49 protein-coding genes, 2 tRNA genes, 2 riboswitches and 1 other annotated feature (1 of these 54 only partly in view) are annotated in these 57,671 nt (G+C 38.3%); of the genes, 41 read left to right on the top strand and 10 right to left on the bottom strand.

Annotation, left to right across the window (positions count from 1 at the left end):
• Positions 1 to 33 precede the first annotated feature (33 nt).
• Positions 34 to 1,725, top strand: coding sequence for an arginine--tRNA ligase (argS, locus tag ADH99_RS09085; RefSeq protein WP_049555723.1), 1,692 nt, complete (start codon positions 34 to 36; stop codon positions 1,723 to 1,725).
• A 42-nt stretch (positions 1,726 to 1,767) separates the two neighbouring features.
• Positions 1,768 to 1,969: a binding site (T-box leader), on the top strand.
• A 55-nt stretch (positions 1,970 to 2,024) separates the two neighbouring features.
• Positions 2,025 to 3,290: a tyrosine--tRNA ligase gene (gene tyrS / locus ADH99_RS09080; protein WP_049555722.1), complete on the top strand. Its 1,266-nt coding sequence runs from the start codon at positions 2,025 to 2,027 to the stop codon at positions 3,288 to 3,290.
• Positions 3,291 to 4,333: 1,043 nt separating this feature from the next.
• On the opposite strand, the gene lacC is transcribed toward tyrS, so the two are convergent.
• Positions 4,334 to 5,266, bottom strand: coding sequence for a tagatose-6-phosphate kinase (gene lacC, locus ADH99_RS09075; RefSeq protein ID WP_049555721.1), 933 nt, complete (start codon positions 5,264 to 5,266; stop codon positions 4,334 to 4,336).
• A gap of 386 nt (positions 5,267 to 5,652) precedes the next feature.
• Here lacC and ADH99_RS09070 point away from each other — a divergent pair, with 386 nt between their 5' ends.
• The 18 genes from ADH99_RS09070 to ADH99_RS08985 all read left to right on the top strand — a co-directional run bounded on the left by ADH99_RS09070 (position 5,653) and on the right by ADH99_RS08985 (position 23,772).
• Positions 5,653 to 6,948 carry a CHAP domain-containing protein gene (locus ADH99_RS09070; protein WP_049555720.1) on the top strand — a complete coding sequence of 432 codons (1,296 nt, stop codon included), beginning with the start codon at positions 5,653 to 5,655 and terminating at the stop codon, positions 6,946 to 6,948.
• Between the two features lie 137 nt (positions 6,949 to 7,085).
• Positions 7,086 to 7,562: a hypothetical protein gene (locus ADH99_RS09065; protein ID WP_049555719.1), complete on the top strand. Its 477-nt coding sequence runs from the start codon at positions 7,086 to 7,088 to the stop codon at positions 7,560 to 7,562.
• Between the two features lie 124 nt (positions 7,563 to 7,686).
• Positions 7,687 to 7,801: riboswitch (FMN riboswitch) on the top strand.
• Between the two features lie 116 nt (positions 7,802 to 7,917).
• Positions 7,918 to 8,535 carry an ECF transporter S component gene (locus ADH99_RS09060; protein WP_049555718.1) on the top strand — a complete coding sequence of 206 codons (618 nt, stop codon included), beginning with the start codon at positions 7,918 to 7,920 and terminating at the stop codon, positions 8,533 to 8,535.
• Between the two features lie 154 nt (positions 8,536 to 8,689).
• Positions 8,690 to 10,162 (top strand): SLC13 family permease, encoded by a 1,473-nt coding sequence (locus ADH99_RS09055; RefSeq protein ID WP_053091367.1) that lies wholly within the window; start codon positions 8,690 to 8,692, stop codon positions 10,160 to 10,162.
• 10 nt (positions 10,163 to 10,172) lie between these two features.
• Positions 10,173 to 10,439, top strand: coding sequence for a chorismate mutase (locus ADH99_RS09050; protein WP_049555717.1), 267 nt, complete (start codon positions 10,173 to 10,175; stop codon positions 10,437 to 10,439).
• A 172-nt stretch (positions 10,440 to 10,611) separates the two neighbouring features.
• On the top strand, positions 10,612 to 11,934 hold the full coding sequence (locus ADH99_RS09045) for an alpha-L-fucosidase (protein ID WP_049555716.1): 1,323 nt from the start codon (positions 10,612 to 10,614) through the stop codon (positions 11,932 to 11,934).
• Positions 11,935 to 11,965: 31 nt separating this feature from the next.
• Positions 11,966 to 14,656, top strand: a complete 2,691-nt coding sequence (locus tag ADH99_RS09040) for a DEAD/DEAH box helicase family protein (RefSeq protein ID WP_049555715.1) — start codon at positions 11,966 to 11,968, stop codon at positions 14,654 to 14,656.
• Between the two features lie 117 nt (positions 14,657 to 14,773).
• Positions 14,774 to 14,857: transfer RNA gene (locus ADH99_RS09035), tRNA-Tyr, on the top strand.
• A gap of 1 nt (position 14,858) precedes the next feature.
• Positions 14,859 to 14,930, top strand: a tRNA-Gln gene (locus ADH99_RS09030).
• Positions 14,931 to 15,480: 550 nt separating this feature from the next.
• Positions 15,481 to 17,373, top strand: a complete 1,893-nt coding sequence (locus tag ADH99_RS09025) for a BglG family transcription antiterminator (RefSeq protein WP_049555714.1) — start codon at positions 15,481 to 15,483, stop codon at positions 17,371 to 17,373.
• An 18-nt stretch (positions 17,374 to 17,391) separates the two neighbouring features.
• Positions 17,392 to 17,709 (top strand): PTS lactose/cellobiose transporter subunit IIA, encoded by a 318-nt coding sequence (locus ADH99_RS09020; RefSeq protein ID WP_005606545.1) that lies wholly within the window; start codon positions 17,392 to 17,394, stop codon positions 17,707 to 17,709.
• 24 nt (positions 17,710 to 17,733) lie between these two features.
• Positions 17,734 to 18,054 (top strand): PTS sugar transporter subunit IIB, encoded by a 321-nt coding sequence (locus ADH99_RS09015; protein WP_049555713.1) that lies wholly within the window; start codon positions 17,734 to 17,736, stop codon positions 18,052 to 18,054.
• 12 nt (positions 18,055 to 18,066) lie between these two features.
• Positions 18,067 to 19,422 (top strand): PTS sugar transporter subunit IIC, encoded by a 1,356-nt coding sequence (locus tag ADH99_RS09010; protein ID WP_005606541.1) that lies wholly within the window; start codon positions 18,067 to 18,069, stop codon positions 19,420 to 19,422.
• 93 nt (positions 19,423 to 19,515) lie between these two features.
• Positions 19,516 to 20,019, top strand: coding sequence for a GrdB-related putative oxidoreductase (locus tag ADH99_RS09005; protein WP_049555712.1), 504 nt, complete (start codon positions 19,516 to 19,518; stop codon positions 20,017 to 20,019).
• Positions 20,020 to 20,034: 15 nt separating this feature from the next.
• Positions 20,035 to 20,997, top strand: a complete 963-nt coding sequence (locus ADH99_RS09000; protein ID WP_049555711.1) for a N(4)-(beta-N-acetylglucosaminyl)-L-asparaginase — start codon at positions 20,035 to 20,037, stop codon at positions 20,995 to 20,997.
• Positions 20,994 to 22,130 carry a Sapep family Mn(2+)-dependent dipeptidase gene (locus tag ADH99_RS08995; RefSeq protein ID WP_049555710.1) on the top strand — a complete coding sequence of 379 codons (1,137 nt, stop codon included), beginning with the start codon at positions 20,994 to 20,996 and terminating at the stop codon, positions 22,128 to 22,130. Before ADH99_RS09000 ends, ADH99_RS08995 begins: the two co-directional genes overlap by 4 nt.
• Positions 22,127 to 22,864: a copper homeostasis protein CutC gene (locus ADH99_RS08990; RefSeq protein WP_049555709.1), complete on the top strand. Its 738-nt coding sequence runs from the start codon at positions 22,127 to 22,129 to the stop codon at positions 22,862 to 22,864. Before ADH99_RS08995 ends, ADH99_RS08990 begins: the two co-directional genes overlap by 4 nt.
• An 11-nt stretch (positions 22,865 to 22,875) precedes the next feature.
• On the top strand, positions 22,876 to 23,772 hold the full coding sequence (locus tag ADH99_RS08985; protein WP_049555708.1) for a PEP phosphonomutase: 897 nt from the start codon (positions 22,876 to 22,878) through the stop codon (positions 23,770 to 23,772).
• A 305-nt stretch (positions 23,773 to 24,077) separates the two neighbouring features.
• Here ADH99_RS08985 and cbpA read toward each other — a convergent pair whose 3' ends face one another.
• Complete coding sequence (gene cbpA, locus ADH99_RS08980; RefSeq protein WP_039849006.1) at positions 24,078 to 24,716, bottom strand: cyclic di-AMP binding protein CbpA; 639 nt, start codon at positions 24,714 to 24,716, stop codon at positions 24,078 to 24,080.
• A 251-nt stretch (positions 24,717 to 24,967) separates the two neighbouring features.
• On the opposite strand from cbpA, the gene ADH99_RS08975 reads away from it, so the two are divergent.
• Together ADH99_RS08975 and ADH99_RS08970 are read left to right on the top strand one after the other, a co-directional pair.
• Positions 24,968 to 26,341, top strand: a complete 1,374-nt coding sequence (locus tag ADH99_RS08975) for a hemolysin family protein (protein ID WP_049555707.1) — start codon at positions 24,968 to 24,970, stop codon at positions 26,339 to 26,341.
• 192 nt (positions 26,342 to 26,533) lie between these two features.
• Complete coding sequence (locus ADH99_RS08970; protein WP_049555706.1) at positions 26,534 to 27,613, top strand: DUF2971 domain-containing protein; 1,080 nt, start codon at positions 26,534 to 26,536, stop codon at positions 27,611 to 27,613.
• Between the two features lie 30 nt (positions 27,614 to 27,643).
• Here ADH99_RS08970 and ADH99_RS08965 read toward each other — a convergent pair whose 3' ends face one another.
• Both ADH99_RS08965 and ADH99_RS08960 read right to left on the bottom strand, forming a co-directional pair.
• Entirely contained in the window at positions 27,644 to 28,168 is a 525-nt protein-coding gene (locus ADH99_RS08965; protein ID WP_049555705.1) for an ECF transporter S component, read from the bottom strand.
• Positions 28,169 to 28,171: 3 nt separating this feature from the next.
• On the bottom strand, positions 28,172 to 28,573 hold the full coding sequence (locus ADH99_RS08960) for a DUF4430 domain-containing protein (RefSeq protein ID WP_005606522.1): 402 nt from the start codon (positions 28,571 to 28,573) through the stop codon (positions 28,172 to 28,174).
• A 151-nt stretch (positions 28,574 to 28,724) separates the two neighbouring features.
• Here ADH99_RS08960 and ADH99_RS08955 point away from each other — a divergent pair, with 151 nt between their 5' ends.
• Positions 28,725 to 29,525 carry a formate/nitrite transporter family protein gene (locus tag ADH99_RS08955; protein WP_049555704.1) on the top strand — a complete coding sequence of 267 codons (801 nt, stop codon included), beginning with the start codon at positions 28,725 to 28,727 and terminating at the stop codon, positions 29,523 to 29,525.
• A gap of 129 nt (positions 29,526 to 29,654) precedes the next feature.
• Here ADH99_RS08955 and ADH99_RS08950 read toward each other — a convergent pair whose 3' ends face one another.
• Positions 29,655 to 30,656: a hypothetical protein gene (locus tag ADH99_RS08950; RefSeq protein ID WP_049555703.1), complete on the bottom strand. Its 1,002-nt coding sequence runs from the start codon at positions 30,654 to 30,656 to the stop codon at positions 29,655 to 29,657.
• Positions 30,657 to 30,839: 183 nt separating this feature from the next.
• Complete coding sequence (locus tag ADH99_RS08945) at positions 30,840 to 31,835, bottom strand: hypothetical protein (RefSeq protein ID WP_049555702.1); 996 nt, start codon at positions 31,833 to 31,835, stop codon at positions 30,840 to 30,842.
• A gap of 228 nt (positions 31,836 to 32,063) precedes the next feature.
• Here ADH99_RS08945 and ADH99_RS08940 point away from each other — a divergent pair, with 228 nt between their 5' ends.
• Positions 32,064 to 33,683, top strand: coding sequence for a peptide ABC transporter substrate-binding protein (locus tag ADH99_RS08940; protein WP_049555701.1), 1,620 nt, complete (start codon positions 32,064 to 32,066; stop codon positions 33,681 to 33,683).
• A 123-nt stretch (positions 33,684 to 33,806) separates the two neighbouring features.
• Here ADH99_RS08940 and ADH99_RS08935 read toward each other — a convergent pair whose 3' ends face one another.
• Complete coding sequence (locus ADH99_RS08935) at positions 33,807 to 34,370, bottom strand: GNAT family N-acetyltransferase (RefSeq protein ID WP_049555700.1); 564 nt, start codon at positions 34,368 to 34,370, stop codon at positions 33,807 to 33,809.
• On the bottom strand, positions 34,367 to 35,215 hold the full coding sequence (locus ADH99_RS08930; RefSeq protein ID WP_049555699.1) for an AraC family transcriptional regulator: 849 nt from the start codon (positions 35,213 to 35,215) through the stop codon (positions 34,367 to 34,369). The genes ADH99_RS08935 and ADH99_RS08930 overlap by 4 nt, the downstream gene beginning before the upstream one ends.
• Positions 35,216 to 35,467: 252 nt before the next feature.
• A riboswitch (THF riboswitch) is annotated at positions 35,468 to 35,565 on the top strand.
• A gap of 67 nt (positions 35,566 to 35,632) precedes the next feature.
• Between ADH99_RS08930 and ADH99_RS08925 the strand changes: the two genes are divergently transcribed.
• The 17 genes from ADH99_RS08925 to ADH99_RS08845 all read left to right on the top strand — a co-directional run bounded on the left by ADH99_RS08925 (position 35,633) and on the right by ADH99_RS08845 (position 55,711).
• Positions 35,633 to 36,172 (top strand): folate family ECF transporter S component, encoded by a 540-nt coding sequence (locus tag ADH99_RS08925; protein ID WP_065427331.1) that lies wholly within the window; start codon positions 35,633 to 35,635, stop codon positions 36,170 to 36,172.
• A gap of 348 nt (positions 36,173 to 36,520) precedes the next feature.
• Positions 36,521 to 36,700: a 2-hydroxymuconate tautomerase gene (locus tag ADH99_RS08920; protein WP_005606505.1), complete on the top strand. Its 180-nt coding sequence runs from the start codon at positions 36,521 to 36,523 to the stop codon at positions 36,698 to 36,700.
• Positions 36,701 to 37,005: 305 nt separating this feature from the next.
• Positions 37,006 to 37,302: a WXG100 family type VII secretion target gene (locus tag ADH99_RS08915; protein ID WP_039849004.1), complete on the top strand. Its 297-nt coding sequence runs from the start codon at positions 37,006 to 37,008 to the stop codon at positions 37,300 to 37,302.
• A gap of 76 nt (positions 37,303 to 37,378) precedes the next feature.
• Positions 37,379 to 40,612, top strand: coding sequence for a type VII secretion protein EsaA (gene esaA / locus ADH99_RS08910; RefSeq protein ID WP_049555697.1), 3,234 nt, complete (start codon positions 37,379 to 37,381; stop codon positions 40,610 to 40,612).
• A 3-nt stretch (positions 40,613 to 40,615) separates the two neighbouring features.
• The gene (locus ADH99_RS08905; protein WP_049555696.1) at positions 40,616 to 41,077 is read left to right on the top strand and encodes a hypothetical protein; all 462 of its coding nucleotides are present in this window, start codon (positions 40,616 to 40,618) and stop codon (positions 41,075 to 41,077) included.
• Complete coding sequence (locus tag ADH99_RS08900; protein WP_049555695.1) at positions 41,070 to 41,324, top strand: hypothetical protein; 255 nt, start codon at positions 41,070 to 41,072, stop codon at positions 41,322 to 41,324. Before ADH99_RS08905 ends, ADH99_RS08900 begins: the two co-directional genes overlap by 8 nt.
• Before the next feature lie 17 nt (positions 41,325 to 41,341).
• Positions 41,342 to 42,463, top strand: a complete 1,122-nt coding sequence (gene essB, locus ADH99_RS08895; RefSeq protein ID WP_049555694.1) for a type VII secretion protein EssB — start codon at positions 41,342 to 41,344, stop codon at positions 42,461 to 42,463.
• 14 nt (positions 42,464 to 42,477) lie between these two features.
• Positions 42,478 to 46,869, top strand: a complete 4,392-nt coding sequence (gene essC / locus ADH99_RS08890) for a type VII secretion protein EssC (RefSeq protein WP_049555693.1) — start codon at positions 42,478 to 42,480, stop codon at positions 46,867 to 46,869.
• Positions 46,870 to 46,882: 13 nt separating this feature from the next.
• Positions 46,883 to 47,260, top strand: coding sequence for a hypothetical protein (locus ADH99_RS08885; RefSeq protein ID WP_049555692.1), 378 nt, complete (start codon positions 46,883 to 46,885; stop codon positions 47,258 to 47,260).
• The gene (locus ADH99_RS10555; RefSeq protein ID WP_049555691.1) at positions 47,260 to 49,650 is read left to right on the top strand and encodes an SA1320 family protein; all 2,391 of its coding nucleotides are present in this window, start codon (positions 47,260 to 47,262) and stop codon (positions 49,648 to 49,650) included. The genes ADH99_RS08885 and ADH99_RS10555 overlap by 1 nt, the downstream gene beginning before the upstream one ends.
• A 382-nt stretch (positions 49,651 to 50,032) precedes the next feature.
• Positions 50,033 to 50,455, top strand: a complete 423-nt coding sequence (locus ADH99_RS08875) for a hypothetical protein (protein WP_049555690.1) — start codon at positions 50,033 to 50,035, stop codon at positions 50,453 to 50,455.
• The gene (locus ADH99_RS08870; protein ID WP_049555689.1) at positions 50,448 to 51,977 is read left to right on the top strand and encodes a lipase family protein; all 1,530 of its coding nucleotides are present in this window, start codon (positions 50,448 to 50,450) and stop codon (positions 51,975 to 51,977) included. The genes ADH99_RS08875 and ADH99_RS08870 overlap by 8 nt, the downstream gene beginning before the upstream one ends.
• Positions 51,978 to 52,037: 60 nt before the next feature.
• Positions 52,038 to 52,340, top strand: coding sequence for a hypothetical protein (locus ADH99_RS08865; protein WP_049555688.1), 303 nt, complete (start codon positions 52,038 to 52,040; stop codon positions 52,338 to 52,340).
• Positions 52,341 to 52,357: 17 nt separating this feature from the next.
• Positions 52,358 to 52,681, top strand: a complete 324-nt coding sequence (locus tag ADH99_RS08860; protein WP_049555687.1) for a hypothetical protein — start codon at positions 52,358 to 52,360, stop codon at positions 52,679 to 52,681.
• A 151-nt stretch (positions 52,682 to 52,832) separates the two neighbouring features.
• Entirely contained in the window at positions 52,833 to 55,076 is a 2,244-nt protein-coding gene (locus tag ADH99_RS08855; RefSeq protein WP_053091365.1) for a heavy metal translocating P-type ATPase, read from the top strand.
• A 20-nt stretch (positions 55,077 to 55,096) separates the two neighbouring features.
• Positions 55,097 to 55,294 (top strand): heavy-metal-associated domain-containing protein, encoded by a 198-nt coding sequence (locus ADH99_RS08850; RefSeq protein WP_049555735.1) that lies wholly within the window; start codon positions 55,097 to 55,099, stop codon positions 55,292 to 55,294.
• 99 nt (positions 55,295 to 55,393) lie between these two features.
• Positions 55,394 to 55,711 (top strand): heavy metal-binding domain-containing protein, encoded by a 318-nt coding sequence (locus ADH99_RS08845; protein ID WP_005606452.1) that lies wholly within the window; start codon positions 55,394 to 55,396, stop codon positions 55,709 to 55,711.
• A gap of 651 nt (positions 55,712 to 56,362) precedes the next feature.
• On the opposite strand, the gene lacD is transcribed toward ADH99_RS08845, so the two are convergent.
• Both lacD and nagA read right to left on the bottom strand, forming a co-directional pair.
• A complete protein-coding gene (gene lacD / locus ADH99_RS08840) occupies positions 56,363 to 57,367 on the bottom strand; it encodes a tagatose-bisphosphate aldolase (protein WP_049555686.1) in 1,005 nt (334 codons plus the stop codon).
• A gap of 62 nt (positions 57,368 to 57,429) precedes the next feature.
• Positions 57,430 to 57,671, bottom strand: partial view of an N-acetylglucosamine-6-phosphate deacetylase gene (gene nagA / locus ADH99_RS08835; protein WP_049555685.1) — the final stretch only. It continues 916 nt past the right edge of the window; the window shows 242 of its 1,158 coding nt (coding positions 917–1,158); its start codon lies off the right edge, out of view — the gene reads right to left on this strand; its stop codon occupies positions 57,430 to 57,432.

The following is a 57,671-nucleotide window of genomic DNA, read 5'->3' as shown; positions in this document are numbered from 1 at the left end:
CGAGTATAAAAACCAAAGAAAAGGAGAACAAAGATGAATTATAAGAAAATAGTTGCAGAACAAATCGCAAAAACAGTCGGCGAGCATTTAAGCGTTGACGAAATCGTACCAATGATTGAAGTGCCTAAATACGCGAACCAAGGGGACCTAGCTTTCCCTGCATTTACACTTGCGAAAGTTTTACGTAAAGCACCGCAAGCTATCGCGTCAGAAATCGTGGAAGCTGTGAGTGATAAACATATCGCACGAGCAGAAGCAATGGGACCTTACGCGAACTTCTTCTTAGAACGTAGTGCATTTGCTGATGAAGTATTAAAAGAAGTGTTAGAACTTGGCGAACATTACGGTGACTGGGATTACGGTCAAGGCCGTAAAGTGGTCATCGATATGTCTTCGCCAAATATCGCGAAACCAATGTCAATGGGACATTTACGTTCAACAGTGATTGGGAACGCGATTGCGAACCTTGAGAAAAAAGTGGGCTATGAACCAATCCGTATCAACCACTTAGGAGACTGGGGAACACAATTCGGAAAACTCATCGAAGCGTACAAATTATGGGGAAGCGAAGAACTTGTAAAAGCTGATCCAATCGCAGAACTCATTAAATTATACGTTCGTTTCCACGAAGAAGCAGAACTAGATCCAACGCTCGATGATAAAGGTCGTGCATGGTTCAAGAAACTAGAAGATGGAGACCCAGAAGCGGTTCGTCTATGGGAATGGTTCAGAAGTGAATCATTAAAAGAATTCAACCGCGTGTATGACTTACTCGGCGTGACTTTTGATTCATACAATGGTGAAGCGTTCTATAACGACAAGATGGACGTTGTGGTCGACATGCTTGAAGACGCGAACTTACTAAAAGTGGATAATGGCGCTACCATCGTAGACCTTGAAAAATATGATTTACCACCAGCATTGATTAAAAAATCAGACGGCGCAACACTATACATGACACGTGACTTAGCAGCCGCAAACTACCGTAAAAATACCTACGATTTCGCAAAATGTATTTACGTGGTAGGGATGGAACAATCCAACCACTTCAAACAATTAAAAGCAGTCTTAAAAGAACTCAATTTACCTTGGGCTGAAACGATTGTCCATATTCCATTTGGACTAATCACATTGAACGGTAAGAAATTATCGACACGTAAAGGAAAAATCATCCTTCTTGAAGGCGTGTTAAAAGAAGCAACAGAACTTGCTTTGAAACAAATCGAAGCAAAAAATCCATCACTTGAAAACAAAGAAGCAGTGGCTCACGCTGTTGGGGTGGGTGCGGTAATTTTCCACGACTTGAAGAACGACCGTACAAACAACTTCGACTTCGCGCTTGAAGAAGTCGTGCAATTCGAAGGTGAAACAGGGCCATACGTACAATATACACATGCTCGTGCAATGAGTATTTTACGTAAAGCCAACCATACTGTCGATACAAAAGAGGCGTTCTCATTAACAGACGATGATGCGTGGGAAGTATTGAAACTCATCGAAAACTATCCAAACATAGTCCGCTTTGCTGAAGAAAAATGCGAACCATCAGTGATTGCAAAATTCGTTATCAATTTAGCACAAGCGTTCAATAAATATTACGCACATACAAAAGTACTTGTTGAAGATGAAGCCTTCAACAGCCGTATAGCTTTAGTACAAACAACAGCAAGCCTTCTAAAACAAGGCCTAGCGCTTCTTGGCGTGGCTGCTCCAGATGAAATGTAGTCATTGACATCAAGTAGGATAAGCCGTATACTAAATGCACATATATAAGCAATGAACAAGCGCAGTAGTGGTTGTCCACGGGAGAAAGAAGAGAATTGTCGGTCGGTGCAAGACAATCCCCCACATCCGCGAAGTACACTTGGGAGCAATCCGTCAGGACGTCTCATCCGCGATAAGGATGCTCGAGTGGATGATGCCTGGCATCGTCAACAAGGGTGGTAACACGGTGAAAATCGTCCCTAATAGTCTTTTTGACTATTAGGGATTTTTTATTTACAAGAAAGAAGGGAAGAAACAAGATGAACATTATCGATGATTTAGAATGGCGCGGCGCCATCAACCAAATGACAGATGAAGAAGGCTTACGTGCCTTAACAAGCGAAAAGGCTGTATCGCTTTACTGTGGGGTAGACCCAACTGGAGACAGCATGCACATTGGACACTTAATTCCGTTTATGATTCTTCGTCGTTTCCAATTAGCAGGACATAAACCAGTCATCTTGATTGGTGGAGCAACAGGTTCAATCGGAGATCCAAGTGGTCGTACAAGCGAACGTGTGCTTCAATCAATGGAACAAGTTCAACACAATGTCGAAAAACTGACAGCGCAAATGAAGAAATTATTCTTCACAACGGATGAAGACCAAGCAACATTACGCCTTGTAAACAACTACGATTGGACAAAAGATTTATCATTATTAGACTTCTTACGTGACTACGGGAAGCATTTCAACTTGAACACAATGCTTGCAAAAGACGTTGTCGCAAGCCGTCTAGAAGTGGGAATTTCATTTACTGAATTTTCATACCAAATCCTACAATCAATGGACTTCTTGCATTTATTCAAGACAGAAGATGTGCAAGTTCAAATTGGAGGTGCGGACCAATGGGGGAACATCACTTCAGGACTTGAATTAATCCGTAAAGTGGAAGGGGCAGAGTCTCGTGCTTACGGTCTAACAATTCCGTTGATGTTAAAATCAGACGGTACAAAATTCGGAAAATCAGCTGGTGGCGCTGTATGGCTCGACCCTGAAAAGACAACTCCATACGAATTCTACCAGTTCTGGTTAAACCAAGATGACCGCGACGTGATTAAATACATCAAGTACTTCACATTCCTAGAACGCGAAGAAATCGAAGCGCTCGAAGAAAAAGTGGCGACAGAACCACATAAACGTGAGGCACAAATCCGCCTTGCTGAAGAAGTCACTCGCTTCGTTCATGGCGAAAAAGCCTTAGAAGATGCGAAGAAAATTACAAACGCGCTCTTCACAGGAAACGTACAACAATTAACAGCCGACGAAATCGAACAAGGCTTCAAAAACATGCCAACATTTGAAAGTTCAAAAGAACCTCAAAATCTAGCGACATGGCTTGTTGACCTTGGCATTGAACCTTCAAGAAGACAATCACGCGAAGATATTCAAAACGGCGCGATTTCTATCAACGGGGAAAAAGTAACCGACCTCGAATTCGAATGGACGAAAGAACAATCTTTTGAAGAACGCTTTGTTATCGTCCGCCGCGGTAAGAAAAAATACTTCTTAGTGGTGTTGAAATAAAAGACTTATGGATGATTCTTTTGAATCCTTGCGGATTTAATTATCATCACTGTAACGTTGCACCGGCTCGAGCCTTAGGTCTCTTGCCTTAAAAGCCTCAAAGAGGGAGTAAGACCAAAGACAAAACAGGACTCACAGTGTGAGTCCTGTTTGCTTTGTAGTCTTACCCCCGCAAGGATGATTAGGATTAAGCGAATCACGAGTGATGAAGCTTAATTCAATCATCCACTGCATCTAACTTTATAAAGTACTTTAAGTACGGATTAACAATCCTACGCCCTCTTAGCACAGTGGTTGAATGGAATGAGTCTAGCTGTAAAAAGCTATCTCATTCCTATTCAACTTTGTGGGGGAAAGAAAACGAAATGCCATAGATACAAATGTATCCATGACATTTCTGTCTTTCTCCCTCGTTTTTATGCTCTACCACGTTACTGTGATGATAAAATCCGCAGTATTCTTCGGAATCATCCTTTGGGTGCATCGTATCTAAAACTACTAAAAAATTTTTGCTTTGTGAGCTGACGATAACGAGCAGTTCACAAAGTTTGAAATAAAAAAATGTTTTAAATAGATTTTCAAACCTGGTATAAACGCCTACACAATCATATTTCAAAAGCAAATGTAAAAAACACAATATGACATATACGTTATATTGCAAAATAACTTTTTGGTCAAAAGCCCGAATTTGTTGGCTCCAAAACTCATGATTTAGTGAGTGCATTTCGAATGCAAAAGCTCGGCACTTTTCCATTTAAAACTGCAGCTGCTTAACCCATAGAAGCTCAGGCTATTTTACGTAAGATTCTTTCAATGTGGTAACCTTGCTTGAGAAGATGGAATTGGATTTAGATTTCGGAAAGTATATGGCTTCAATAGTGACAGTAACGTGTATAGTATTAAAACGAATAAGAGGGCGTAGGATTTGTAATCCGTACGCCCTCTTTGAGGCTTTAAAGGTGAGAGACTTTGGCTCGAACCGGTACAACGTTAGCGTCACTATGATGATAGCCATAAGGCTTTTCCGAGATTCCCTTTTTTATTTATACTTTCTCCACGGTTACCGCATTGAAAATAGTATCGAAGTTATCCATGTTTATAAAGCCTGTTTGAGCTTCCATGGCATTGAGCGTACCTGCAGTCACTGCCGTTTTCAAAATGGATTCAACACTTTCGCCTTTTGCAATCGCATGCGCTAACCCAGCGATCGTTGAGTCTCCAGAGCCAACAGGATTCACGGCGTTGACTTTGGGGATATTCACCTGGTAAAACGCTCCATCATGTTTTGCAAGTGCGCCTTTTGATCCAAGCGAAACAACCACCCAATCCACCCCTTCAAATAACGGAGAGTTCAATTGCTCCTTCAATTCTTCAACCGTTGTCGCTTCAGGAACCCCTAATAGCCCAGCGAGTTCTTCTTGGTTTGGCTTAATTAAGGCTGGCTTGGTAGAAGCTTCAAGCGCAATCTTTAATGTTTTCCCAGAAGTATCTAAAAGTACAGGAACGCTGGCTTTAGCAGCTTTTTCAATAATCGTTGCGTATAAAGTCTCATCCATTCCACTAGGTAAGCTACCAGAGATTGTGATGAGATCGACTTCTTCTAATAAGGTTTCAAAATGGGCGAGGAAACCTGCTTGTTCTTCTGGTGTAATGGTAGGACCGGCCTCTAAGATTTCGGTTTGAAGGCCTTCATGTAGGATGGCAATACAATTACGAGTTTCCGATTGGATAGGGTAGAAGTTGTTTTCTAAGGCAACCTCATCCAATTTTTCTTTAATAAAAGCACCGATGTGACCGCCTAGTAAACCTGTTGCTAGCACTGGAGAACCGAGTTGCTTTAAAACACGACTCACGTTGAGGCCTTTTCCACCAGGTGTTTTACTAACCTTTTGAGTACGATTCACCGTATCCATCTTTAATGTTTCGACCGTATACCCAATATCTACCGCCGGATTCATTGTTAATGTTAATATCATAAAAATAGCTCCCTTCTATTTTCAATTGGATACGTTAAATATACCATATTTCCCCTTTTATGAGGGCTAAAGTTTGGTTTGTTACAAAACTTTTTGAAGATAAATGTACCGCGCTTAAAGGAATTACATATTTTCATTGAATCATTCTATAAAAAAAAGACAAATTATTCTGTAATATTTTATAAATTTCTCCTTTTTTTGTATCAAAAAGGTCAGCTAATCGTTTTATATTACAGCTTTGTTACAAGGTATTGTCAATTCAAAGAAAATCAACATCAGTCTAAAGTCCTATGGTATTATAGTACCAAGTTAAGTTTTATTTAAGCCAAATCGGCTACTTCGAAATATATAATTGATTTTTTATTGGAACTATTGGAGGGACTCACTTGAAGAAACGCTTATTAACAGTATTAGTAACAGGAACAGTATTAACATTAGGAGCTTTAGCACCAAAAGTTAGTGCGCAAGACTTTGATTCACAAATCAACTCAGTTAATTCAACAATTGCAAATATCAATGATAAAAAAGCTGCAGTTAATGCAACAATTGATTCATTAGTATCTGAATTATCAGGAGTACAAACTAAGATTGATGCTACTCAAGCTCAAAAAGCTGAAGCTCAAGCAGCAATCGACTCATTAAAATCAGAAATTTCTAAATTAGAAAAAGTAATTGCTGAACGTAACGAACGTTTAGAAGAACAAGCTCGTGCAGTACAAACAAACGGAGCTCGTTCATATGTTGACTTCTTATTAAATGCAGAAAACTTATCAGATATCGTTAACCGTATCGGTGTTGTTATGGATTTAATCGGTGCTAACCGTGATTTAATGCAACAACAAGCAGAAGATAAGAAACAAGTAGAAGCTAAAGAAGAGCAACAACAAGCTAAATTAGCTGAACAACAAAAAGCTGAGGAAGAATTACAAGGATTACAAACAAAATTAAATGAAACTTTTGACAAAAATAAAGTTTTATTAGCAAACTTATCTCAAGAAGAATTAGCTGAAATCTCAAAACGTGATGGATTAGTAGCAGAAAAAGAAGCTTTCCAAAAACGTTTAGCTGAAGAAAAAGCAAAAGCAGAAGCTGAAGCAGCACGTATTGCAGAAGCATCTCGTCAAGCTTTAGCAGCAGAAGCAGCAAAAGCAGCTGAAACAGTTGCAGCAGCAACTTCAACTCCAGCTCCAGCAGCTTCAAATACTCAAGCTCAAACAGCAGCAGCTCCAGCAGCACAAGCAACAGCGGCTCCTGCAGCAACAAAACAATCTTCTAGCTATACTTACACAACTGGCGGAGGATTCCCAGCAGTTGACCCAAGTTACCGTGCAGCTTTAAACGGTGGATACTTCGGACAATGTACTTACTACGTATTCAACCGTATGGCACAAGTTGGAACACCAATCGGACACAGCATGATGGGTAACGCGGCTGAATGGCCAGCATATGCTCGTAGCTATGGATACTCAGTATCTAACTCACCATCAGCTGGTTCAGCAATCGTATTCCAACAAGGTTTAGCTGGTGCTGACCCAACTTACGGACACGTTGCATTCGTAGAAGCAGTTAACGCAGATGGTTCATTATACATCTCTGAAATGAACGTACAAGGATTAAACGTAATCTCTTACCGTACAATTTCTGCAAGTGTTGCAGCTCGTGCGACTTACATCCGTTTCTAATAAGAAATGAAATAACCGTCTCCTGAAAAGGAGGCGGTTTTTGTTTGCACTATTTGGCCCAACACACTTCAAGTATAATTTGACATCCTACACTGGATTTTCTATGATAACAATAAGTCAGAATAAAGGAGTATAAAATGAAGAAAATAGTTAAATTATCGATTGTCCTATTAGGAGCATTTTTTGTTTTATTAGGGTGTCGTTCTGAAAGTAAAGCGGAATTCGCCTTAGAAGTTTCTATCTCTAAGCAAAAAGTAACGTACATGTACGACAAGGAAAAAGATTCGGTTTCCTCACTAACGTTTAACATCAGCTATGATCTTTCTAAGAATAAGGGTTACGAAGAAAAAGCACGTAGAACACGTGAGAAAATCGTAAAAGAAATGGATGGGATTGAGGGGATTAAAGTTACTCAATCGGATAGTGATAAGGAAATCTCATTTACGGTTGAGGTTGACCTTAAGAAGTTCAAATATGATGATGAAGAGAGTCGTTCGAAAGCACCATCACTCTATAGCAGTGTTCATTCTGCTTTGGTGAAGAAAAATGATCATTACAGTTTCGAAGAATCTAAGAAAAAGATTTTAGAAGAAGGATTTAAAGAAGTAAAATAGATTTCTAAAAAATTGGATGCCAGTGTTTGGCATCCAATTTTTTTAGTTGGGAATCGTTTTTAAAACTTTTATAAGCAGGGAGATTGCGCAATGATACAGGAAGTGCTACAATCAACCTATAAAATAACATTTTCGGGGCAAGGTGAAATTCCTGACCGGTGGTATAGTCCACGAGCCGCTTGGCATGATCTGGTGTGATTCCAGAACCGATAGTATAGTCTAGATGTGAGAAAATGGCACTATTTCAACGAGTCTATTTGACGAGCAGTATTGGAAGGTCCATTTCAATACTGCTTTTTTTATTGGAATTGGGTGAAAAGTGCAATTTCCTTCGCCCTAAGAAGGAGGATGTACGATGAGTACAGATGTAAAAAAGTCGACAGGAACAGCGACTAAAAAAATTGTTCTAGTAGGTGTTTTTGGTGCCATCAGTACCGTTTTAATGTTTCTATCTTTTAACGTACCGTTTATTCCAACGTTTGTGAAGTTGGATTTTTCAGACTTACCGGTATTGTTGGGGGGATATATTTTAGGTCCAGTTTATGGAAGTTTTATCGCCATTATCAAGATATTATTGAATTTTGTCTATAATGGGTCGATGACCTATGGAATTGGGGAAACGGTGAACTTAATAGGAAGTTTAAGCTTTATGTTACCGGCAGTATTGTTGTATCAACGAAATCGTAATTTTAAAACGGCGATTATGAGTTTAATCGTTGGGACGATTGCCGCTACAGTTGTCTTATTAACAGCAAATTATTTTGTGATGTTTCCTTTATATGCGACTGCTATGAATTTTCCAATGGAAAAAATTGTCGCAGCAGCTCATGCACTTAACCCTTATGTAACAGACTTAGCTTCATTAATGACGTTTGCATTATTGCCATTTAATATCATTAAATTTGGGCTCAATAGTATTCTTGCATTATTCTTATATAAACGTCTTGCAAAAGCATTAAAATTTGAACATTAAAGAAGAGCCAGGTGTAATCCCTGGCTTTTTTATTTTGGAAAAATCTTTCTATATAATATAGAAGGAAAGTGATGATGGATTCCAAAGTTTATTCCTAGTTTCAATAGCAATCTGATCTAAAATGAGGTAGGATAGATAGGAATGAGGTGAAACAATGAAAGGAAAAAATTGGACGAAACCGCAGCGGTTCATTATTGCACTTAGTGGTATTTTAATAGCTCTTAGCGGTTATTTAACCTTTACACAAGGGACTCTTTTTGGATTAGCAGCACCAACGATTTCTATTTTATCCATTTTTTTGAGCAGTTTATTGCTCTGGTTATTTGTGGCAACGGATTGGCCAAGCGTTCTCTGCTACATACTATTAGGAATCGGGATACTTCCAGGAGTGTCTTATGGGCAGATTTTTAATCTGTCGTTTGGAAATACGACTTTTGTCTTCCTATTATTTACATTTTTAATGACCTATGCTTTGGAGCAAACTCCGGCTCTTCGAAGATTTGTCGCAAAGGCCTTGGGAAGTTCTTTTGCTGGGAAAACACCTTGGCATTTTATCGGAGCTTTCTATACAAGTGTCTTATTTATTAGTCTTTTTATTTCGCCGACGATTCTCTTTATGATTGTTTTTCCCATTTATGAAGAGATGATGGTTCTGTTAGGATTTAAAAAAGGAGATAGAGAATCTTCCATTTTATTAATTGTTCTATTCTCGACAATTGCCATCGGAACTGCGATGACACCAATCAATCACGTCTTTTCCGTAACAGCGATGGCGCTCTATAAGACGGCAACCGGAATTGCGATTTCCAATGCACAGTATATGATGATTGGTATTCCAGCAGGATTTGTTCTTTTTATCGTGATGGGAGTGTTTCTACGATTCTTTTGGCGAGTGGATTTATCCCAAGTAGAAATGAAACAAATGACTTCGCTAGAAAATTTACCGCCAAAAGGTAGACGTGAGAAAGCAACGGTCCTTATTTTTATGAGTGTTGTCCTTCTATGGGTTCTTCCAGAGCTCATTGGAGGACTATTACCAGACGTGGCTACCTTCTTAAAAGGCGCTGGAATGGCATTTCCGCCGATGATTGGAGTAATTCTTTTGGCGATTCTATCATTTGAAGGGAAACCACTCCTCTCTATTCAAGAAGGGCTACAAAAAGGGGTCTATTGGCCAAGTATGTTCTTGGTGGGAGCAACATTGAGTATGGGCACCTTAATTACGAAACCTGAATTTGGGGTGATTAGCTTACTCGAAAGCTCGTTAGTGCCTCTATTTGCGACCCTTTCGCAATTATTGGTTGTGATTATCTTTGTATTGTGGGCAGGATTTCAAACAAATGTCTCTTCAAACTTAGTCACTGTTTCAGTTGTAACAACGGTGTTAACGACTGTTTATGCTACAGGATCGATTGAAGTTCAAGCGGGAACGATTGCCTGCCTGATTGGGTTCATGGCGAGCCTAGCATTTATGACACCACCATCAATGCCTTATGTGGCCATTTCGGTAGGTTCTGGATGGACGAACGCAAAAGATGCGTTTCTTTATGGGGGAGTTTTATTCTTGCTTAGTGCGATAAGTGCCGTTGCTATCGGCTATCCATTAGGAGTCTTTTTTGGAATTTAGGAGGTTTTAGATGTTAGACAAACAACGTGCAGAAATTGATGCCATCGACCGCGAAATCGTCTCTCTTTTTGAAAGACGGATGCAAGTCGTTATGGATGTTGCTCGAATTAAAAAGGAAAATGAGATGGCCATTTTCGATGCAAGTCGTGAAAAAGAAGTGATTGCAAAAGTGCAATCGTATTTGACGGACGAAGGATTAAAAGAAGAACTTCGTGAAGTTTATGAGACTTTAATGAAAGTCTCCAAAGACTATCAAAAAATACAAATGGATGAATAGAATTTGTTTATTTTAGGTTGTAGAGAAGGGCTCATAGAATGAGTCCTTTTTATTTTTAAATAACGAGAAGAAATTTGATGTGTTTCACCAAAATTGGGGATGTTTTTAAAAGAGGAAGAGTGCTAGAATGAAGGCATAGTATTGGGGCAATAGAATAAAGGAGCGGATGAAGATGGAAAATTCACTAGAGGTTATTTTAGAGAGAACAAGTTGGTTTAGACAGGCTCGATTTGGAATGTTTATTCATTTTGGACTGTATGCCATTCCAGGAAGAGGAGAATGGATCCGTAGCAATGAAAAAATGACGATTGAGGACTATCAACCCTATTTTGAAGCCTTTAATCCTACAGAATTCAATGCAAGGGAGTGGGCAAAAGCTGCAAAAGAGGCAGGGATGAAATATGTTGTGTTAACCGCAAAACATCATGATGGTTTTTGCTTATTCGATTCAGCGTACACGGACTATAAGATTACCAATACCGCTTTTGGACGAGATTTAGTAAAGGAATATGTAGAAGCCCTGAGAGCAGAAGGGCTACGTGTAGGATTATACTTTAGTTTACTAGACTGGTATCATCCAGATTATCCTAAATATGAAGATCGCCACCATCCCATGAGAGGAAATAAGCAGTATCAAAATGAGCAAATCGACTTTGATCGGTATTTAGAATTGATGCATCACCAAGTCGAGGAACTAGTTACCAAATATGGAAAAATTGATATTCTTTGGTTTGATTTTTCGTATGGGGAAATGTTTGGAGAAAAATGGAAGGCAAGTGAATTAATAGAGCTGGTTCGCAAACATCAACCGGATGTAGTGATTGATAATCGATTAGAGACTTCCGGGGAAGGATTTGGCAGCATTGCTACAGAGGAGATTCATTCTTATTCTGGAGACTTTGTTAGTCCTGAACAAATTTTACCCCATGAAGGGATTCGGAATGATAAGGGAGAGTTATTACCTTGGGAATTGTGTCTTACGATGAATAATCACTGGGCGTATCATCCGTCTGACAAACTCTTTAAAAGCTCTAAAGTTCTTATTCGCAAATTGGTGGAATGTGTCAGCAAGGGTGGAAATATGATTTTAAATGTAGGACCAGACGCTAAAGGAAGATTCCCAAGAGAAAGCATAGAAATTTTGCAGGAAATTGGACAATGGATGAAGAGTAATGGAGAATCTATCTACGAAGGAGAATTAGTGAATCTGCCAAAACCGGAATGGGGTTATTACACAAAGAATGGGAAAATGTTGTACGCCCATGTGTTTGAACAACCTATTGGTCCGATTGCGTTAACAGGAATCGATAAAGAGCAGATTGAACGGTTGAGTTTCGTCCATGATGGTAGCGAAGTAAGGATTTCTAACAGTTGGACTACTTTAGCTTTTCAAGACATTTGCTTTGCACAATATGGAGAAATTGGGGCTTACACCTATCCATTACCTGATGAGGTGGACAGTGTTATCAAAATCGAATTAAAAGAAGAAATCTAATGGTATAATGAATGAGCAAAGGAGGGGTTAGGTGTTAGAACACTTATCTTTTAAAGGCGAGTGGCGCCAGTATCAAAAGCGCATTTTAGAAAAAAGCGAGACGATTATGGCGGATGGTCATATTCACTTAGTGGCGGCTCCAGGTTCTGGGAAAACGACACTAGGAATTGAATTTATCCGTCGCAATAGTAAGCCTGCGCTCATTCTAGTGCCGACAGTGACGATTCGCCAGCAATGGGTTGACCGTATTCGTGAGGCATTTCTGGATGATGAGCTTCTAGCCGATGAAATGATTTCGCAAAATCTCAAACAGCCAAAGACGATCACCGTTGCGACGTATCAAGCGTTGCACAGTGCCATCAACCGTCTGGAAGGCGACGCGGAAGTTGAGGATACGGACGATGTCGTCGAAAACGAGCATTTTGATTTTAAAGGAGTAGATATCGTTGGGCTCTTTAACGAAGCGAGTCTTGGAACATTGTGCCTCGACGAGTGCCATCACTTACGAAATGAATGGTGGAAGAGTCTGGAAATCTTCCGCAAATCCTTTGCGGATATAAATGTGATTTCGCTGACGGCAACACCTCCATATGAAGGAGAGCCTGCACTTTGGAATCGTTATGTGGCTATGTGTGGGGAAATCGATGAAGAAATTACTATTCCAGAACTCGTCAAAGAAGGCAGTTTGTGTCCGCACCAGGACTATGTGTATTTCTCTTTCCCAACGAAGGAAGAAGAGAAACAACTCGATCAGTTTTCTACGCAAAAGAGAACCTTCTTGAAAAATCTATCCTCTGACTCGATGTTTTGCGAGGCGGTGAGAACTAGCCGTGCGCTCGATGGCACCATTTCAGAAGATGAACTCTTAAACGAACCGAAGTATCTCTCGGCTACACTGATTTTTCTACGTCATAAAGGAATCGAGTTCCCGAAACAGTTTCAACAATTACTAGGGGCAAGCCGCCTTCCGATGTTTGACTTGGCGTGGTTTGAAATCCTCTTACAAGGAATGTTGTTTGATGTACCACATTGGTATGATTTATCCGAAGAAGACCTGAAAGAGTTAAAGAGTGAATTGAAATCTCTGGGGTTAATCGACCGCAAACAAGTACAGTTATGTCGCAATAAAAAAATAGACCAGCTATTGAACCAATCTCTTGGGAAATTAAATGCCGTCAGAGATATTTTTAAAGCAGAATACGAAACTCTAGGAGGAAATTTAAGACAACTGATTCTAACCGACTTCATTCGAAAGGACTTTGAGGCGCACTTAGGAAACCCAGAAGTTCAATATAGCCAACTGGGCGTATTGCCCTACTTCGAAGTCCTTCGTAGAGAGCTTGAGGAACAACAATTAGACGTTCCTATGGCCGTTTTAACAGGAAGTCTCGTGATTATTCCAACAGGTGTAAAATCGCGTCTAGAGGCTGTTTTTGGAGCCGATAAGATTACCTTCCAACCAGTCGGACAACTAGACGAGAAGGACTATGTGAAGGTCCGTTTAGTAGGTTCGCAACATGATTTAGTCAGCGCCGTGACGCAGCTCTTCCAAGAAGGGCATATTCATGTCGTAATTGGGACAAAATCGCTCCTAGGGGAAGGATGGGATGCGCCGTGCGTGAACTCATTGATTCTCGCTAGCTTTGTCGGAAGTTTCATGCTCAGCAATCAGATGCGAGGGCGTGCGATTCGTATTTGGCCGGAAAATCCGGATAAAACAAGCAGCGTTTGGCATCTTGTGTCCATTAATCTGGCGGAGAAAAAACTCTTCAAGAAGGAAGAAGACGAAGAGGTTGCTGTCGGAATCGATAGTCCGGATATGGAATTGTTGCAGCGCCGCATGAAGCAATTTTTAGGCCTACACTATAATGAGAACACGATTGAATCGGGCGTGGATCGATTAGACCTTGGAAATATCGAGTTTACGAAGAAGAATTTAACAAAACTCAACCAAGAAACCATCAGCCGCTCGCGTAACCGCGAAGAGTTGAGAGAGCGCTGGAATGAATCTCTTCCGCTTCTAGAAGATATGGAAGTCGCTAGTGAAGTGCAAGTGGACAAGGCGTTCTTGCCGACCGTTCTTCTAACAGATGCACGAAAAATTCTCACCTACGCGCAAGCAATTGTACTGACGGAATTGATTGTCTATTTATTTCTCGATTTTGTAAAAGGACCGTCCCAACTCTTTTATCCAGTGGGGATTTTATCGCTCATCGTGTTAAATATCGTCTGGTTGAGATATTTCCTTTACAAGAGTCCGTATAAACGCCTCGAACTCTTTGCGGAATCCATCCGAAAAGCCTTGCTTGCATCAGGACACTTGCAGACACAAAACTGCAAGGCTAGAGTCGTTCGTGAGGATAAAGATTCTTTTCAAACAGCCACTTATCTAAAAGGGGGAACCTTGCGTGAGAAGGAACTCTTCGCACAGGCGTTATCGGAATTCTTTGCTCCAATTGAGAACCAGCGCTATATTCTAAGAGCTACGACTAGGGTCAATGATCAAACAAAATATTTTGCCGTTCCAAGTATGTTTGATAAACGTAAAGAAGACGTCGTCGCTTTTGTAGCCAACATTGAAAAATACATTGGCAAGTACGAAATCATATACACTCGTAATGTAGAAGGCCGTCATATTCTCTTGGATGCACGTCTGAACGCATTAGGAAATAAACAAGAGCGAACTTTCTCTAAGAAGAAAGTCACGTCTAAATTAAAATAAACTTATAAAGAATCTAGCCAGGAAATCGACTAGATTCTTTATGTTTTTGCGGTAAAATCCTTGCATTCTCCTTCAAACTGTTGTAAGATATCTGAGTACGAAATTTTAATATTTGCTGGAGGGGTAGCGAAGTGGCTAAACGCGGCGGACTGTAAATCCGCTCCTTCGGGTTCGGCAGTTCGAATCTGCCCCCCTCCACCATTGGGGTATAGCCAAGCGGTAAGGCAACGGACTTTGACTCCGTCATTCGTTGGTTCGAATCCAGCTACCCCAGTCCTGCAGGCACCGATTCTGGTGCCTTTTTTGTTGCCCAAAAACCGCCTCTCAAAAGCACCCACCTTGTCCTTCCCGTCCCTCCGCCTGAAACAATTTGTAATTTACTTATTCACTCAATATGTGATATGTGCTAAAGGAAAATCTATAGAAAGCAGTAATTAAATGGAGTCTCAAAAGAACTCCTAATGGATTTCATCATAATAACAATAAGGTAATCGCAAGCAATGCGAATTACTGAGGGTTAGCGATTGATCACTTACCCTCAGTTTAAGGCTTGCTACCCTTGAGATGAAGGCTCGATGGGGTGCCGTTATTGTTATAATGATGAAAATAATCCATAGGAGTTCTAAGAGACTCCATTTATTTTTCAATACACTTTTTATTATGATTTTCCTTTAGTACACCAATCATCCAAAATCTGTCAAAAAATAAGAAAATTTACGAATAATTTCACGAATGGGCTAAAATTTCCTAACAATAGGAAAAGATTTTAGGTATAATAGATGTGAAGAATTTGGTATAGTCAAGTTGAGATGGAGGGGATTTTTATGAAACAGCGTCACCAACAGTTATTGCAACTACTATCTCGTCAAGAATGGATGAAAGGGAGAGAGCTAGCGACCTGTTTGGGTGTGAGTACTCGAACGGTTCGACTAGATATTGAACATATTAACCAAGAAGCTCCTCATATCATTCAAGCAAATCGTCAAAAAGGGTACCATCTCGTAGCCTTTCAACAAAACAGATATATTACACCATTGAATATGACAAAGACTCCTCAGGACAATGAAGAACGCAGTGTCCATTTGTTAAAACAACTATTGTTTAAAGAGGATGGAGTGTTCATTGATCATTTTTGTGAACAGTGTTTTGTAAGCGCTAAAACTTTTGAGTTAGTTCGAATTCGTGTTCAACAAAAATTGCAAGAATATGAAGGTCTGTCATTACAGTTGAACAATGGATTTTTACAATTAGAAGGATCTGAAACGAGCAAAAGAAAACTGTATAGAAATCTATTAAAAAAAGAAGTGGGAGAGGACTTTTTAAATAGTAGCGAGTTAATGCAAGTATATCCAGAATTGGATATGGAACATATTCAGTCAATCATTTGGGATGAACTAAAGCATAATTGCTATTCTATTCGTAAGTCACTGATGCCATTTTTACTTCTTCATATAGGGATTGTATTACAACGGATTAAAGTGGGACATACCGTTCAAGAATTCTCGCAGGATGAATTGGATTTGGAAGTAGAGTATCAGATTGTACGCTCTATTTTCTCCAAAATTCTAGAAGAAACAATCATTCCAGAAGCTGAGGTGGTATCTTTTGCCAAACTTTTAAAAGCCTATCATAACTCTGATGCCGTTGAATCAAAAATTTCTTTTCGTGGAGAAATAGTCGATTTAGAAGAAGTAGTTAGACAAATCGGGGAACAGCTTTACAGTATCATGGGGGTTTCTTTTATAGAACAAGAGGATTTCACCATGCGTTTCCAATTGCATTTACAAGGATTTTTGGAACGAGTACAGCTGAATTTGAGCTTACCTAACGTCTATGTTCAAACCTTTAAACGACAATACCCTCTAGTATTTGATACGGCCGTATCGATTAGTCAATATTTGATGTCAGCCTTTCAATGTGAGATGACAGAGGAGGAAATAGGATTTATCGCTCTACATATTGGAGCAGCATATATGCAGCGAGTTAAACCGCAGAAATTACGTGCGATTCTTATTGCGAATACACAGTATCCACTCATTGCAGGGAGTGTTAGTCGCATGAAAGATCAGTTTTCTCATCGTTTAGATTTTGTCGTGGAGCAGAGTACATTTACGACTGATTTATCCGAATTCTACGATGCAAACTTGCTCATTACATTTGACCAAATAGAGCATCCCCTCGAAATTCCAATGGTTCGCTTAGGACTTTTCTTTAATACACAAGATGAAATTCAGCTCATAAAGGTGATGAATACTTTAGAGACAGAACAAATGAGTCATAAGATTCGCTCGCAAATCGGGAATTTCATGAGTGAAAAGTTCTTTTATGCGAACATCCAGCCCAATAATCGAGATGAATTACTCCGTGAGATGGGACACCATTTAATTCAAGAGAATATCGTTACGAAGGAGTTTCTAAACTCAGTTCTGGAGAGAGAAAATTTATCTTCGACGGATTTTGATTATGCATTAGCGATTCCTCATCCATTACGTCCAGAAAGTAAACGATCAATGATTTCGATAGCCGTTTTAAAAGAACCCATTCAGTGGAATCATTTCCCTGTTAAATTGGTTATTTTACTGGCACTCAAAGAAGAGGATATGGAGTTTATGCAGCTGTTTCTAGGATGGTTAGGAAAGCAGTTAGATTCTCCAGAAAAGATGATGTCATTATTAGAAGCAAAAAATGTGGAATCATTTATAGAAGCGATTCGATAGAAAGAAGGAGGAATAAGTATGGAAGGTATCGAATTAGTCTGTTTCAAGATGATTAGTGCCTTGGGGGCTGCAAAATCCAGTTTTATGGAAGCTATCCAAGAGGCTAAATTAGGAAACTTTGATAAAGCTAGAAATTGTATTGAAGAAGGTTCCAATTTTCAAGTGGAAGGCCATGAAGCGCATTTTGGTCTTTTACAACAGGAAACTTCTGGAGATCCAGTGACATTATCATTGCTATTGGTCCATGCAGAAGATCAATTAATGAGTGCAGAATTTCTAAAGATTACCGCAGAAGAAATTATTGCGCTATATGAACGTTTAGAAGCTATCAAATAATAGAAAAGAAAGGAGGAAATAGAGATGAAAAGGATTTATTTATTTTGTAGTGCGGGAATGTCCACAAGTCTAGTGGCAAGTAAAATGCAAGAAGTTGCGGATAAGCATAATTTGCCTTTAGAAATAAAAGCGTTTCCAGACCCAAAACTAGATGCTATTTATGAACAATATCATCCAGATGTTATTTTATTAGGGCCGCAAGTGAAATTTAAATTTAATGCGGTACGCGATAAATATGAACCAAAAGGCGTTCCAGTAGATGTTATCAATTTGGAAGATTACGGGAATGTCGATGGAGAACGTATTTTAAAAAGAGCTATACAATTATTGAAATCAAAAAAATAGGAGGTCAGTGACATGTTTTCTAAGTTAGAAAAAGTAATGGGTAGAGTTGCTGAAAAACTTAGTACGAACAAAGTGCTCGTAGCTATTCGTGACGGTTTCTTAGTAGCAACACCATTAATTATTGTGGCATCTATTTTCTTAGTGATTGCAAATTTCCCTGTTCCTGGATACAGCGAATTTATAGCCCAATTCTTTGGACAAGGCTGGGAAAAATCAATGGATGCGGTGATTGATTCAACATTTAGTATTCTTGCTGTACTAGGTGCTGTTGGTATTGGGTATGCTTATGCGAAGCAATTAGAAAGTGATCCGATTGCAGGGGGAGCATTATCCCTAGTCTGCTTCTTAATTATGACACCTAAAGTTCATCCCGATTTTGTGAATGCAACTACCAACAAAGTGTTTAATGGATTCTCTCTAGGACATTTAGGATCTGCAGGGATGTTCTTAGCAATGATTACAGCGATTGTTTCAGTTCGCATTTTCGTCTTTGTTCAAAAACGCGGTTGGGTCATTAAATTACCAGATGGGGTACCACCAGCAGTTTATCAATCATTTGCAGCATTGATCCCAAGTATGTTTGCAATGTTCTTCTTCTTTGCAGTGTACTTATTATTCTCATTAACAGAGTATCAATATGCACATACATTCATTTACAAGATTTTACAAGCACCATTATTAGGTTTTGGTAGAAATATCTTCTTTGAACCAATCTATCAGTTCCTATCTACATTGTTCTGGTTCTTTGGTATCAATGGACCTGCCGTAACGAATACGGTATTTAATCCAATTCACTTAGCTTTAACAACAGAAAACTTAGAAGCGTTCAAAGCAGGACTTCCATTACCAAATATTTTTACAGGTCCATTTGGGGACTTCTTTGGTAACTTTGGTGGTGGAGGTAGTACTTTATCACTAGTATTCCTTATGGTCTTCCTTGCTAAATCAGAACGAATGAAGAAACTAGGTCGATTAGCCATCATTCCTGGTATCTTTGGAATTAATGAAATGGTTACATTTGGTTTGCCTGTTGTATTAAACCCAATTATTGCAATTCCATTTATATTAACACCTTTAGTAAATATTGGATTATCAACACTTGCGACCTTATGGGGAATCATTCCTTATACGACGGGGGCATCTCTTCCTTGGACAACACCATTCTTCTTCTCAGGTTGGTTATCAACTGGTAGCATTGTAGCGGGATTCTTCCAAATTGGATTAATTATTATCGGTTGCTTAATCTACTATCCATTCTTTAAAGCATTAGATAAACAATACTTACACGAAGAAGAAAATGCAGGTATGTTAAAAGGCGATGAGCTAGATGATGTTGACTTAAACGACTTATCTTTTGATGATTTGTAATCTTTAGAAAAAAGGAAGTCATTAATTTCATAATGAAGAGGGTGGTATGCGGGGAACGGCATGGCCACTCTTTTTCATAGAGAGGGTGAGAGTATGCGAGTGTTATTACTTTTTGATCAAATTCAAGCAGGATATGGTGGAAAGGAACGCGCAGATACGGAACTAGGATTAGAAAAGGGAGGAATCGGCTCCTTTTTAATGTTCAAAGATGAATTTACAAAAGCAGGATTAAGTGCGCTAGCGACGATTTATTGTGGACCTGATTATTTTCAAGCGCATAAAGAAGAGGTCATCCATAAGATTCATAATCTTATTTTGAAAACGAAAGCTGAGGTACTATTTGCAGGCCCGTGTTTTAATTATGATACGTATGCTCAAATGGCTGCGGAAATTGCTTTAGCCATACAAGAACAAACGGATTGCAAACCTTATGTGATTTGTTCAAAAGAAAATGAAGAAACGATTGCGAATTTTAAAGATAAAATCATTATGTTAGAAATGCCTAAAAAAGGAGCAGTAGGGTTGCGCGAAGCTTTAAGTGGAGCCATTGCGATTATTAGTGGCGAAAAAGAAGCGCGGATGCAACAATTTCAATAAAAGAGGTGAAGAGTCATGTGGGGAATGATTGCAACATGGAGAATGGCACTAGAAGGAATTCAAAAAGTAACTCCTATTCTATCTCAGGAAGGAGTTGCCGGGGACGCTATTGAAGGAGCGATTAAAGAAGTAGAAGATTTTCCATATTTTAAATCTGTAGGATATGGTGGTCTTCCAAATGAAAAAATGGAAGTGGAACTGGATGCCGCTTATTTAGATGGAAGTCGTTTTGATTTTGGAGCAGTATGTGCTATTAAAAACTTTGCTAATCCAATTTCGATTGCAAGAAAACTCAGCCATTATAAAGTGAATAATGTACTCGTAGGACAGGGAGCACAAGAGTTTGCTAGAAGCCGTCATTTTGAAGAAAAAGAGATGTTGACGGACCGGGCCAAAATTCATTATCATAATCGCTTAAAGGATTTAGAGAAGGAGCAACTTTCTCCATATGCAGGCCATGATACGGTAGGAATGGTAGCATTAGATACGCACGGAGATATGGTTGCTGGAACGTCCACTAGCGGACTTTTTATGAAGAAACCTGGTCGAGTGGGCGATTCTGCGTTCATTGGTTCAGGACTTTATGTAGATAGTACTATTGGCGGTGCAACGGCGACTGGACTAGGGGAGGATTTGATGAAGGGAGTTATTTCATACGAAATCGTCCGATTAATGAAAGAAGGGCTCTCTCCTCAAAAAGCGTGTGAAAAAGCGGTGAAAGAGTTGGATGCTCGGCTAAAGAGAACGAGAGGAGAAGCAGGGGATATTTCAGTAGTTGCGATGAATCGAAACGGAGATTTTGGTGCAGCGACGAATATCGATAACTTTTCATTCGTGGTAGCTACCAAATCCTTAGCGCCAACGGTATTTCGAGTACATCCTCAACCAGATGGCACAATGTCTCATGAGCTAGCGTCTAAAGAATGGTTGGAATCGTATTTAGAAGAAAGAATGAAGCCTTTGGAGGTTAAAGAATGAATCGAGAAGAGTGGATTAATCGACTAAAAGAAGTACAACCAATGCTTTTTGATGGCTTAAGACGAATGGTGGCGATTCCTAGTATTCGAGGAAAAGAGGAACCCGATGCCCCATTTGGAAGAGGTCCTAAACAAGCACTAGAAGAAGTTTTAAAAATTGCAACAGAATTAGGGTTTCACACTAAAAATATCGATGATAAAATTGGATATGCCGAATATGGAGAAAATCGTGCAGATGGCGCTTATTATGGGGTTTTTGGTCATGTGGATGTCATGCCTCTTGGGGAAGGATGGAATTCTCCGCCACTTAGTTTAACTCTTCGAGAGGGGAAATTATTTGGAAGAGGGACTTTAGATAACAAAGGGCCCATTTTATCGAATTTATATGCTCTATATGTGTTGAAGGAAAACGGAGTGACCTTTGACCGTCCCGTGCGAATCGTGTTTGGGACGAACGAAGAGACCGGATTTGGATGTGTGAAGCACTATCTCACTAAAGAAATTCCGCCGACGTTTGGGTGGACGCCAGATTGTAAATGGCCCGTTGTATACGGGGAACGTGGAAGATTAAAAGTAAGAGTATCGCTGCCAGAATCGAGGGTGGCAGATTTGTATGATTTTGCAAATCGTAAATTATTGCATACAAATCATCGTGGCGAAGAGCTTGGAATTGCTTATCATGATGAAGACTTTGGGATGATGCAACTAAGGGGAGAAACCTTTGGGATAGAAGAAAATCAGCATTATGTGGAATGGACGATGTGCTATCCTGCCAGTTGCACAAAATCGGATTTATTAAACCAAATCACTGCGCATCTGCCAGAAAAGGCGACATTAGAGGTTATTTCCCATTGGTCTCCAGTGCTATATGATAAAAGTTCTAAGTATGTCCAAGCGCTTCAGCAGGTATATACTGACGTTACTAAAAGCGATAGCATTCCTGTCACGACCACAGGGGGTACGTATGCAAAAATAATTCCAAATATTATTGCGTATGGGCCAAGCTTCCCAGGTCAAAGAGATATCGCGCATCTACCGAATGAATGGATAGGGGTCAAAGACTTAGAAACAGATACGATTATTTACGGACTGGCACTCTTAGCGTTATCGAATATGAAAGAAGGTATGAAATGACCATTGTAGAAGTATGTGCGGGAAGTATTGAAGATTGCCTCATTGCCCAACAAGAAGGAGCTCACCGCATTGAATTAAATAGTGCGTTGTTTCTAGGGGGATTAACCCCCAGTTTAGGAACATTGAAAACAGTGATTGATAAAGGAGTGACACTCCCTATCATCTGTATGGTTCGCCCGCGCGGAGCAGGTTTTTGTTACACTCAGGAAGAATTTGAAAGTATGATGTTGGATGCAAAACTATTATTAGAATCCGGTGCAAGTGGACTCGCATTTGGATTTTTGAAAGAAGATAAAACGATTGATTGGAATCGTACAAAACAAATGATTGACTTATGTCAGCAATTTCATGCAGAAAGTGTATTTCATAAAGCTTTTGATATTGTTCCTGATGTATATGAAGCGATTGAGGGATTAATTCAATTAGGATGCACGCGCATTTTAACAGGAGGACAACAAGCTAACATCGAAGAAGGGATCCCTTTACTAAAGAAATTGCAAGAAAAATATGGTGAAGAAATTCAGCTCCTTTGTGGGGGTGGTGTAACTAAAGAGAATATTCAATATTTAATCCAAGAAACAGGAATTCATCAAATACACGGTAGTTTTAAAATGTGGAAGGTTGATCCAACGACAAAAAATCATGGAATGAGTTATGCCTATCATGAAAGTGGAGACTACGAACAAACGAATGAACTTTTATTAAAAACAGTAATGGCACTTATTAATCGTTAGGAGGAGTTAAAATGGGTAAAAGAATGCTGAATTGTGTTGCGAGTGACTTTAAAAAAATGAGAGGTAACGCACTGAAAAAAGCAATTGAAGCAGCAGAAGGTAGAACGGTCTGTTGTGAAACGGTTTGTGTGAGACCAACCTTTTTGAATGAATTATCCAATGCAGAAATTGCAAAAGCATTTGGAGCGGATATGGTCTTATTAAATGGATTTGATTGTTTCGACCCACTGATTTTCGGAGCAGAAGAAAGTGAGAATCCAGTGCAACGGGTTAAAGATCTTAGTGGCTTGCCGATTGGAGCCAATTTGGAACCAGTGGACGAGCATGCAGAAATGTTAGAGTCCAGAATTGAAATTGCCCCCGGAAGAAAATGTACAGCTGAAACAGTATCTAGAGCTGAAAAACTCGGTTTAGATTTTATTTGTTTAACTGGAAATCCTGGTACAGGGGTGACGAATGAAGCTATTGAAAAATCTATTTCGATGGCAAAATCTCATTTTACAGGAATCGTGATTGCTGGAAAAATGCACGGAGCGGGCTCAAAGGAACCTGTTATGAATGAAGAAATTGCGAAGAGGTTTATTCAAGCCGGAGCAGATATTCTATTAGTGCCTGCAGTCGGTACTGTACCAGGGTTTACGGATGAAGAACTAGTAGCCATCGTTAAAGTGGCTCATGCGAATGATGCACTTGTATTATCTGCGATTGGAACAAGCCAAGAAGGGTCTAGTAAGGAAGTAATCGAACAAATCGCCATCCGCAATAAGGTAGCTGGCGTGGATATTCAACATATTGGCGATGCCGGATACGGTGGGTTAGCAACCATAGAAAATATTTACGCGATGTCAGTTGCGATTCGAGGGGTTCGTCATACGGTAGCTCGTATGGCACGCTCAGTAATTCGATAATAAAAAAGAAGAGCACACTAGCTTTGAGGGCTGGTGTGCTGGTTTTTTGTAGATGTAATTAGTGAAGTTGAGTTCGGGCTCACAGAACTGACGTCCACTTCCCGTAGTAGCCGCATGACTTGTTCCAAGTCGCTTGCGTTACTCCGGTCCAGTGATTCAGTCCTGAGCGTTCACCCTCACATCCTGTGAAGTTGAACTCGCCATCGCAGAAATGGCGTGCGTTTCCCGAAACGTCCGCAGAACGTTGCACGTTCCTTCCGGCGTTCCGGTCCAACGTTCCATTTCTGAACGCGATGTCTCGTATCCTAGTTATTTTGCAAATCCTCCACCTCAGCGACGGAGTAGTCTTTTTTCTCGAGGCCATCGACGATTTGTTGAAGGGTGTCTTTTGAAACACCTGCTGGTAATGTGATCAATAGACGGCGTAAGCTTTTATCTTTTTCAGTATCGATAGTCATTACGTTTGCGATAGATGCGTATTTGTTAATCACTTTAGAGATGTTAGCAAGGGCTCCTTTTTCACCACCTGAAATAATGGTCAATACATAAGAGCCGTTTTTCACGTTCCAAGATTCTTGAAGCATGCCAAGGAGACTGCTGTGTGTCAAGATTCCGTAGAAACGTTGTTGTTTATCTAAAACAGCAATATAAGGTAATTCTTTGATCGTAAAGAATACTTTGAAGAAAGAACTATCTACACTAATAAACTTCGTAGAATTCTTAATGAGATGTGTAACAGGAAGGCTCATATCACCGCCGTTTGCTTTATGGCGATAAATGTGCATTTTATAAATATTTCCTCTAAAGAAAGTTTCTGTTTCATCTAATACAGGCACACAACGATATCCTGATTCTTCTAAAATCGTAATGGCTTCTTCTAACGTGCATGATTCTTTAACAACCGTTAGATTCTTTTTTGGAACTACAAGAGATTTTAATAACATATTCATTCCTCCTATATATGTCTTTCTTAATAATAGTACCATTTTTTGAGAGAAATGTAACTAGAAAAGTGAAGAAATGATGAGAAAATGAGAATGGATAGAGGAGAAAAACGATAAAATGAAGATTCTAACATTAAAGAACCATTACAAAAAAATACTAAATCTTGATTTTTCATCAAAAACTGATATGATATCTCTATACCATTTTCAATAATGGGTAAAATCTATAGTTAAAAGGGGTTAACAAAATTATGACAGCTGATTCAGATGGGAGTTCGTTGGGAGTCCAGATCTTAATCATTGTATTATTAACTGCATTAAATGCATTTTTTGCTGCAGCGGAGATTGCGTTTGTGTCCATTAATCAAGGAAAAATGGCACAAAGAGCGCAAGAAGGAGATAAAAAAGCAATCAAGGTAATGCGTCTATTAGAGAATTCGGATGAGTTTCTCGCAACGATTCAAGTAGCGATTACATTTGCTGGGTTCTTCTCGAGTGCGTCTGCCGCAACAAGTTTCTCTTCACGAATTCAACCATTATTAGGAAACATTCCTGGAGCCGAAACATTAGCATTAGTGATTGTGACGGTTGTTCTATCCTATCTCACTTTAGTATTTGGGGAATTATATCCAAAACAAGTGGCATTACAAGTGGCAGAACCGATTGCGTTACATACTGCAGGGATTATTTTGTTTGTCAAAAAGATTTCAAAACCATTCGTTTGGATTTTGACGTTCTCAACAGGATTATTAAAACGAATGACACCAATTGAATTTACTAAGGTGGAAGAAAAATTAACACGAAGCGAGATGAAGTCTCTACTTGCCAATAGCCGTAACGACGGTGCGATTGATATTTCCGAGTTTGCGATGATGCAAGGGGTACTTTCTCTAGATACGAAACTTGCACGTGAAGTGATGGTTCCTCGTACGGATACGTTGATGCTGGATGTCGACGATGAGTTAGCGGAGAACTTAGAGATTATCTTGAATTGCTCCTATTCACGTCTTCCTCTTTACGAAGAAGATAAAGATACGGTTATCGGGGTCGTTCACGTGAAAGATGTCTTCCGTGCTGCAAGAGAGCAAGGATTTGACAATATTGATTTACGCGCCCTAGCGCATGAACCAGTATTTGTACCATCGACAATTTTCGTAGATGATTTATTAGTAGAATTTAGAAAAACTCGTCAACACTTAGCGGTATTAAAAGATGAATACGGCGGGGTTGAAGGGATTGTTACATTAGAAGACTTGATTGAAGAAATCGTCGGAGATATCGAAGACGAGTACGATGAAGAAGAAAAAGAAATCGTAGAAATTGACGAAAACAATTCGGTGATTGATGCCGGAATATCGCTCGATAGATTCAATCAAATTTATCAAACGTCATTAGAGTCTGATGAAGTGGACACAATGGCGGGTGCGATTATTGAAAAACTTGGCTACTTCCCAGATGATAAAGAGGTAGTGAAGGTGAGATTCGAAGGGTACATGTTACAACCGACAGAAATCGAGAATGATCGTATTCGTAAAATTCATGTTACCAAACTTTCTGAAGAAGAACTCGAGCAGATTCTTGCGGAAGATGCCCAGAATGATGATAGCGTTGAAGATGATGAATAATACAAAAGGAGGGGGTAACCCCTCCTTTTTTGTGTGCAAAAAGGAATAGACTTACGTCTATCTTACAGATTCCTCGGATGTCTTCATAATAGTGATAATGGGGCACCGGATTGAGCCTATGTCTCAATCTCTACCAAGCTTCAAACGTATATTTAAACAAAAGAGAATAAATGATATACTTTTGATACGGGGGTGATTCGGTTGAAAATTATCTTAAAAGAAGATATTGAATTGTATCGTTATTTAATTGCTAAATTAACTTTTCTTCAGACGCATAATCACTATAAGGTAGAAGAGTCTTATCCAGATAGTAATTGTTTTTTGTTGTTGAATACCTTAACTAATAAACAGGAGCTGGTCTCTCTTTTGAAACAGCCACAGTTCTCTAAAAAGAATCCACCCGATATTCCATTAAACGCTCAAAAAAGAGTCTTTATTCAAAATCCAAACGCAAAAGTTCCGGAAGGATTTACTGTAGAAAAGGCGGATAAAGTGTTTAATGACGCATTGAATAACAATATTCGATTGGGGTTTTTAGCTCCAGAGCAATTGATTGAACAATGTGGAGTTGAGTTTAAAGAGGACGTAACGTTCTACTTCAAAAAAGCAGAAATGAAGATTTTAGAAGAGAAAACCTATTTTGTAAAATACTACGGGAAAGAAACTGTGGAGAAAAATGCCTATCAGGTGGCAGAAGGCAATGTGTCTTTTAGCCATCCTAAGTGGTTTAATGATCCTTTTGATTGTAACTGTTATTATGCGGATGGGAATACGATGATGGATGTTTTTAGAGTTTTCTGTTTCACGCATGCATACGATAATATATTAATGTGGTCCTATTATGCTAATAGTCATGAAGGTTATGCTTTACAATATTCCTACTCGAGCTTACTCGATAAAATTCAAGGGGTTGCTCTTGATGGATTATGCGTGTATGGGGAAGTCGAATATATCGATCAAAGGCCCAAAACAAGAAGTCACAGTAATCGATTCTCTTTTTCAAACTTGAATTTCTACATCCAAGCAACCTTCGCCAAATTTAAGGAATGGAGTCACGAGAGAGAGTATCGATTTGTATTTATTCTCGATAACCAGGAAGAGGAGGCTACTAAAAGAGAAGCCGAAGAAAAATTGTCTGATTGGGTCGTTCTTCCTAAAGTGGATATTCTTCAAGGATATGCGGGGTGTCAGGCAAAGAAAATCATGAAAGATAGTCCTTACCCAATCCGTCAATTAAAAAAAGATATTGTTAATTATCAACTTAAAGGATAGAAAAAAGGAACAGAGGGCACTCTGTTCCTTTTATTTTTTTAGTTTTTCAAATGGATTTAATCGTTCAAAGATAGGAATTAGTAATATCCAAAAAGCAATATTTCCAAGGGCATGATAAGTATCAAATAGAATTCCGTTGGCATAATAAATCCAAAAATTCAGACCAGGCATTGAAAGTACCCAAATCCCCGAGATAATAAATCCGTATAAATATCCCATCAAACTTGCAAAAATCGGGAAGATAAGGAAACTTGCTTTCGGATAGCGAGCCCTTTTCTTCCACAAAGGGGAGAGTAGGGTCGCACATAGACAAACAATTGAAAAACTGATTATCTGATAAAGAGTCCACGGCCCCATTGAAATGAGCAGATTCGAGATTAAAATGGAAAGGATACTGATGGAAGCACCGTATCCCCATCCTAATTCTAAGGTCATCCAAATGACGACTACAGTAATCGGTTGAACATTCGGGAGGGCAAGCATCCCGAGTCTACTAATCACGCAAAAAGCCGACATCATTGCGATAAATGCGATTTTTTGAGTCGATATTTTCATAGATTATTGAAGTTTGTTTAATTTCCAGTCGATGACATCTCCAGCTTTGAGGAGAACTTCTTTTGCACCAACAGGACTCATTTGTCCATTTACATCAAATAACCAGTATTTTTGTTCAGATGGAACTTGTTCAACTCCGTTAATAGAAGAGATGAATCCGTCTTTTTCAACGATTTTTAGTTGTGCCTTCATGACATCTAAGAGATTATCTCCCTCTTTAAAAGTGAGCGTAAACGGACTACCTTCAATCGCTTGTCCATCTTTTGTAATGTTGAGAGTCACACTTGTAGTTTGGACTGCTGTAGTCGTTTCAACACTTGTCGTCGTTGAGTTCGTATTTGCAGGGGCTTGTCCACATGCGGTTAATAATAAAGCCGCTGTTAAAATTCCAATAATCTTTTTCATAAGAATCTCCTTTATACTGTTTTAATCAGCCCTCATTCTAACAATCTTCATAAAACTTGTAAAGGATTTTTTGCCAAAAACAATAGAAAAGGCTTTGCATTTGTGAAAAAAATGGTATACTGAAGTGTAATTAATTTTTAGGAGGAATGTTATGGAACACACGAGTGAGTTCAATACAAAACTGAATAAAGCATGTCAAAAAAAAGAAGCGCTTTTTGATGAAAGCAAAATGCGCTATGCACTGCGTTCAATGTTTGCAGGAGCATTTTTAACAATGAGTACAGCCGCAGGAGCCCATGCGGCACAAATTATAGCTGGATTAAATCCTGCGTTAAGTAGATTTACTTTTGCATTTATCTTCACTTGGGGATTAGTGTATGTTGTATTTTTAAACGGAGAGTTAGCGACTTCGAACATGATGTTCTTAACAGCTGGAGCGTACCAAAAACATATTAAATGGTCTAAAGCAATTGCTATTTTATTCTATTGTACTTTATTTAATTTAATTGGAGCCATGTTTATAGGAGCGTTATTCGCGAATAGTTCAGCATTTAACGGAATCAATGCAAATGAGTTCATTGCAAAAGTTGCTGAATTGAAATTGTCTCGTTCAAACGAACTGATTTTATTGGAAGGTATTTTAGCAAATGTCTTCGTTAACGTAGCGATTCTTTCATTTATCTTAATCAAGAGTGAAGAAGCTAAATTATGGATTGTCATCTCAGCAATCTTCATGTTTGTTTACTTAGTAAATGAACACGTAGTAGCGAATTTTGCATCGTTCTCTATCGTGAAATTCTCACCAGTTGGAAACTCAATTGATGCTTTAAATTGGCTCAATATTATCCGTCATTGGGCAGTATCATTTGTTGGAAACTGGATCGGTGGAGGAATCTTAATTGGCTTAGCTTATGCATTCTTAAACCGTACAAAAACACCTTATGTAGATTAATTGTAAAGGAAAAGAATCTCCAAATAGGAGGTTCTTTTCTTTTACTTTGAGGAGAGTTTTCTTAATGAGAAAAACCCCCTTTACTGGGTAGTCCAGTAAAGGGGGGGGTTGAACCAGTAGACCTTTTATTTAGAAAGGTCTCTTTTTATTTTCATATCCTAATAGAACCTCTGGGAATTCTTGGCTTACTGCATAGAAGAATGGTTGTAGTAAGTCATCGGTGTCTTCGCCCACATTCTTAATGAGAAGAGTAGTTTTCTTTCTGCGATAAGATTTATCTGAGGTTAAAATGATTAGTTGTGAAGTACGACTTACCGTTATTCCGTATGATTTTTGTGTGTAGATATAATGGTAAATGCGCTCAGCTTTTGTTAAATCATATACTTGGAAATTTTTGAATGTAGAAATAAGGTGATTTTTGTATAATATGATGCCTAATTGGTTATCTACATAAGTGGCATTTTCTAATACCGTATCCATTGAATAATTCAATTCTGGATAAGCTGCATAAAGTTCACCATAGGCTTTATCTTCTCCTCTACGAGTTGCGTAAGCTGAGTAGAAGAATACAAGACCGAATAACACAGCAATACCTGCTCCAGCCGAAGCATAGAGACGTTCGGTATTCGCTTCATCAGCTGAAACATAGTATCCAGTCTCAGCTAACTGAGAAATAGCTTTATTTTCTTTAATGGTTTCTTTGAACTCTCTCGTGTAGTTCTTAACGGCACCTTCTCCATCCGATTTACGGACTTTAGCGAGAACATAGACTGGATTGTCGACTAAGTCATCTTGTTTAGCTTTAAGTTCGTCAATCAGTTTATCGCCTTCTTTTATCTCAAGGCTTGTATAACCGTAATCTTCGCTATCTTTACGAGTAAACTCGATTAAATATAATTGAGTTCCTCCATCTACATTCGCAATTGGATCCGATAAAAATCCAGTAACTTTAACAGAAGTCGTTGCATTATCTTTCATAGGACTCACACCGAAGATATTTCCTTGTTTATACAAATTATCTGCAGTTTGGAAGAAATAGAAGAAGCCCACAAGTCCAATAGCGATAAGAAATGAGACAACTCCCAAAACGATTAGTGAAATAATCCCACGAGTATTACGTTTTTCAGTCATAATAATTCTCCTTTTATAGGTATGTATAACAGAAATAATATATCATAAGATAGTTTGAAGTGCAAAGGTTTGTTTAAAGTTTCACTCACTGGAATGAAAGAGCATTGAATAAAAAATCCCCCCTTTACTAGGATATCCAGTAAAGGAGGGACATATCAATTTTGCGAGAATTTTTAGTCCAAATTAAAACGGTCTATTTTTTTCGTAACCAACTTCTAAGTTAGGGAACTCTTGGTGAGCTGCAAAGAAGAAAGGTTGTAAGAAGTTATCGGTTTCTTCACCGATATTTACAATTTGAATTTTTGTCTTTTTGTTTCTATAACTTGTATTATCGGTTAAGAATACGATATATGAATCGCGGTTTGTTGTGATTCCATAACGTTTATGGTTGATTTGATAATGATAAATACGATTTGCTTGAGTTAAATCATAAACTTCTAACCCGCTAAGCGTTGTAAAGAAGTGATTTTTATAAATATAAACTCGTGTTTCGTCATCAGCATAAGTTGCGTTTTGTAACATTAAGTCTAAGTTACCATTTAGTTCTGGGTAAGCTGCATACAATTCATCGTAAGCTGCATTTACTTTCTTACGTTTTAGGAAAGCTAATCCAACGAAAAGAAGTCCAGCTGCTGAAAGCCCAATTGCTACATACATGCCACCTTGAGCTGAAGAAGATGATTCAGATGTAGATAGATAGTAAACCGTTTGTGAATTACCAGATAATAAATTATTATCATTCAAAACTTCTGTAAATTTAGAATCGTAGTCTTCAATGGCTTTTTTATTACGGAAAGAATCGATGACAGTGACTTTAACTAATTCTGGATTGTTTGGCAAAGTATCATTTTTTGAAATTAAATCAGAAGCTAATTTTGAATCAGCAGGAACTTCAAGTCCGATAATTCCATACGTATTATCTTCTTTTAAATATTCAATAATATACAGTTTTGATTTTCCATTATCGACCGTAGCCACAGGATTACTAGAAATTTGAGTGACCTTAACTACTTGTGTATCTCCGTCTTCCCTTCGAGCGACATCAAACACTTTCCCTGCTTTTTCTAAGTCTTCTGGAGTAGATTTATTTAAACTGAATAAGACAACACCAGCTAGGGCGATTAAAATGATTCCGAAAATAAGACGCAGCTTAAATCCGTGATTGCGATTTTCTTTCATAAATAAAGTCCCCTTCTTAAATAATATGTTTATAATACACCTATCATAAACTAGATTTTTAGGAAATGCAAGAACGAATATAGGTTCATAAAGGGAGGGATTTTGTTCTACGAATGAAAGTTGGAGTTATTTTTTGATATGAGCAGAAAATTTTTTGCTTTCTATTTTCCATGCTATCATGTAGCTATCGTGAAATGCGATGTATTTTACCAATAAAGGAGAATTGTTATGAAAAAATCAACCAAATTATTAATGACAACACTGTTAATTTCGTTAGGTTTGGCTGCATGTGGTGGCAATTCAACTTCGACGACAGCAAATAATCAACAAAGTTTAACGATTACAACATTTGGAGAATTAGCAACATTGGATAGTGCTGACTATGATGATGTGCCAAGTTCTGATATGTTAGGACAAATTTTTGAAGGGTTATATCGTGTCGCAAAAGACAATAAAGTTGAATTAGGAATGGCTGCAGAAGAACCAACCGTGAGCGCGGATGGTCTTGTTTATACATTTAAACTACGTGACGCTAAATGGTCAGACGGTACTCCAGTAACAGCCGGAGATTTTGTATATACGTATCGTAAATTAGTGAATCCAAAAGAAGGACATGTTGCTCAATCAGCGGATGTGTTCAAAAATGCTAAAAAGATTCGTACGGGCGAATTAGGCGTTGAAGAACTAGGTGTTAAAGCAATCGATGATAAAACGCTAGAAATCACCCTTGAAAACCCTGCACCATATTTACCAAAATTATTAACAGGTTCTCGTTTCTTACCACAATCTGAAAAAGTGGCAACTGAAAAAGGAGAAGGGTATGGATCTACTGCTGACTCCATTGTAACGAATGGACCTTTTAAATTAGAAGGCTGGACAGGTTCTGAACTTTCTTGGAAACTTGTTAAAAACGAAGGGTACTGGGATGCTTCAAACGTTGCATTACAAAATGTCACAGTGAATGTGTCAAAAGAAGTTGCAACTTCTGTTCAATTATTTGACGGAAAACAAGTCCAATACACAACAATCAGCGAACAATTCGTCGATCAATATAAAACGCAACCAACGTATCACGCTATTCCAAAAGCAACAATGGGGTACATGAATTTCAACGTAGAACGCAAAATCACAGGAAACAAACACTTCCGTCGTGCGATTGCGATGGCTTACGATAAAGCGGCTCTTGTAAACAACGTGTTAAAAGACGGCTCAATCGTTTCAAATGGTCTTGTTCCAAAGGGATTTGCTGAAAACCCAGAAACGGGGAAAGATTATGTGGAAGACCGTGGCGACTTACTCACCTACAATGTCGAAGAAGCGCAAAAAGAATTAGCACTTGCTAAACAAGAATTAGGGATGGACACAATCGAAGTGACATTACTAACGTCAGATGCAGGTAGTGCGAAAGTGGTTGGCGAATATTTACAAGCGCAAATCCAAAAGAACTTACCAGGCGTGACATTGAACATTAAATCAGTGCCATTGAAAAACCGTCTTGAATTACAACGTGCAGATGATTTCGACTTCTTCTTCGGAACATGGGCACCTGACTATCAAGATCCAGTAAACTTCTTAGAACAATACGTAACAGGTGGAGGAATCAACTTCGGGAACTACTCAAGCGAAGCCTACGATAAAGCCGTTGCTGAAGTGAAAACAACATACGCAACGAAGCCAGCAGAACGTTACAAACAAATGATTGCGGCTGAAAAAATCGTGATGGATGATGTGGCTATCGCTCCAATCTACCAAGCAAGCCAAAGCTACTTACTTGCTGAAAACGTAGACGGATTCGAAGTACTTCCATTCGGACGTACAATCAACCTACGACAAGCTTCTGTAAAATAATCATAAAAAATAAGAGACTCGAAATTTCGAGTCTCTTTTCGTTTTGAAAAAGCAAAATGTAACATATAAGTTACAATTTACCAAATTCCTCTTTGAACGATTTCGTCCGAAGAGGGATTTTTTTTATAATGTTTTTGTCATATGATAATACGGATGACCGCTTAAGACACGTTCGCTTTCTGGGGAGTAACCCAGTTTTTCGTATAATTTGTAGGCTTTTGTATTCTCCTTTTCGCAGTTGAGGGCGATTTTTGTGGCCCCTTGCTGGCGCGCTAAGTTTTCTACTTCCACTAATAATTTACGACCAATCCCATGGCGACGATATTCGGGATAGACCGCTAAAATATCAATGTACCATTCTCCTGGCATCGTCTCCTTATCTTCGTAGAGCGGGATTTGATGCTCAATGTTGTAAGCCTCGTATAAGCTGTGGAATGGATCATCAATCGTGTCTTCTAAGTGCCCGTGATAGCCAAAAATTGCCCCCGCCACTTTTCCCTCATGGATATAGACTAGGGTTTGGCTCAAACCGTAGCGAAACTGATCGTCGAGCATGGCTTCTTCTAGCATCGCATAGAGCATTTCTGGACTTGTATGTTCCAGAATTGGTAATTCCATATCTTGCATAATTAATTCGATGAGCGGGATGATTTGACGGCGTTCATCGCGCTTTGGTTTTCGTATCATTGGGACTCCTTTTGATATTTCTCGCGGTAATCCGTTGGGGAAATTCCCGTTATTTTTCTAAATTGTTTTGAAAAGTAAGTTGGTGTTGTAAATCCAACGATGTCAGCCACTTGAGAAATAGAATAATTCGTTGTCCGCAGTAGAATTTTACTTTCTTTGATACGAATGGTCATTAAGTATTCCATTGGAGACATCCCAACTTCTTTTTTAAAACTGTGGGAAATATAGAAGCGACTTAAGTGGGTCATTGACGCTAAAGCTTCTAGCTGAATGCTTTCTCGGTAGTATGTTTTTAAATAATGTTTGATAAAAGCAATATCTTTTGTTGTTTTACTATGAGCACCGACTTCCAAATCAAAATGCTGGTGTCTTAAAATCTTAATCAATAAGATTTCTAACAGATTATGACAAACTAAATCATAACTGAGTGCTTGATTCGTGGCTTCTTGCACCATCGCGTTTAAGTAGCGTAAAATGTCCTTTTGCTCATCTCGTAAATTAAAGAACGAAAAAGGATGTCCACCTTGATCCACAGGTGTTAAATTCGAGAAGGACAGACCTTGGATTCCCACCACAATGTATTCTAGAGGAGAATCTGGTGAAGAAACTTCAGTGTGTTCTACCTGAGGATTAATAATGACAAAATCATTGGCTTTAACCGGAAAACGTTGGTGTTGAATAATAAATTCTCCTTTACCATCAATAACATAGAAAAGTTCAGTAAAGGGATGAGTGTGTAGCGTACTATGCCAGTCGCTGTCGTATTTGGATTTGGTAATAGACTCTAATCGGAAGGATAAATTTTTAATATCAGATTCTATCATTAAAAAACGTTCGTTACTCATGTTGCATCCTTTCTTTGGCAATCTTACTATTTAATTATACAGATTGTAGAAAACGGTATCAACAATATTTTCGGATTTTATCTTTTCAGAAAATATTTTTTCAGTCAAAAGCGTTCAAAAGACGATGAACATCGATTTTACATGCCCTAAAAATAGAGAGGACTTGACGCTAGGACACGAAGAAGGTATCCTTACCAAGAGTAAGAAAGGAGATTCATGGAAAGTAGGAACTAAATTTTCTAGAACCTAAAAATCAGAGTAGACTTTATTGTGTTAAGTGCCCGGAGGATGGAATGTTGCCACTGGGACGAAAATGGAAACATTGCGGTAATTTAGTCGCATTCGCTGCATTTAAACAACACTAGAAATAGAAGAAGTTAAATGGAGCAACTCTTTACAATTAAAGGAGATGCTAATATGGAAAATACAAAGAAATATAATAGAAAACAAATACTTGATATTACAGTGATGGCGCTAATCTTGGCCATTCGTCTTGTGATGGAAATGCTGCCAGCAATAAAATTCGGCGTTTACGTACAACTTGGCTTCGGATTCATCGGAGCTGCCATTGCAGGGATCATGCTTGGACCGTGGCGTGCGGCGCTTGTGGGAATCCTAGTCGATATCCTCGGGAACTTCTTCCGCGGAGAGAGTGGACAATTCTTCATCGGATACACACTTACAGCCCTAGTCGGAGGACTCATCTACGGATACTTCTTATATAAGAGACCACTCAGATGGGAACAAATCTTGATTGCAGTATTACTCGTCACAATCGTCTGTAACCTCGGATTGAATTCACTATGGGTGTATATGATAACAGGCAAAGCCTTCGCCGTCTTCATGCCACTGCGAATCATTAAGAACCTAATTTCATTCCCATTAAACACAGCCATATTAACCGTGCTGTTTTCTAACCAAACCATGAAAACCTTAATAGAAAAATACAGGGTGTGAGGCTTCGCGCCCAGAAATGGAACGTTGGACTCGAACGACGCAAAGGACTCGGTACGAGTCGTGCGTACGTTTGGGGAAACGCACGCCATTTCTGCGAAGCCGAACCCGACTACACAGGATATGAGGGCGAACGCTCAGGACTGAAACACTGGACTGATATGCCGAAAGGGACTCGGAACGAGTCGTGCGGACATATCAGGAAGTGGACGTCAGTCCTGTGAGCCCGAGTTCAACTACACAGGGTGTGCGGCCTTTTCAGCACCCACCTAGCATTCACTTCCATTTAGGAGTAAAATAAAACCAAAGAGCAACTATAGTAATTAGTTCAAAGCGAAGGGAGGCGCAACAATGCCATTTATTCATGTTGAAATGATCGAAGGAAGAAGCCGTGAACAAAAAGAAGCCCTTGTCAAAGAAGTGACAGAAGTGGTTTCTAAACACACTGGCGCTCCAACTGAACATATTCATATCATTATTCAAGAAATTAAAGCAGAAAACCTTGGCCAAAACGGCAAATTAAGAGGTTAATCAATTTCATAAAAAAATACAGAACAGCTCAAAAGTTAGAACGCTTTTGAGCTGTTTTTATTAGGAAAACTATCGAATGAATGAACAGCAAATGATATAATCTAGCTAACAATAATAAAGAGCTCATAAAATGAGGTAAATGATGAAATTTAAAAATATTTTATGCTTGTATAATGAGAGGACATATTAATAGAAAAAACGGTGTTGTACGTCGTGAAATTTTTATTTTTTTATTGCTAAATATTTATGAATATGCTACTATCGACGTATAAATGTAACAAAAATTTAATTTTAAGGAGTTCAAGATTATGGGACAAATTAGAGTATCACCAGAAACGTTACAAACACGTGCCCGTGAATATAATAAAGCTTCAAACGAAGTGAATAGCATTTTATCAAACTTAACTGGTTTACAACAAACATTAGCATCAGAATGGGAAGGTCAAGCTTTCCAAGGGTTTGATCGTCAATTCAATGAACTAAAACCAAAAGTAAGAGAATTCGCTGAATTATTAGAACAAATCAATTTACAATTAGTAAGCGCTGCTCGTGCGATGGAAGAACACGACCAAGCATTATCTCAAAAATTTGGCTTAAATTAATGGATAGACCATCTATCCTTGAAGGTGGGAGAACATCCCACCTTTTTCTATTTAAAAAATAATAAGGGAGAAGATTATGAAACATAAAAAAGTGTTCCTATTTTCAGGGGTTCTTTTAGTATTAGTATTGTTATTAGCTCTAGCTGGGGTTGTAAAGCCACAAAACACTTCTAGAACATCATCCACTCAAGAACATTCATCTGCAAAAAATGATGTTTCGATAGCTATCGTGAATGAAGACAGTGGGACCACATACAATGGAGACCAAGTGTCAATGGCCAATGTTCTCATTGACTCATTTGCCAAAACAACTCCTTATAAAGTGGAAACTGTTTCTCGCTCAACTGCAGAAAAAGGATTAGAAAACGGTAATTACCAGGTGATGGTGATTATGCCAAGTCATTTTTCTCAAGACGCACTTTCTTTAGAAGAGACTGCACCAAAACGCGCATTGTTTCAATATAAAGTTAATGCGGATAAGCAAGTGTTAGTGAAGCAGGCGGAACAAGCAGTATCTGATTTGAAGCAAGCATTTAATCAGGATATGATTCGAATCTATTTTAGTAGTGTCATTGCTAATTTAAAGACTGCTCAGAATCAGGTGATGGGAGTTGTTAAAAATCAAGGAGATACAGTAAGCCAGTTCGAAGATACTCTTTTGAATCCTTTGACACAGTATTCTCAACAATTCACAGGATTATCCAATTCTTCGAAAAATGCAACAGAAGTAATGGAGAACTTTAATACTGTCATCCAAAATACGAATACTTCTTTTACACAAATTATTTCTGTTAATAAGACTTACGATGAAGAAATCGCTAGAATTAAGCAACTTCAAGACGCTTGGACACAGTCTGTTTTAAAACGTGAAAATGAATTAGCGGTATATGATAAAGGAATTTCTAGTTTGACAGTGAATGATCCTTTAAAGATTATGCAAGATATTAATTCCAAAGATTTACCAAGTTTGAATAATAGTCAAGATCTAACAAAGATTCTAGAAAATTCTAATCAACTAAATCAACGCTTAAACGATTTTCTTACAGATATCAAAAAGAGAAATGAAGAAATTAGCACTTATTTATCAACTACTTACAAAGAAAAGATTAAACAAGCTGTAGCAGAATCGTTGTCAGATAATAGTAATCAAACGAAAAAGACATTAGGTTTAATGGTATCAGAGCTTCGTAACAATATTGACAAACAAGTCATTTCTAGTGCAAAGCAAATCTCACTTTATGATGATGCTACGATTGACCGGATGGCTTTGCCAGAAGCAGATAAGCAATTTTTGAAAAATACTGTTCATTTTGTTCAAAAAGTCAATCCTAGTGCGACCGTTCAAACGAGTCGTAAGGATGAGTTTGTAAATACGAAACAGAATGAAATCAAGAATAAGCCAATCTCTGGTGCAATGACGATTAGTGACATCGCTGGAAAAGTGAAAAAAATAGTATTTACTGTGGATAGTCACTATACCTTACAAAGCCTAACAATTGATGGGCAAAATGTTTCATTTACTCAGAATGGGGCATCCGTTGAGGTAACTTCAGGATTCAATTCTTCTGCAAAACAATTAAGAGTTGCGTATGAGTTAAAACATAAAAATGAGTCGATTTCGGACGCAGGATGGTTCGCTCCAATTGCTTCGAATGTTAAAGTGATAACAGAAGAATCGATTGCTCACTTGAGTGATGCTCAAAAACAAGCATTGTTGAGCAATGTTTCTAAACTCAATGAAAGTATTAAACAATCCAATAAAGTTATTCAGGCTTTTAATACGTATCAAGAATCTGGAGCAGCAACTCTGCAAAAATTCAACTCATTAAATGCTTTAGATGAAAATAGTGTGACTGTGAACGCTAGCGAACAAGCCATTCAAAGAATCTATTCAGAGAGTGATACGAGAACAGTATTTACGGATTCTAAGCAGTTTTTAGGGGAGATTTCTTCAGCTGTATTTAATGATGTGAAATCATACCTTGAGTTTGCTGGACAGGTGAAGGCAGTCTATGGGGTTGATTTATATTCCAATAGACAGGCAGATCCAAAACAACCAGCTTCGGATTCTTTATATGCTCAGTTAGCGTTAGATAGACTGGATGAAGTGTTAGTTGATTTAGTAACGAATACTCTTACGAATGATGTAAAAGATAAATTAGTAATTTCGTCAGAATTTACAACGGAAACAAGTGCTTTATCAACAGATGTTCAGGCTTTAAAAAATAATATAGACGCCTATCAAAAATTAATGAGGGATGTCAACGCAGAATTAACAAAGGCTGTGGCCCAAACTCAAAAAGTTAAGGAAACGCTTGAAAGCAAACCAATCTTTGTAGATTCTGAAAAACGAGATAACACGGATTTAACGAATGTGGGATTAGCGATTAACAAAGATTTAGCTACACTAATGCAGGCTAGTCGTTCGTTAATGGATAACACGAAGAATCATCAGCAAATTGCGACCTCTATTCGTCAAGAATATAATCGATTAAATGAAGATGTGAAATCGCTAGAGAATAAAGGGACTGAGTATAAAAATTCCGTAGCAACAATGGATGAAGTGATGGCAAAAGAGTATGAATCAAACAGTTCATTCTTAAAAGAATTTACTCAAGTAATGTCAAATACTCAGTCAGGAAATACGGCTAATACGGTAGTATATGACTATTTGTCACATCCAGTAGATGGTTCAATGGCGGATGTTCGTTCTTCTAGCAATTCTCGTCAGCAAACCGATAACAGAACAGGTGTATTAATGGTGCTGATTATTGCTGTAATGACCTTAGCGTTTGTATATATGTTACAACACGGTAATTGGCAAATTCTCGAAACCAACAAGTACCTATCAAATCAGCCTACAGTTAACTTCCTACCGTTAGCGTTGTTAGCGGGTATCGGAGCACTTATCGGACTATTTGTAAGTGTTGTGGTAGGGCTGAAGTTGAACCTTCCAGCAGACCAATTATTTGTACTCTGCGGGGTGTCTCTTGTTATTGGTGTAAGTATCATATTTATGCATCATGCACTGATGACATGGTTAAAAGCTTATGGCTTATTAGTAAGTTTAGCTTTTGTTGTAATCTATGTAATTTCACTAGGGCAATTGTTTGATACGTACTATGGTAGTGTTTCGCCACTCTTAACGTATCTCACACCATTCATATCTGCAGAAGAAATACTGCATACGGTTATTAATCAACAACCTACCTCATGGATTTCAGTTCTTATTATTTCTCTTGTTGGAATTTTAGGATTTGTAGGTAGTATGTTATTTTATAGAAAAAATAATCAAACAATAAAGGAGTAGACAATGAAATTAATCAGTCGAGTGCTATTGTTAACACTTGGCATGATAGTTGTCCTCACGGGCAAAGTTTGGGCAGAAACAGGGTCATTAAAAATCAATGTTGATGTACCTGTCACACCACAAGTAACAGAGAAGACATATTTTGAACAAGACGTTTTGTTAAAACAACTGTTTGATGCCTCTTTGTCTCAAATGATTTCAAAACAACAGGCAGAAGAGTCATTATCTGGAACAGAAGATAAGGCTCTTCTTTTTTTATCGACAACCCCACAAAAATTAAATCCAATAGATACTACTCAATTCTTTCTTACACAGAGCACAGCATCTCCTTCTAAAGGAGTGACATTACGGCCTCCTCAAAAAGAGTCACCGTGGTTTGTGATAGCGTTCATTGGTTTGGGATTTTTAGTTAGTGGTGTATCGGTTTATCAATTTTTGAAGAAAAGGAAAACTCATCATGCGTAATACCTATATTAATATCACATTGAATTTAGAAAAGTTTGCCTATGGGAAATATGATCTTCGAATCCCAGTAGGAATAAGTATGAAGGAATTATTAAATATTGTGAAGGATGCCTATCAGTTAGCGTTTGAGATTAATACTCCAAGTGTCCGCGTTCATGAAAAAGGAATCGTATTAACAGCTTTACAAAGAATTGAAGATGTGAACTATTTACATGATGGAATCCAACTGATTGTTGAAACATTATAGAAAGCGAGCGAACGAAATTGAAAACTCTTGAAGTAACGAAAGAAGAATTTAAAGGCAATATTGCATTGGCTTTAACATTATTAGAAGTGAGCATTCCAGAAGCAGTATCTCTACAAATTGAAGAAACAGAAAGCGCCTATCTGTTTCATGCTGAAACCGAGACCGTTCAAGATTACGGTGTAGTATATCAGCTTCCTTTAGAAGAACAACTACGGTATCTAATGAATATTGGTCAATTGTATGAAGCACTAAAAACAAGTGCCTACACGTATTCTTTAACCCCTGATAATCTTGTGTTCACTCAAAATGGGATTGCCAAGCTCATTTTCCGTGGAGTCAAAGGTCAAGTTCCTCCCTATGAAGAAATAACGGAAGCAACTTTCTTAAAACATTATAAATCTATGATTATTTCTGTCTTAGATACAAAAGCAAAGTATGAAGAACTCGCACAAGGCAAACTCGAATTTTATAAAGGACATAAATTTACTGAGAGTATCCTCTCTGCAGAAACCATTGAGGAGGTTGTAATTTTACTAAATGAGCACTTGGAGTATGAAAAGCAACGTGTGGCAAAAGAAATGGTGCGTGTTCCTCGTAAGAGATTATTCACATGGAAATTAACAGGGATTCTATTTGGGGTATTATCGATAATCTTTGCCAGTCTTTTAGGATATCACATGTTTGTGACTCAACCACAACAACAAACGATTGCGAATGTACGCTTATCCTTCATCCAAAAAGACTATTCTAAGGTAGTATCTTCTGTTAAAAATATGGATAGTAAAAGCTTATCACCAGAAGACAAATATATCGTTGCGTACTCTGTAATAATGACCGAACCGTTAACGGATGCTCAAAAAACAACACTAGGGAAAATTACGACTCAAACGAATGAAGACTATCTACGTTATTGGGTTCTTATCGGTCAAAATAAGATTGATGAAGCAATGGATATTGCGAGTTATTTAGATGACCCGCAATTATTAATGTACGGTTTAACGAAGAAAATCGATGATATCCAACGAGATCCAAGTTTAACTTCTGAAAAAAGAACGGAAGAAATTAATCGTTATAAAGGTAAGTTAGAAGAACTCAAGAAACAATATTTACCAACACAACAAAAAACGAAAGAAAACTAACACGGAGGAGTAAGATGATTTGTTTAATTAAACTGAAAGATACGATATACGACATTTCACAGGAAAGACCCTATCGTGTAGGTGCATTTATGAATGATGATATTGTCATTAAAAATCCTTATGCGGATAAACTAACCGTCAAGAATGGACTAGTGACGTATAATCATGAAACGTATTCTTACGGGAAGCATGCAATTTCTTTGAGTGATGACGTACATGCAGAATTATTTGTGTTTGAATACACGTTACAAACATTAATGACGAAAATGCCTATTACGATTGGACCAGAAGCTATTCATACAGTTCGAATCGAGGAAAGTGATGAGTTATTAATCCGACAAATCCCTACTGGATACGAAGTTGTAACTTCAAAACCTATCTTCTTAAATGGACAAAAAGTGAACGCGTCCATTCAAATGAGTGAAGGAGACAGTATATTTTCATCAAGTGGGTATTTTGTCAAAATCGATGGACAACGTGTTCTCATAGCTAGTATTCATCCTATTGGATCAGAATTAATACAATTGGACTTTGAAGAGAACGGGGAAGATAAATTCAGTGATTTCCACCGTTCCCCTCGTTTTATTTTACGTGAGCCAGATGATGTGGTGAGCATCTTAGCGCCTCCAACTGAAGATAATATGCAGAAGCAATCGCTATTAAAATTAATTATCATGCCGCTTGCGATGATTGGGCTAACGGTAGCAACGCATTTTCTTACAGGAAATGGCGGTATGATGATTATGATGATGGGAATGTCGGTGATTACTTTAATCACCTCAGTCCATAGTTTCTTCTCAGATAAAAAACAAAATAAACGTCTGAAAGCTAAAAAGATGGAAAACTATAAAGCGTATTTGAATGAGAAATATAAAGAGCTTTATGATTTATCTAAAGAGCAGGCAGAAGCATTGAATTATCATTATCCAAGTATGGAGCAGGTCATGGAAATGGCCAAAAATACTGATAGACGTCTCTATGAAAAGACACCTCATCACTTTGATTTTCTAACGTACCGTCTGGGAACAGGAAGAATCATTCCTAGCTTTAAAATCGATTATAAAAAATCTGAGTTAACAGAATACAATGAATCCATCAGTGAACAAGTAACGGAATTAGTGGCTCATTATCAATTTTTGGAAAATCTACCTATTACTAATGATCTATTATCAGCTCCTACAGGATATATCGGTTCGCGTCGAACAGTCATTGAGCAAGTGCAACAAGCAATTATGCAATTGGCTACTTTTCATAGTTATCATGATGTCCAATTTGTTCCAGTATTTCGTGAAGAAGAACTCCCGTTGTGGGAATGGAGTCGTTGGTTACCGCATATGAAACTTCAGCAGTTTAATTGTCGTAGTTTTGTATATCATCAACGTAGTCGCGATCAATTGTTAACGTCTCTCTATCAAATGATCAAAGAACGCAAACAAGCGGCTGAACAAGCAGGAAGTAACAAACAACTCACCTTTACTCCTCATTACGTATTCGTGATTACGGATTTGTCTCTGATGCTAGACCATAATATTATGGAGTTTATTAATGAAGATTTATCCCATCTTGGAATTAGCAATCTTTTTGTAGAAGATGTGATTGAAAGCCTACCAGAACATGTAAATACTGTTGTGGATTTCAAAGGAAACCGTCAAGGAACATTACGACTCCATAATGGCGAATATATGGATAAACCATTTGTGACGTTTGAGAAGCTATCCACTGAAGCCAAAGAACAATTTGCAAGAGACTTGGCTCAATTGACGCATGTTCAAACATTACGAAACGCGATTCCAGATAGTGTCACATTCTTAGAAATGTATGGTGTCGATTCTGTAGAAGCATTAGATATGAACCATCGTTGGGCAACGAATGATACGTATCAAACAATGGCTGTACCATTAGGACTACGTGGTCGTGATGAATTATTAATGTTGAATTTACATGAAAAAGCGCATGGACCTCACGGACTAATGGCAGGGACAACAGGATCAGGGAAATCTGAAACCTTACAGTCCTATATTGCTTCATTAGCGGTGAATTTCCATCCATATGAAGTCGCATTTCTGTTGATTGACTACAAAGGTGGGGGGATGGCGAACCTATTTGCGGACTTACCGCACTTAGTTGGAGCGATTACGAACTTAGATGTAGCCCAAGCCAATCGGGCCTTAGTGTCTATTCAAGCAGAATTGAAGAAACGTCAACGATTATTTGCAGAATATGATGTAAACCATATTCATCAGTACATGAAATTATTTAAAGAAGGTGTAGCCACTGAGCCAATGCCTCATTTATTCTTGATTTCGGATGAGTTTGCAGAATTGAAAACGAACCAACCGGACTTCATGAAAGAGTTAGTATCTGCAGCACGTATCGGACGTTCGCTCGGAATTCACTTAATCTTAGCGACTCAAAAACCAAGCGGCGTAGTGGATGATCAAATCTGGTCTAACTCGAAGTTTAAGATTGCCTTGAAAGTACAAGATGTGGCTGATTCGCGTGAAATTATTAAAACGCCAGATGCTGCAGAAATTACGCAGACAGGTCGAGGATACTTGCAAGTTGGGAATAATGAAATCTATGAATTATTCCAAAGTGCTTGGAGTGGAGCCGATTATGAACCAGAAGCGGTACGTTCTACACACCGAGATACGACAGTGTACGCTATTAAAGATAATGGACAGTATGAAGCAATCAATAAAGACTTAAGTGGATTAGATGATAGCGGCAATCAGAAACGATTGCCAACACAATTGGACGCGGTCGTTCAAGAAGCAAAACGTGTATTCGAATCGCTACATCTTCCAAAGGTCGCAAGTCCGTGGCTTCCACCGTTAAAAGAGAGAATTGCAGCAGAAGATATCCAAGAAATTCAATTTAAACAATATTGGGGAGCCGATAAACACCCTGAGTTTTTATTGGGATATCAAGATATTCCGGAACAACAAGCGCAATTACCGCTGATAGTTGACTTCAACGATTGCGGTCATATTCTGGTCGTTGGAAGTTCAGGATATGGGAAATCTACCTTTATCCAAAATGCATTGATTGATGTAATGCGTAAAACAACGCCAGAGGAATCCCATATTTATTTATATGACTTTGGAACGAGTGGATTAATTTCTTTAGTGGATTTTCCACATGTGGCAGACTACTTTACAGCAGACGATAATGAGAAAGTGATGAAGTCATTACGACGTCTTCAAAAAGAAGTGAAGGTACGAAAGGCCGCTCTTAGTGAGGCGCGTTCAAGTAATATGCAACAATACAACAGAGACGCCGCAACACCATTCCCTTCACTATTTATTGCAATCGATAGTTTTGATGGTGTGAGTGATGCTACTTTCAGCGAAGCGTTTAACGAAACCGTTAATATTCTAGCGCGTGAGGGGGCTTCTCTAGGAATCTACCTCATTACAACGATGTCTCGTTTCAATGCTATGCGTGTACAATTACAAGCAAACTTTAAAACAAAAATTGCGCTTTACTTATTCGAACAGAGCGATGTTACAAGTATTGTTGGTCGTACAGACCAACTGCTTTTGGATATCCGTGGACGCGGATTAATGAAGCAAGATACAGTCGTTTCATTCCAAGTGTGTGTGCCGTATGCTGTGAAAGATAATTCATCAATGATTCAGCAAGTGAAAGCAGAAGCACAGGAGATGTCACATTATTGGACAGGTGCATTACCACAACCAATTCCAATGTTGCCAGAAGTGGTGACACCAGAAATGGTGGAAGCTCAAGTAGACCGTTCAGAACGAAACCACCAAGTATTACTCGGGTTAACAAGAGAAATGGTCGAAGTGGCTGCATTTACATTAGATAAAGCCATCTCTTTAGTTAGCGATAATGTTCGAAGTGTTACTCAGTTCTACAAAGTATTAGCTTACCAGTTGCAACAATATACGACTCCTGTTCAAGTTGTGATTGTGGATCCATTAGGATTAGTACCGCTAGATCAATTTAAGGAAGCCCACCGTTTCAGTGATACACTGAGTGCTAAAGATGGAATGAATATCATCTTAGACAACTTAAAGGAACGGATGACGCAACCTGGTGAATATACTCAATCACTCATTATCATTCCGGACATCCAAATCCTTGGTCAAAGTCTCAACATTACAGAAAATCAGTTCAAAGAGCTTCTGTTAGAAGGACCTAAGTATGGCATTACGCCAGTGTTTGTGGGGAACTATAAAGACTTAATGACGAATTACTCAACGCTTGTAACCTTACACAGACAATTGGCAACGCAGGTGTTCATGGGAATGCGTATCAGCGATCAAGAATATGTTCGCTTCTCGTATATCTCAAACGAAAAATCTCCACGTCCAAACGAAGGCTATATTGTTGATGCAGAAGGATATGAATTTGTACAATTAATGAGTATAGAAGAATAGAGGAGGCGGAAGGATGAAGAAGGTATTAAGGTTAGTTGCAATTTTATTTGGTGCATTTCTAATTGTTGGATGTTCAAAACCTAAGATTACGAAAGAACAACAAGATAATGTTGCAATTCGCATCTATAGAAATTACGATATACAAGAAATCGAGTTCTTAAGTTTTACAAAAAATGAGAGTACGGGAAGTTACATTCTTAATGTCAAAATCAATGATGATGAAAATAAAGAAATTTCGATGTTAATCAGCAATTACAATTTTCTAAATGAAAAAGATGGAGAATTGTTATTAGGTCCAATAGAGGAATTTAAAGAAATTAAGCGGGAAAGAGTACTTGAAGGAGATATTTTGTTATCCAAAATTAAAATTAGATATATAGGTGGAAAATAATGTTAACAGATGAAAAAAACAAATCCATTTCTGATCAGGTATATCAGCTAGACTCATTTAGAAAAGATTACAAAGGGGGACTAATAGAAAATTCTATTCAACCTTATGATTTATCTAAGCCTCATTTAGGTAGTTATAAAATATTAAAAGTCGAAGATAACCAAGAAAATGGGATGCAAGCGATGGCGGTTGCTCCCATTGGGGCTGATGGGCAACCAGATTACTCTCAAATAACCATCACGTATGCGGGGACTAATGCTGATGATCGAAGAGATACAACAACTGATATACAGATGATAGGCTATGGTAATACCGACAGAATGGCTTATGTAGATTCAAATAATAGAGGCAAAGTAGTTGGATCGCAAGCGGTCTCTGCTCTTCGTTTTGCGGAAGAAGTTCGTAAGCAATTTCGTAATTCACAAATTACTACAACAGGACATTCACTAGGAGAAGCTTTAGCAATCTATGTCGCATTAAAAAATGGATGGGACAATATGGGTTCTCATGGTCCGGATATTCATAATATGATAACTCCTGAAGAACTCGCGTATATGAGAGCTCATCCTGAACAATTTAAGAATTATCGAGGTAATTATGATTATATCGGTGGGATTACGGGGAATGCAACGGTTACCGGGATACATCTGGACTATGGATTTGATTTATATACACATAATTTAACGTATTGGCAATTCGATCAGTTTCAACGGATTATTTATGGTAATGGAGATGTTGTCTGGGGGACTGCAAAGAAAGATATTGATATAGATGGAGATGGAACGGTTGATTTCCATGTTAAAGGAATTGATCCTAAACCCAGGGATTTACTTAGTGCGGATGAAAACTGGATTAGTAGTGGAGATAAGATTCAAGTAAATCCAGGAATATTACGTTCTCTTCAATCCAACCTAGAAAAAAGGATAGTTGATTTATCTTATATTCAGAAAATTCTTGAGGCAAGTTCCAAAAAGAATCATCAGATTAGTGAGAGTTTCGACAAACGGAAAGAAAAAGTTACGGAATCTATTAAGAATGTTTTTAAAGAAGCAGGATTAGCATCAGTATTATTTAAACTCCAGGATAGCGTGGGCGTGATTATGAAAAATCACCGAGTGTTAGAAGAGGGAATGATTTACTCAGAATTAGAGATGTATCATTTTAATTCCAGACAAACACCAATACTTAATGATGGAGATTTGAATGTCACTGTCTGCAATACGCAATTAGCGACGTTGAGATATGCTTGTGACCCTTTAGTTGATAGAGTTAATAAAGAGAAAACGTGGACTATAAGTTCGTTCTTAAGCGGAGGAACTCCTACCCTTATGAAATCTTGGGAAGTTATTGAGGAAGAGACCCAAACTTTATTAAAGAAGAGTGATGAGTTATTTGAAGGTGAAGGCTTGAGAGAAGGGAAAAAGGATGGAATAAGTGAGTCATTGGCAACTGTATTGGAAGTGATTATGCGAAATACTGATGAATTGGCTCATTGTATTTTTAATATTACAGAATTAATAGGCGGGATTGCTGATAATTTTGAGCAGGTGGATTCATGGTTGGGAGAACAACTATCAGAAGGGAAATATTCGCTTCCGTTCATTAAAGGAACTCTTCCTTTAAACTATCAAGCGTATTTAAATAGAGACGGGATATTTGATGATGTTAAGGATGTTCTTCAAGCTTTTGACCGACAAGTTGAAAAACGTAGTTCAGAATATGCAAAAACAGTTTCAGAAGTCTATCAACAATCATTAGAAAAATTTGATAAAGGACTTCGAGATTTTCTTTCTTTTAAAGATGTTTTAGAACGGGCTGTTTCAGATATTACTAGTAATTTTGAATTAAGTATTTATGTAAAAGAAGAACAGACTACTTATGAAATAGTTAATGGTAAGAACACCGAGAAAAAAACATATCCCGTAACATATTGGGGGAAATTGAAAAACCTATATCCTTACAAAACACGGGAGAATATAAATCGATTACAAACTATTATTATTCCGGCAATCAGTAGGGTAGAAAATGTTATCTGGCAGATTCGAGATGTTAAAAATTCGATGGCTCTTCTTGAACCTCAATTAAAACCCATTATTGGAGATGGTGTGTATCATGCTTTTGATTTGGATGAGATTGTTAAAGGACAGAAGATGGTGGCAGCTATCGCGAATCGACTCGGGCAAGAGTTAAATCATGTGATTCAAGTGATGGAGGCAGAGGGAATGCAAGCTAGTGCGATTTCTACATTGAAAGCGAAACTATCCCAAACACATCAACTGATTAGATACTACGTTCGATTTGTGAATGACTGTTTCGGTGATAATGAATTTAGTGATTATGTAGCCTCAAGCGCGGGTCCAAATACCGAAGCGACTTTTACTTTAAATTAGCAAAACTAATTATAAAGAAGGAATTAAGCGATATGTTTAATTCCTTCTTTTTTTATTATCAAGAGCTGATTAGAACCATAACGATAGCTTTTATTTAGTTGTAGAATTAACCAAAAAATGCAAATGTATCATTTTTGATACATCTCAAAAAATTCTCTTCGTAATATGTTTTAATGACGTATATTGGAATAGTAACTTAATGATTCAAGAACTAAGTGTTCTACCGATTATTCGTTAAAAACGTAGTGCTTTATAGAATAAGTCAATTTTAATTAATAAAACTATATGAAAAATTAATGAAATATCTTATAATACTGGTAAGAGTAGTCTCTTTAGACAATTAAATGATAAGAAGTAAGTATAGAAGGTTGGAGGGTGGAACATGAAGAAGAAATTAGCCATTATAGGAACAATTGCATTATTAGGTGTAGGAGGTTTTACAGTGTTCAATTTAAATAACCCAGATTGGCGTGCAAATACAATCTTTGCTACCGTAAGAGATAAACACTTAGCGTGGTTGAAGGAACATGAAGAAGAGATTGTAGCGTGGATTCACTCAAAGTATCCGAAAGTAGAATCAGTACAGTTTGATTGGAACACATATCGAGTAGGTGAAGTAAGTAATGGATTTTCTTCTAATGGGTACAGACTGTCAGTAAGAGGTACATTTAATAATATAGCCGAAACAGTACTCTATATTAGCTTTAGTTTAGATAATGCAGATAGTATGCCAGATATTTCTAGAATGGGTATGAATCATCCACCAGGAATTAAAGAAGGGAATGTTTTAAAAAATTATGAGTGACCTAAAAACGTTTGATAATTTATATACTTCTTTGTCTCAAAGTGCGTATGAAGATAGGCCTAGGAATTTTAAGGAAAGATCTAGTGAGGATATTCCGGGGGAAATTAATTATGCTGAAGATTACGAAGAGGATAAAATAAAAATTGATGGTGGTAAGAATCTCCCAAACAATGGAATAGTGTATGTCCATAAAGATAAGACTATCCAAACAGTAACCGAAAGAATGCCTATGGATGATAAGTTTGAGTATGAAAAGGGATTGCTATCAAATGAGAAAGATGGATTTAATTCGTATTTTCTTACAGATACTCCAGAGTTGAACACTGATACAAAGAACGCCTATCTAGCTGTAAAAGGAAGTGATGCCCCAAGTTTAAAGAATTTAGATGCTATAAGGAATGATTGGCTCGGAAATAACTACCCTTTTACGATGAATGATGAGTATATAATTCAGGGAAAATTAGTTGAAGAGGCTCTACATGCAAAATTAGCAGAGTTGCGAGAAAAAGCACCTAACGCAAAATTAAATATCACAGGACATTCTCTAGGGTCGATTGCTTCTGTACAGGGAGCAGCTCATCTTAGTGTAGAAGAATTAGACCAAATTGGTGAAATTGTTGTTTTAAATGGGCCAGATACACTAAAGAGTCTAAGAAAATCTGGGGTTTCTGAAGAAGTAATTCAAATTCTTAATGAAAAAGTAACGTATTACGTAAATCCTTTTGATATTGTTTCAATGTTAAATCGAAATACAGATGAGCAATTAGGAAAAGTGAAAGTAATAGTACCGTTTAATTTTGCAACGACGTTCGAGAATCCTAATTCTCATGACTTTGGAGAGTATAGAGTTTATTCGGATGGAACGATATTGGAAGCGACTGAGAATTTTTTCCCAGCATATTTAAAAGCAGGAGAGAAATTAAGCAAATTATTAAATAAATATATTGAATTGATAAAAGAAGATAGTAAAAATTCTGACATAGAAGGAAATGGACACTCCCGGTATTTTCTCGCACATTTAGTCAATGGAGGTCTTTATTACTCTAAATTTATGAAAGAATATCAAGAGATAATCGAAGAAACAAAATTAGAAGTAATATCTTGGGGAAGAAAGAATATTCAATTATTACAAGGAAAATTATTGTATGCGAATGGTGCCGAAAGAATTAAGTTACGTAGCCAATTAATTTTAACTCTATCCCACCTCTCTAGAATAGAATCAGATGATAAAGTATCTAAAGTGTTGAAACTATTAGAAGAAAATAAGAGAAGAGTTAAGATGTTAACAGAATCAGCTTATAAAGAGGCAGCGAATGTTACATTGTATTTAGAGATTAGTGAATTTCAAGCTATAATATCTGAGTTTAACTTCGAAGAAAATTGGGACGAATCGAAGGAACAGTTGAACAGAGACTTATTAAAGGCGTATTTAGAGAAGATATATAAATTTTCGGATACTTTATTTTATGCGACTGAGAAATTAGAAGAGATTGATAGAGAACAAGGGGAATTATTTGTCTAATCAACAAAAAGGATTTGATCTATCAGTAAAAGAAAAATGAGAAGGAGAAATATACAATTTATGGTATATTATAATGATTCTTTAACGAACGGACTTTTTAGAGATGAATACGACACAGAATTTATGAAGCTTGATGAAATCATTACAATCAGAGCAATTATGTCTAATCGGAAAATGCAAGTAGAGGCGCTACGGAACGAACTAGCATCAAAATTAGAAACAAATAATGAGGAGTTTAATCATTATTATTCTAAGACGCTTATAGAGCAATTAGAAAAGGGATTTGAAGGAAAAACCGCAAAATCAGCAACCGATTTTCTACGAGCATTTCCAAAAATTGAACTCAAAAATCCAATTAACTAAACGAGGTTGTAGATATCATGACTAAAGGAAAACTACATGATTTTGAAATGAACTATCAAGCTAATCGAAAAAAATATCTGCAACAGCAAGATGCGATAAAAAATGAACTAGCATATGCAAAGAGAAGACGTGCTAACCTCATGGACTATATTCTAACGATATATCGAGATGTTGATCTTATTTATGCGAAGCCTTTTTTATCTGAATTAGAACAGAACGAAGAACAGATGAATAAAGTCTATCAAAAGCAGATAGAAGAGATAGAACACCAAATGTTAGAGGAAAAGAAAGCATATTTGAAGCAAATCGAATTGTTAGAAACAGATGATAATATAGACTAGTATATACGAATAATAAATAAAGGGATTAGGCACAGTAAGTGCCTAATTTTTTTTATTTTTAAATTTTCTTGAACCTCCTTGTTGACATTTGTAAATTATAGTTGTAAACTAACAATGTAAATTACAAATGTAAACGAAAGCGGTGAAAGTAATGAGCAAACAAAAAGAGTACATTATTGAAGGAATGAGTTGTGCTTCATGTGCCATGACGATCGAGAATGCCGTCAGCAAAATTCCAGGCGTTGATAAAGCTAGCGTCAACTTGGCGACCGAGATTATGACTGTTGAAGCAAACGATAGCGTGACCCCTGAAGACATCGCCAAAGTGGTCGATGGTGTGGGATACGGCGCTCGTCCTCGTGGCAAATCAGTGGAAGAAGAACTCGAAGAAAAGAACGAAAAGAAAGAAGCGCACTTAAGAGAAATGAAGCGAAACCTAACCATTTCAGCGATTTTCACCGTGCCACTTCTCTTTATCGCAATGGCCGATATGGTTGGAATTCCAATGCCAGCGTTTCTAAGCCCTATGCAAAGCCCTGTGAGCTACGCGCTGATTCAATTGGCACTCGTTCTTCCAATTCTCTGGCTTGGACGTCATTTCTTCGTGGATGGATTTAAAGCCTTGTCTAAAGGACATCCAAACATGGACAGCCTAGTCGCCCTTGGAACAAGCGCTGCGTTCCTGTATAGCCTTTACGGAACGTACCATGTATTAGAAGGTCACGCGCATTTTGCGATGAACCTTTACTACGAATCAGCCGGTGTTATTTTAACCTTGATCACACTTGGAAAATACTTCGAAGACGTGTCAAAAGGGAAAACATCCATGGCGATTCAAACGCTCGTAGGACTCGCTCCTAAAATGGCGACCGTTTTACGAGACGGACAAGAAGTAGAAGTTCCTGTAGAAGAAGTGCAAGTGGGCGACCTCATTCGTGTAAAACCGGGTGAAAAAGTTCCAGTCGATGGCGTCGTGACAGAAGGAAACTCAACCGTTGACGAATCGATGTTAACAGGGGAAAGTATTCCAGTATCGAAATCAGTTGGCGATGAAGTGATTGGGGCAAGTTTAAATAAAACAGGTTCCTTCATTCTAAAAGCAACAAAAATCGGGAAAGACACAGCTCTCTCTCAAATCATTCAGTTAGTCGAACAAGCACAAGGATCCAAAGCACCGATTGCCAAACTGGCCGACAAGGTTTCTGGAGTATTCGTTCCAATCGTAATCGTCTTGGCTCTTGTTTCTGGACTTGCTTGGTATTTCCTTGGACAAGAATCATGGGTATTTGCCCTCACGATTACCATCTCAGTGCTCGTTATCGCCTGCCCATGTGCGTTAGGGCTTGCGACACCGACCGCTATCATGGTTGGGACTGGTAAAGGGGCCGAAAACGGGATCCTTCTTAAGAGTGGGGAAGCGTTGGAAGAAGCCAACCACGTAAATATGGTTGTTTTCGACAAAACAGGGACTATCACAAACGGAACTCCTGTTGTCACAGATGTGGTTACTGCCGATTCTACCGATGCAGATGCCCTCATTCGCCTAGCTGCTAGCCTTGAAGTAGCGTCAGAACACCCTCTTGGCGAAGCGATTGTTGCCAAAGCCAAAGAACAAGGAGCTGCATTTGATGAAGTGACGAACTTCGAAGCCATTCCTGGTTTTGGGATTAAAGGCCACGTGGGTGAAACACTCGTCTTCCTTGGGAATGAAAAATGGATGCGCGAAAATGGTCTTGTTGATGAGGCGATGAATGAAAAAGCGAACCGTTTTGCCGAACAAGGGAAAACGCCGCTCTATATCGGATATAACGATGCCGTACAAGGCTTGATTGTTGTTGCGGACACTGTGAAAGAAAGCAGCGCGCGTGCCATCCAAACCCTACATGAAATGGGCATTCAAGTCGCTATGATGACAGGGGACCACGAACGGACTGCGCAAGCGATTGCCGCTGAAGTGGGGATTGACCGCGTATTTAGTGAAGTTTTACCGCAAGATAAGGCGAATTATGTTTCAAAATTGCAAGAAGAAGGCTATATTGTGGCGATGGTGGGAGATGGTATCAATGATGCCCCAGCTCTGGCACAAGCACAAGTCGGTATCGCAATCGGTACCGGAACAGACGTAGCCATCGAATCTGCAGACGCCGTCTTAATGAAGAGCGACTTGATGGATGTGCCAGCGATGTTAAAACTCAGCCGTGCAACCATCCGTAATATTAAAGAAAACCTATTTTGGGCATTTGCCTACAACGTTATCGGAATTCCATTTGCGATGGGAGTTCTTCACCTCTTTGGCGGACCACTCCTCAACCCAATGATTGCCGGAGCCGCAATGAGCTTCAGTTCCGTATCCGTTGTCCTCAACGCCCTTAGATTAAAACGCTGGAAAGCATAACTATAAAGGAGAGATTTATGATGAAAAAAGAATATAATTTAGAAGGAATTAAATGCGAAGGCTGTGCCAACACAGTGAAAGAACGCTTCTCAAACGTCCCAGGCGTAACAAACGTTGAAGTCAGCTTAGAAACAAAAGTAGCTACAGTCGAAGGCGACGCAAGCGTCGACGCATTACAAGCATCTCTTGAAGGCACAAAATACAGCATTCAAAAGTAAAAAAATTTACACCGCTTGAATGATATATCGGACCATTCTCCTATAGATTTTTTACCACAGGTGCAGTAATATGAAGATAGAACAAAAGGAGGAATTTCTATGATTATTACTACAACGCAAACGGTCGAAGGGTATCAAATTGTTGAGTATAAATGGATTGTTTTTGGAGAAGTGGTAGCAGGTGTTGACGCTATAAAAGATATCGCAGCAGGACTAAGAAATTTCTTTGGAGGCCGTTCTAGAGCCTATGAAGGAGAACTGTCAGAAGCCAGAGAAGAAGCTCTACAAGAAATGGAAGAAAGAGCTACAAAAATCGGAGCGAATGCTGTAGTAGGCGTGAAAATGGACTATGAGTATATGGATGGCATGATTATGGTCACCTGTAGCGGAACCGCAGTCGTTATTGAAGAATTATAAAAATTAAGAAAGCTAGGCTATTTGCCTAGCTTTCTCTTTTGTTGTTCCTGTTTCATCTCAAGGTTAGTAGAAGTAAAAAAGTAGAGCGTTGCGAACAACACCAATTGTGGTTTCGAAGAACCTTGCGGATTCTATAGTAATAGTGATGGGAGTTTGCATTAAAATGAGGGAGAAAGACAGAAATGGCCAAAATAGAAGAAACTATTTTGGCCATTTCGTTTTCTTTCCCCCACAAAGTTGAATAGGGACGAGCGAGTTACATGTAGCGAAGCTCGTTCCATTCAACCACTGTGCAAAGGGGACGTAGGAATAACATTCCGTACGTCCCCTTTGAGGCTTTAAAGGCGAGAGACTTTAGACTCGAGCCGGTGCCTCATCTTTGTAATCCTCTCTTTTTCTCTGCAATCCATGGTTAGTAGAAGTGAATAAAGTAAAGCGTTGCGAAAAAAACACCTAGGATTCTATACGAGTAGTAGTTGCGAGTGTACTCGATGCGAATTACAGACTCAGGAAATGAAATTTCCTAGAGTCTGTTTGAGGCTCGAGAGGTCTGAGACCTTGGCTCAGACCGGTACAGCCATTACTACTCGTATGAGAAAATCCTAGGTGTTTAAAAGAGCAACGCTCTTCACTTATTGTGTTTAATATTTATTATTTTACTTCAACACGTTCTAACCATGGAGTTGCAGTTTCATCTAAAACAACGTTAAGGTCCTCAATGTTCTTACGTCCTTGATTTGCCAACCACGCACGACCAGCTTCTTCCCCTTCAGTCGCAAACACAGCTACAGCATCTTTCCATGTTGCACGACCACATAACACACCATTGAAAGTAGAACCAGCTTCTTTAGCAAAGCGTAGAGTTTCTTGGAATAATTCAGCAGAAACACCAGCACTTAAGAAGATGAATGGTAAGTGAGTGATTTCAGATTGTTCTTTGAATAAACGTAATGCTTCTTCGCGAGTATAAACAGGTTCAACGCCTTCTTTAGTGTATCCTTCTACGAAGTTCATGTTTACTGGAACTTCCACTTTTAATACGTCAACGTTGTAACGTGGGTCAGAGAAGACTTTCATTGCGTCGTTTACTTTATGAGGTTTAACTTTAGCGTATGCAGCTGATTTCACATCGTCGTCACTTGCTTCGTAAGAAACGATTTCTAAGAAGAACGGAATATCTTCTGCCACACATTCGCTACCTACACGTTCTACCCATGCATGTTTGATGTCGTTGATGGCTGGATCTTCGTCAATATCATAGTATAAAAGAACTTTTACAGCGTCAGCGCCTAATTCTTTAATACGTTTTGCAGACCAGATTGGAAGTAAGTCTGGTAAGCGGCCGATTTCAGTTGCATCGTAACCAGTTTTTTCGTAAGAGATTAAAAGTCCGCAGTCTTCGTGGCGTAATTTTGCAGCTGGAAGACCATATTCTGGGTCTAAAAGAATTGAAGAAGAGTATTTTGTTAATTCTTCAGAGATTAATTCTTTGAAGCGGATGATGCCTTCGTCGCCTTTAACGTTTGGGTTTCCTGCAGCAATCATTTTTTTCAATGAACCACGTTGGTCAATCGCTAAAGCACCGATGACATGGTTTTTGTTAGAAAGTTTTACTAAGTGATCATATTTTCCTTTTGTTAATACTAATTTTGACATAATAACACTCCTTAAGTTATGGATTGGGGCACTCTCACGCCTCGTACTCACTGTCTTTTTGATTATTTTACTTCGAAATAAGGCTTACCGTCTAAGTAAGTCGCTTTGAGTTGTAACTCATCGTCTAATACGATGAAGTCCGCTGCATACCCTGGGTCGATGCGTCCGCAAACGTCGTCGATACCGACTGATTTTGCAGGAACAAGGCTGGCCATTGTAATCGCTTCGTGAGGAGTCGCAATGCCCCATTTCACAACGTTTTGAACCCCTTGGATAAGTTCCAAAATACTTCCGGCAAGGCTAC

The organism is Granulicatella sp. 572.rep1_STHE (assembly GCF_001073445.1).
GTDB classification, from domain to species: Bacteria; Bacillota; Bacilli; order Lactobacillales; family Aerococcaceae; genus Granulicatella; species Granulicatella adiacens.
This window is presented reverse-complemented; position numbering and strand designations above follow the sequence as displayed.

Bases quoted from the DNA above. Each gene is read 5' to 3' on its own strand.
- ADH99_RS09060 (WP_049555718.1), top strand. From the start codon at position 7,918: ATGAGTACAGATGTAAAAAAGTCGACAGGAACAGCGACTAAAAAAATT.
- ADH99_RS08900 (WP_049555695.1), top strand. From the start codon at position 41,070: ATGCGTAATACCTATATTAATATCACATTGAATTTAGAAAAGTTTGCC.
- ADH99_RS08855 (WP_053091365.1), top strand. From the start codon at position 52,833: ATGAGCAAACAAAAAGAGTACATTATTGAAGGAATGAGTTGTGCTTCA.
- ADH99_RS08945 (WP_049555702.1), bottom strand. From the start codon at position 31,835: ATGAAAGAAAATCGCAATCACGGATTTAAGCTGCGTCTTATTTTCGGA.
- ADH99_RS09005 (WP_049555712.1), top strand. From the start codon at position 19,516: ATGCGAGTGTTATTACTTTTTGATCAAATTCAAGCAGGATATGGTGGA.
- ADH99_RS08920 (WP_005606505.1), top strand. From the start codon at position 36,521: ATGCCATTTATTCATGTTGAAATGATCGAAGGAAGAAGCCGTGAACAA.
- ADH99_RS08885 (WP_049555692.1), top strand. From the start codon at position 46,883: ATGAAGAAGGTATTAAGGTTAGTTGCAATTTTATTTGGTGCATTTCTA.
- ADH99_RS08925 (WP_065427331.1), top strand. From the start codon at position 35,633: ATGGAAAATACAAAGAAATATAATAGAAAACAAATACTTGATATTACA.
- ADH99_RS08960 (WP_005606522.1), bottom strand. From the start codon at position 28,573: ATGAAAAAGATTATTGGAATTTTAACAGCGGCTTTATTATTAACCGCA.
- ADH99_RS08870 (WP_049555689.1), top strand. From the start codon at position 50,448: ATGAGTGACCTAAAAACGTTTGATAATTTATATACTTCTTTGTCTCAA.
- ADH99_RS08965 (WP_049555705.1), bottom strand. From the start codon at position 28,168: ATGAAAATATCGACTCAAAAAATCGCATTTATCGCAATGATGTCGGCT.
- ADH99_RS08990 (WP_049555709.1), top strand. From the start codon at position 22,127: ATGACCATTGTAGAAGTATGTGCGGGAAGTATTGAAGATTGCCTCATT.
- cbpA (WP_039849006.1), bottom strand. From the start codon at position 24,716: ATGTTATTAAAATCTCTTGTAGTTCCAAAAAAGAATCTAACGGTTGTT.
- ADH99_RS09050 (WP_049555717.1), top strand. From the start codon at position 10,173: ATGTTAGACAAACAACGTGCAGAAATTGATGCCATCGACCGCGAAATC.
- ADH99_RS10555 (WP_049555691.1), top strand. From the start codon at position 47,260: ATGTTAACAGATGAAAAAAACAAATCCATTTCTGATCAGGTATATCAG.
- ADH99_RS08935 (WP_049555700.1), bottom strand. From the start codon at position 34,370: ATGATACGAAAACCAAAGCGCGATGAACGCCGTCAAATCATCCCGCTC.
- ADH99_RS08875 (WP_049555690.1), top strand. From the start codon at position 50,033: ATGAAGAAGAAATTAGCCATTATAGGAACAATTGCATTATTAGGTGTA.
- ADH99_RS09045 (WP_049555716.1), top strand. From the start codon at position 10,612: ATGGAAAATTCACTAGAGGTTATTTTAGAGAGAACAAGTTGGTTTAGA.
- tyrS (WP_049555722.1), top strand. From the start codon at position 2,025: ATGAACATTATCGATGATTTAGAATGGCGCGGCGCCATCAACCAAATG.
- ADH99_RS09055 (WP_053091367.1), top strand. From the start codon at position 8,690: ATGAAAGGAAAAAATTGGACGAAACCGCAGCGGTTCATTATTGCACTT.
- ADH99_RS08975 (WP_049555707.1), top strand. From the start codon at position 24,968: ATGACAGCTGATTCAGATGGGAGTTCGTTGGGAGTCCAGATCTTAATC.
- lacC (WP_049555721.1), bottom strand. From the start codon at position 5,266: ATGATATTAACATTAACAATGAATCCGGCGGTAGATATTGGGTATACG.
- ADH99_RS08845 (WP_005606452.1), top strand. From the start codon at position 55,394: ATGATTATTACTACAACGCAAACGGTCGAAGGGTATCAAATTGTTGAG.
- ADH99_RS09065 (WP_049555719.1), top strand. From the start codon at position 7,086: ATGAAGAAAATAGTTAAATTATCGATTGTCCTATTAGGAGCATTTTTT.
- lacD (WP_049555686.1), bottom strand. From the start codon at position 57,367: ATGTCAAAATTAGTATTAACAAAAGGAAAATATGATCACTTAGTAAAA.
- ADH99_RS08985 (WP_049555708.1), top strand. From the start codon at position 22,876: ATGGGTAAAAGAATGCTGAATTGTGTTGCGAGTGACTTTAAAAAAATG.
- ADH99_RS08995 (WP_049555710.1), top strand. From the start codon at position 20,994: ATGAATCGAGAAGAGTGGATTAATCGACTAAAAGAAGTACAACCAATG.
- ADH99_RS09025 (WP_049555714.1), top strand. From the start codon at position 15,481: ATGAAACAGCGTCACCAACAGTTATTGCAACTACTATCTCGTCAAGAA.
- ADH99_RS08865 (WP_049555688.1), top strand. From the start codon at position 52,038: ATGGTATATTATAATGATTCTTTAACGAACGGACTTTTTAGAGATGAA.
- ADH99_RS09020 (WP_005606545.1), top strand. From the start codon at position 17,392: ATGGAAGGTATCGAATTAGTCTGTTTCAAGATGATTAGTGCCTTGGGG.
- ADH99_RS08860 (WP_049555687.1), top strand. From the start codon at position 52,358: ATGACTAAAGGAAAACTACATGATTTTGAAATGAACTATCAAGCTAAT.
- esaA (WP_049555697.1), top strand. From the start codon at position 37,379: ATGAAACATAAAAAAGTGTTCCTATTTTCAGGGGTTCTTTTAGTATTA.
- ADH99_RS08930 (WP_049555699.1), bottom strand. From the start codon at position 35,215: ATGAGTAACGAACGTTTTTTAATGATAGAATCTGATATTAAAAATTTA.
- ADH99_RS09015 (WP_049555713.1), top strand. From the start codon at position 17,734: ATGAAAAGGATTTATTTATTTTGTAGTGCGGGAATGTCCACAAGTCTA.
- argS (WP_049555723.1), top strand. From the start codon at position 34: ATGAATTATAAGAAAATAGTTGCAGAACAAATCGCAAAAACAGTCGGC.
- essC (WP_049555693.1), top strand. From the start codon at position 42,478: ATGATTTGTTTAATTAAACTGAAAGATACGATATACGACATTTCACAG.
- ADH99_RS08850 (WP_049555735.1), top strand. From the start codon at position 55,097: ATGAAAAAAGAATATAATTTAGAAGGAATTAAATGCGAAGGCTGTGCC.
- ADH99_RS08905 (WP_049555696.1), top strand. From the start codon at position 40,616: ATGAAATTAATCAGTCGAGTGCTATTGTTAACACTTGGCATGATAGTT.
- ADH99_RS08940 (WP_049555701.1), top strand. From the start codon at position 32,064: ATGAAAAAATCAACCAAATTATTAATGACAACACTGTTAATTTCGTTA.
- ADH99_RS08955 (WP_049555704.1), top strand. From the start codon at position 28,725: ATGGAACACACGAGTGAGTTCAATACAAAACTGAATAAAGCATGTCAA.
- ADH99_RS08950 (WP_049555703.1), bottom strand. From the start codon at position 30,656: ATGACTGAAAAACGTAATACTCGTGGGATTATTTCACTAATCGTTTTG.
- ADH99_RS09010 (WP_005606541.1), top strand. From the start codon at position 18,067: ATGTTTTCTAAGTTAGAAAAAGTAATGGGTAGAGTTGCTGAAAAACTT.
- ADH99_RS09000 (WP_049555711.1), top strand. From the start codon at position 20,035: ATGTGGGGAATGATTGCAACATGGAGAATGGCACTAGAAGGAATTCAA.